Here is a 57671-nt window from a genome sequence, read left to right as displayed (position 1 = left end):
GCCCGACGGTATGGCCGAAGCCTGGAAGGGCGAGCCGCCGCAGCATCCTGGCATCGACGCCATGGCCGGTCTCAAGGCGGCCCTTGATGCGCTGCCAACCCCCGACGCCGCCGTGTTGCAACACGCGGCCGGCTGGGTCGGCAAACGCTTTGAAGAAGAAAAACGCCGTCGCGCCGAAATGGGTTTCGACGACATGCTCATCCGCCTCAACGCTGCACTGCAAGCCGACGGCGGCGAACGCCTGGCCAGTGTGATCCGCGAGCAATTCCCGGTGGCCCTGATCGACGAGTTCCAGGATACCGACCCGGTGCAATATGCCATCTTCGACAGCATTTACCGCATCGAAGAAAACCACCTCGACAGTGGCCTGTTCCTGATCGGCGACCCCAAGCAAGCGATCTACGCCTTCCGTGGCGCCGATATCTACACCTACCTGCGCGCCCGTCAGTCCACCACCGGCCGTCATCACACGTTGGGCACCAACTTCCGCTCCAGCCACGCGATGGTCGAGGCGGTGAACCACGTGTTCCAGCGAGCGGAAACAGGTCGCGGCGCATTCCTGTTCCGCGAGCCCAATGGTGAGAATCCGGTGCCGTTCCACTCGGTACTGTCCCAGGGGCGCAAAGAACAATTGCAGGTAAATGGCCAAACGCTGCCAGCGATGAATCTCTGGCACTTGCCTACCGACCAGCCGGTTTCCAACGTGCTGTATCGTCAGCAACTTGCGGCGGCCTGTGCCACGCACATCGTTGAATTGCTCAACGGCGGGCAGCAGGGCAGCGCAGGCTTCTTACAACCGGACGGCAGCTTCAAAGGCGTGCGTCCGTCAGACATCGCCATTCTCGTGCGTGACGGCAAGGAGGCCCAGGCCGTGCGCGCCGAGTTGGCCGCCCGTGGCGTGCGCAGCGTCTACCTGTCCGACAAGGACTCGGTCTTCGCCGCCCAGGAAGCCCACGACCTGCTGGCCTGGCTCAAGGCTTGCGCCGAACCGGATGTGGAACGTCCGCTGCGTGCTGCTCTAGCCTGCGTCACCCTGAACCTGTCACTGCCGGAGCTGGAGCGTCTGAACCAGGACGAACTGGCGTGGGAAAGCCGCGTCATGCAGTTCCGTGGCTACCGTGCGATCTGGCGTACCCAAGGCGTGCTGCCGATGCTGCGTCGTCTGCTTCACGACTTCAAACTGCCGCAAACCCTGATCGCGCGCAGTGATGGCGAACGTGTTCTGACCAACCTGCTGCACCTCAGCGAGTTGCTGCAACAGGCCGCATCGGAACTGGACGGTGAACAGGCACTGATCCGCCATCTGGCCGAACACCTGGCACTTTCTGGTCAGGCGGGTGAAGAACAGATCCTGCGCCTGGAAAGTGACGAGCAACTGGTCAAGGTCGTGACCATCCACAAATCCAAAGGCCTGGAATACGACTTGGTTTTCCTGCCGTTCATCTGCTCAGCCAAACCCGTGGATGGCAGCCGATTGCCCCTTCATTACCATGATGAAAACGGCAAATCCCAGGTCAGCCTGCGTCCTACGCCTGAGCTGGTCGCAAAGGCCGACAACGAGCGCCTGGCCGAAGACCTGCGCCTGTTCTACGTCGCCCTGACACGCGCCAAGCACGCCTGCTGGCTGGGCATCGCCGACCTCAAGCGTGGCAACAGCAACAGCTCCGTGCTGCACCTGTCGGCGCTGGGCTACTTGCTCGGTGCAGGCGTCTCGTTGGGTGAGTCCGCCGGCTTGGCACGCTGGCTCCTGGACCTTCAAGAAGGTTGCACCGCCATCAACTACGCCCAGGTGCCCGAAGCGCAAGACATCCTTTTCCACCCACCGCGCAACGAAGCCACGCTACGAGCGCCGCTCCTGCCCAAGCGCAAGGCCGCGGAAAACTGGTGGATCGCTTCCTACAGCGCCTTGCGCATTGGCGACAGCATGAGCGCCGCCCCGCTCGAAGCACCGGAAAGTCCACAGGCCCAGAAGTTGTTCGATGACGAACGGCTCGACCCCGATGCACCCCGCGAAGTGGCGGCGTCCGGCGGCGATATTCACCGTTTCCCACGGGGTCCTAACCCAGGGACCTTCCTCCACGGCCTATTGGAATGGGCAGGGGAGGACGGCTTCAACGTTACGCCCGAGGCCATCGAAAAAGCCGTGGGCGCCCGCTGCAACCGGCGCAACTGGGAAGGCTGGATCATCACCCTCAGCAGCTGGCTCGGCCACCTGCTGCAAACGCCATTGCCTGTGGACAACGGTCACGTCTCCCTCAGTGGTTTGCAGCAGTACCAGATCGAGATGGAATTCTGGTTTGCCAGCCACAAGGTTGACGTACTCGCCGTCGACAAACTAGTGTGCCAATTCACCCACAACGGCGCTTCCCGCGTTGCCGCCGAGCCTGTACTGCTCAACGGCATGTTCAAGGGCTTCATCGATTTGACCTTCGAACATGATGGCCGCTATTACGTGGCCGACTACAAATCCAACTGGCTGGGCCCCGACGATTCGGCCTACACCTTGGATGCCATGGAACAGTCGATCCTCGATCATCGGTACGACCTTCAATACGTACTTTACCTACTGGCCCTGCACCGCCAACTCAAGGCGCGCCTGCCGGACTACGACTACGACCGGCATGTCGGCGGCGCGCTGTACATTTTCCTGCGGGGCACGCAGTCCGCGAGCCAGGGCGCGTATTTCACCCGACCGCCGCGGGAACTGATCGAAGGCCTGGACCTGCTGTTCCAGGGCAAGCCCATCCCGCCCAAGGTTGAGCCCGCCTGGGAACAAGGAGTGTTGTTATGAGCCTGTCGCCGCTACCGCTGGAGGCGCTGATGCCTCTCAGCCGCGCCGCCGACCTGGTGCAATTGCTGGAGCGCTGGGTCGACCGTGGCTGGTTGCGTGCCTTGGACAAAGCCTTCGTGGGTTTCCTGCACGAGCTTGACCCTCAGGCCGACCCGCTGGTGCTGCTGGCCGCCGCGCTGACCAGCCATCAATTGGGCCATGGTCACGTCTGCCTCGACTTGTTCGAAACCCTCAAGGCGCCGGATTTTGCCCTGTCCTTGCCGCCAGAGGGCGATCTGCAAACCGGCGCCATGTTGTTGCCGTCGCAGTTATTGGAAGGCTTGGACGGCGCCCACTGGTGCCACACACTGGCCGCCAGTCACCTGGTGGCGCTGGCGGTCGATGGCAGCGAATCCGCGCAGAGTCGTCCTCTGGTGCTGTCCGGCAAGCGTCTGTACCTGCGCCGCTACTGGACTTACGAACGGCGCATCGACAGCGCCTTGCGCCTGCGTCTTGCCACTCAGGAAAACGTGGCCGGCGATTTGCCGCAGCGCCTCAACAGCCTGTTCGATCAACCGCCGCCCGACGGTGTGATCGACTGGCAAAAACTCGCCTGCGCCCTGGCCACACGCGGCGCATTCAGCATCGTCACTGGCGGCCCTGGCACTGGCAAAACCACCACCGTGGTGCGCCTGCTCGCGCTGTTGCAGGCGCCGGCTGTGGAATCTGGCAGCCCATTGCGCATTCGCCTGGCCGCCCCCACCGGTAAGGCCGCCGCACGCCTCACCGAGTCCATCAGCCAACAAGTGCTGTCGCTGAAAGTGCCGGACAGCGTGAAGGAAAAAATCCCGACCCAGGTCACCACCGTCCACCGCTTGCTGGGCAGTCGCCCAGGCACACGGCATTTTCGTCATCACCTCGGCAATCCATTGCCCCTGGATGTGCTGGTGGTGGACGAAGCCTCGATGATCGACTTGGAAATGATGGCCAACCTGCTCGACGCCTTGCCGCCCCACGCACGCTTGGTACTGCTGGGTGACAAGGACCAACTGGCGTCGGTAGAGGCGGGCGCTGTCCTCGGTGACTTGTGCCGCGACGCCGAAGCCGGTTTCTACAACGCCGACACCCGCCAATGGCTGCAAGCCGTCAGCGGCGAAGACCTCAGCGCCAGCGGCCTGCAGGAAGACCTCGACTGCAGCCACCCCCTGGCCCAGCAAGTGGTAATGCTGCGTTACTCGCGACGTTTCGGCGAAGGCAGTGGCATCGGTCAACTGGCGCGCTGGGTCAACCAGCAAAACGCTGATGAGGCGCGCAAACTGCTCGCCGCGCGCAGTCACGCTGACCTGTTCTGCGTCAGCCTCAAGGGCGAACACGATCACGCCCTCGAACGCCTGGTGCTGGACGGGCAGGGCGACGGTGCCGAGGGCTATCGCTATTACCTCAATCTGTTGCAGAGCGCCCGCCCATCGCCGGATACGCCGCGTGAAAGTGAGGCCTGGACCCACTGGGCGCAACAACTGCTGCAAGCCTTCGACGCGTTCCAACTGCTCTGCGCGGTGCGCAAAGGCCCCTGGGGCGTGGAAGGCCTGAACCTGCGCATCACCGCCGCCCTGCGCAAGGTGCGGCTGATCGAAGGCGACGAGCAGTGGTACGAAGGCCGCCCGGTGCTGATGACCCGCAACGATTACGGCCTGGGCCTGATGAACGGCGACATCGGCATCGCGCTCAAACTGCCCGAAAGCGACGGCGGCCCCCAGGTGCTGCGCGTGGCCTTCCCACGCAACGACGGCCAAGGCGGTGTGCGATTTGTGCTGCCCAGCCGTCTGAACGATGTGGAAACCGTGTACGCCATGACCGTGCACAAATCCCAGGGCTCGGAATTCACCCATACCGCGCTGATCCTGCCGGATGCGCTGAACCCGGTGCTCACCAAAGAGCTGATCTACACCGGCATCACCCGGGCCAAGCGCTGGTTCAGCCTGATCGAGCCCCGAGGCGGCGTGTTTGAAGAGGCCGTCAGGCGCAAGGTCAAGCGTTTGAGTGGGTTGATGCTGGAGCTGGGTCACGAATCGGAAAAAACTGACTGATAGGTCATGCCAGATTTCTGGTTCAGTCGCCTGATTTTTCTGGAAAAATAGCGGCCCCTGCGAAGACCTACTCTTCGCGGGGTTTTCCGCCGCTGTGCTATCGTTGCGGCATCATCTAAAAAACACCTGAGAGAATCGCTGCATGAACGTGGCTGTCTCGCCCAAAGAACGCAGTTTGAGCTGGAGACGCATGCTGCTGGTGGCGTTCCTGTGCGTGTTCGCGCCACACGCTTTCGCCCAGGCGCCCGACCCTGCGGGCCTTGCCGCCCAGCGTGCGCAGGCCGTCACCCAAGTAGTATTGGGTATCCTCAGTTATGCGCGCTGGCCGGTAGAACCTGCGCAATTGCGCCTGTGCATCGTTGGGCCGACCCAATACACCGACGACCTGATCAAAGGCACCACCCAAGCCACCGGCCGCCCAGTGGTGGTGCAGCGCCTGCTGGCCAGCCATCCCGATATCGTCAATGCGTGCGACGCGGTGTACATCGGCAAGCTTAGCGCCGATGAGCGCAGCCAGTTGTTCACCTCGTTGATCGGCCATCCGGTGCTGAGCATCAGCGAAGGCGGCGACCAATGCACCGTGGGCAGTCTGTTCTGCCTGCGGGTGAGCGATGAGCAGGTGTCGTTCGAGGTCAACCTCGACTCCGTCGCCCGCAGCGGCGTGCGCATTCACCCGAGCGTGTTGCAGTTGTCCCGCCGCCGAGCGCCTGCGTCATGACAGCCGTCAAAGCGCGGCCGACCCTGCGTTCCGTCATTGGTCGCGGGCACATGATCCTGGCGCTGGTGGCGGTGACGCTGGCAAGTGTTTCCCTGACCCTGCTTGGCGTGCTGGCGCTGCGGGTCTATGCCGAGCACAACCTGCACCTGATCGCACGCTCCATCAACTACACCGTGGAAGCGGCGGTGGTGTTCAACGACAGCGCGGCGGCCACTGAAGCCCTCAGCCTGATTGCCTCCACCGAAGAAGTGGCCGAGGCCGAAGTCTTCGATGCCAATGGCAAGCGGTTGGCGAAGTGGATACGCCCGGAAACCGGCATGCTTTCGCGGGTCGAGTTGGAGCTGGCGCACACCCTGCTCGAACAGCCCATCAGCCAGCCGATCCTGCATCAAGGCAAAGCCATTGGCAGCATTCATCTCACCGGCCACGGCGGTAGCCTGCTGCGCTTCCTGCTCAGCGGCCTGGCCGGGATCCTCATCTGTACCGCCCTCAGCGCATGGGTTGCCCTGCACCTGGCGCGGCGTTTGTTGCGCGGCATCACCGGCCCATTGCAAAGCCTCGCCGCCGTGGCCCATGCCGCCCGTAGCGAGCGCGATTTCGACCGCCGCGTGCCACCGGCGCAAATCGCCGAACTCGACAGCCTGGGCAGTGACTTCAATGCCTTGCTCGGCGAAATGGAAGCCTGGCAGAGCCACCTGCAAAGCGAGAACGAGTCCCTCGCCCACCAGGCCAACCACGACAGCCTGACCGGCCTGCCCAATCGTGCGTTCTTCGAAGGCCGTTTGATCCGCGCCCTGCGCAGCGCGGCCAAGGCCAAGGAACAGGTGGCGGTGCTGTACCTCGATAGTGACCGTTTCAAAGAGATCAACGACAGCTTTGGCCACGCCGCCGGCGATGCTGTCCTAGTGGCGGTCGCCGAGCGCGTGCGTGCGCAATTGCGTGAAGATGACCTGGTGGCACGCCTGGGCGGCGACGAGTTCGCCATCCTGCTGGCGCCATTGCACAAGGCGGAAGACGCCGAGCGCATCGCCGACAAGATCATCGCCAGCATGGACCGGCCTATCCCTGTGCCCGGCAACACCCAGGTGTTGACCTCCCTCAGTATCGGCATTGCCATTTACCCCGATCATGGCGCCACCCCTGGCACCTTGCTCAATGCCGCCGACGCGGCGATGTACCAGGCCAAGCGTTTGTCCTCGGGCGGCCAGCAAACGGCGGAGTCGGATAACCCCGTCGTCAACGTTCAACACAGGAGTTGATCCCTTGTTCACGACCGCGCGTTTCATGTTTATCACCTTGCTGGTAGCACTGCTCGCCCTCGGCGGCTGCCAGACGCCGCCCCCCAAAGGCCTGACCCCGGCGCAAGTGGCCGTCCTCAAGCAGCAAGGCTTCGAACTGACGGACGAAGGCTGGGCATTCGGCCTGTCCGGCAAAGTGCTGTTCGGCAGCGACGTCGAGACTCTCAACCAACCCAGCACCGACATCGTCCAACGCATCGGCAAGGCCCTGCTAGGTGTCGGCATCGAACGCGTGCGCGTCGACGGCCACACCGACGCTTCCGGCAAGGAAATCTACAACCAGCAACTGTCCCTGCGCCGCGCGAAAAGCGTGGCGGCGGTGTTGACCGGTGTGGGCATGAAGGAAGAGAACATTCAACTGCGCGGGCTGGGCAGCAGCGAGCCGGTGGCACCGAACACTACGGTGGCGGGGCGCACGGAGAATCGGCGGGTGTCGATTGTGGTGATTGCGGACTGAGTCACTACCCCCATCTCAACTTGAAACCCAATCAATTGTGGGAGCTGGCTTGCCGGCGATAGCGGTGTCTCAGTACCGGATGTACTGACTGACATACTGCCATCGCAGGCAAGCCAGCTCCCACAGTTGGTTTTGTGGTGTGCCTGAAACAGCGTTTGCTAAGTAACTTCTCCGTAGGAAAGCGCTGCCATGACGAATTTTGATGGCTAGGCTGACGAGGTTTCGCTTTTTTGCAAATGGTGGACTTAGTTAAATGAACGCTCCAACTAACCACCGTAAAGGATTGCGATGAACATAAACGTCAGTGATTTCCGGCAAGCAGTTTCCAAAGTTAGACTTTCAAAATTTGCCTTCGATGAACTTTTGAGCACAAGAGAGTTGCTAGCATCTGAAAGTCAGGGGGCTCGATTCGATACCAAGACTGCCTACATCAATTCTCTACAATCATCCGTCTTGAGTGAGGAGCTAGATAGAATCCGAAACATGATCGACCATGAATGCCATGTCTTGATTCTTGATGGTTTTAAGGTCGAGAAACTTGAAACCTTTAAATCACTGATATGGACATTTGGTTCGCTACTCGGCGTACCCATGGTACAGAATCATCTGGGTCACAAGGTGATTGAGGTTTATGACAGAGGCGGTAAGAGTATTGAGGAGGGGGCGAGATACCATCAAACCCGTCAAGGTGCGTACGTACACAACGATGGAGTGAGCGATCCGCTACCTATTGATTACTTGATCCTGGCTTGCGGACAGCAAGCGCTTTTGGGCGGCGAGAGCATCCTGATTGATGCAAGCGCGGTATATGCGGAGCTGATGGCGTTTCCAGAAATATTGGAAGAGCTTAAATGCAACTTCTTTTTTGAAAACCGCGGGATGTCAGATGAAGAGCAGCTTTTCAAGGCGCCCATTCTGAGCTTTTCCAATGAAGGCATTCCACTGATCAGATACTTTCGGGTTTACATTGAATCCGCCCACATCAAGGCGGGAGTGCCGTTAACGGTGGCTCAATGTCAAGCGCTGGACTTTCTGGATACTGTTCTCGATCAGTCATCCGTTCAGCAGCGAGTGTTGCTGGAACCAGGGCAGGTACTTATTTCGGCCGATAATAAGTTTCTTCATACTCGCACGCACTTCATTGACAGGAATACGCCACGTTGTGCGATAGATGATGCTGAGTCTTTGAGCGATCTAAATCGCTACATGCTACGGATGTGGTTGCGCAAACAATGATACCTCGATGCCCATAGCGTACATTCTCTACTATCCGCCACAAGCCGAGCCCCATGGACAACTCCGATATCGCGATCACGCTGGTCTTGATCTCAGCCTTCATGCACGCCACTTGGAACGCTGTCGTCCGCGCCGGCAGCAGTCGCTTCATGACCTTGGCCATGGTGGATGGCACCGCGCTGGTGATATGCCTGTTGGCGTTGCCGTTTGTCAGCGTGCCGAGCCTGGAGGTGTGTGGCTACATCCTCGTCTCCGTGGGACTCAATACGGTCTATCGGTTATTTCTGATCAAAGCCTACGAAACGGGTGATTTCGGGCAGGTGTACCCGGTGATGCGAGGGATTCCGCCCGTATTGGTCGCGCTGTTTTCCTACTTTATGTTGCATGAGCAATTGTCACGCGAGGCACTGGCGGGTGTGGTGTTGATTTGTGTGGGCATCATCAGCCTGACCTTTGTGCGCAGGATGACGGCGCAGATGCTCAAGCCGATCCTGATGGCGGTGTGTGCCGGGGCGTTTATCGCGGCTTACACGGTGGTGGACGCCAAAGGCGTGAGAGCCAGTGAAACGGTGTTGCAATACATCATCTACCTGACGGTATTCCAGAGCATTCCGATCCCGGTGCTGGCGTTTTCCAGGGAGCGTTTGGCCTTGATGCGTGCGATACGTGGGCATTGGCGAGTCGGCCTGTTGGGCGGTGTTTTTTACCTGGCGTCTTACGGATTGGTGTTGTTTGCGTTGTCGCTGGACGCGGTGGCCAAGGTCTCAGCGCTGCGGGAAACCAGTGTTATTATCGGCGCCATTATTGCCGCGCTGTTCTTTCACGAACGGTTCGGTTGGCGACGGATGCTGTCGGCATTCGTCATTGTTTGCGGGATCATCTTGATCAAAGTGAGCACCTGATGGCCCAGCGTCCGCCTCCCACTCCGATGCTTCAAGCGTTCGTCAGCGCTGCGCAAACCGGTAGCTTTGCGCGTGCGGCGTCGCAGCTTAACCTCACTGCCAGTGCCATCAGCCATCAAATTGCAGGCCTGGAGGAGTGGTGGGGCGTGCAGTTGTTTGAGCGGCATTCGCGCGGCGTCAAGCTGACGTCCGCAGGGCAGGCTTTGTTGCCGGTCACCGACGGATTTTTCAAGGCGCTGGATGGGGTCTTGCATTCACTCAACCCCGCAAAATCCCGACCGCTGTACCTCTCATGCACGTCCTCGCTCTGCTCGACATGGCTGATCCCCAGGATGCACGGCTCTCACACTGAGGCCTCATTCAACCTTGATCTGGTGTTGACCAGTGCTGACATCAACCGCACTAGTCTGGAAGCGCATCAATACGATGTCGCGGTGGTGATGGGGTATGGCGATTACCCGGATCATCATGTTGAACTGCTGATGCGTGACGCGGTGTTCCCCGTTTGCTCGCCGGAATTTCTAAGGCCGAAGGGGGATATTGCGCCGGAGGATGTCGCCCAATACCCGCTGATTCATAGGGTGGACGATCAGGTGTGTCCGGGGTGGGAAAGCTGGTTTGCGTTTCAGGGCCTGCCGACGCCGCCTTATCACCATGGGCCTCGATTTCCGGATTCGAGCCTGGCGATCAGTCTGGCGGTAAAGGGCACAGGGATTGCGCTGGGCAGGACTGCGTTGGTGTATGACCAATTGGAAAACGGTGCATTGGTTGCGTTGAAAAGCCCCGTAATGATGTCCCCAGCGGCCTACTACATCATTTGTCGAAATGGGCGGCAGTCAGAGCCGGATATTGCGCGTCTGATTGAATGGCTCAAGACCCGTGCGGGCGAGTTCCTGCGCGAAGTTCGGGCTCGGTATCCACAAATAGCCGGGACCACCGGCGTTTAAATGTGGGAAGGAGCAGGGCTCCTCCCGCATTCGAGCGGTGATCGCTTAACGGCTTGGTGTCATCGCTTGCGTCAGGTCATCGACCACGGCTTTGCCCATTTCACACAGGTAATGCGCGGCCCATGCGTATTGCTCGCCGCGAACATCCATGGCGGCTTCCATCGCGAGTTTCTTGGAGTAGAAAAGCAGGGTGGAGGCGTGCTCTAACGCTTCCTCAATGGGCATGCCGGCGTTGACGCGGAACAGGGGTTTTTCGTTTTCGCCGTAGTCGCCGAAGGTGACGACGCCGAGGGTGGTGATGGAAGAAAGCGGTGGATCGGGGACGATTTTAGTCATGATCTATACCTGGGAGTTTAGGGAGCCACCCACTCATGTCGCTAAACATGAAAGGGTGGCAGCTGTACGCAGGTTAGCGAACCGGACCCAGGACCCGGCAGACCCGAAGGTCTCCCACGCACAGCCGCCATAACACGACAACGACGAGCATGAAGCGCTTGCCGTTGGAGGCTGTGTCCGGGTTCGGGTCGCTAAACCCGTTCGCTGATGTCAGCGAAGTACGGAGGCTAATGACTCGAACCCTAAGGCACAATAGGCCGGAGATTCTCTAGGAAACGTCCTGCAAATTAAAGCGAATCATCGTTGATGGCCCTTTAATCCGCGAACTTGATCTCCCTGGTCTCCCCCATCAACAGCCCCTGATTCTGCTCCGTCACTTCCCTGATGTAGTCCCACAACAACGTAATCCGCTTCAACTTCCTCAAATCCTCCCGGCAATACATCCAGAACTGGCGAGTGATAGAAATCTGCTCCCCGAGCACCGGCAACAACCGCGGATCCTGCGCCGCCAAAAAACACGGCAATATCGCCATCGACCGCCCTTGCTGCGCCGCCACGTACTGCGCGATCACGCTGGTACTGCGCAAGCTGGCGCTGGCGCCGGGCACCACGTTGGCCAGGTACAGCAACTCCGAGCTGAAGGCCAGGTCATCCACATAGCTGATAAACGGATGCTCGGCCAAATCCGCCGGTTTGCGGATCGGCGGGTGTTGGTCGAGGTATTCCTGGGTCGCGTACAGCTTCAGTTTGTAGTCGCACAGTTTGCAGCACACATAGGGCCCATGTTCCGGGCGTTCCAGGGCGATGACGATGTCAGCTTCGCGTTTGGACAGGCTGATGAAGTGGGGCAGTGGCAGGATGTCTACCGAGATGGCGGGGTAGGTGTCGACGAAGTGGCTCAATTGCGGGGTGACGAAGAAGCTGCCGAACCCTTCGGTGCAGCCCATGCGTACATGGCCCGACAGCGCCACGCCGGAACCGGAGACTTGCTCGCAGGCCATGTGCAGGGTGCTTTCGATGGACTCGGCGTAGCCCAGCAAACGCTGGCCTTCGGTGGTGAGGACGAAGCCGTTGGTCCGGGATTTTTCGAACAGCAACGTACCGAGTGACACTTCCAATGAACTGATGCGCCGCGACACCGTGGTGTAGTCCACCGCCAGGCGCTTGGCGGCCACGCTGGCCTTGCGGGTGCGGGCCACTTCGAGGAAAAACTTCAGGTCATCCCAGTTCAGGGAGCCCAGCGACGTGATGTTTTTTTGCATATTGGTCCGGCTTTTATGTGCGTTCTTATTAGAGATTTGCACATCTATACTCCAAAAACAGTCCGAACGCCTCATTTCCCAAGGCGGTTACGCGCCTTGTCTCTGCATAAATATAAGATTGGAGACCACATGAACGCATCTGCCGATATTTCCGTGCAACAGGTCAAGTTGCTGATCAACGGCGAGTGGGTCAAGTCCAAGACCACCGAGTGGCAAGACATCGTCAACCCGGCTACCCAAGAGGTGCTGGCCAAAGTCCCGTTCGCTACGGCCGATGAAGTCAACGCTGCCATCGACGCTGCCCATCGTGCCTTCCAGACCTGGAAGCTGACGCCGATCGGCGCACGCATGCGCATCATGCTCAAGCTGCAAGCCTTGATCCGCGAACATTCCAAGCGCATCGCCGTGGTGCTCAGCAACGAGCAGGGCAAGACCATTGCCGATGCCGAGGGCGATATTTTCCGTGGCCTGGAAGTGGTGGAACACGCCTGCTCCATCGGCACCCTGCAAATGGGCGAGTTCGCTGAAAACGTTGCCGGTGGCGTCGACACCTACACCCTGCGCCAACCCATTGGCGTGTGCGCCGGCATTACTCCGTTCAACTTCCCGGCGATGATTCCGCTGTGGATGTTCCCGATGGCGATTGCTTGCGGTAACACCTTCGTGCTCAAGCCGTCCGAGCAGGACCCGTTGTCGACGATGCTGCTGGTGGAGTTGGCACTGGAAGCAGGCGTGCCGGCTGGCGTGCTCAACGTGGTGCACGGCGGCAAGGATGTGGTGGATGCGCTGTGCACCCATAAAGACATCAAGGCCGTGTCCTTCGTCGGCTCGACCGCCGTGGGTACTCACGTGTATGACCTGGCCGGCAAACACGGCAAACGTGTGCAGTCGATGATGGGCGCCAAGAACCACGCGGTGGTGCTGCCGGATGCCAACCGCGAACACACCCTCAATGCTCTGGTCGGCGCCGGTTTTGGCGCGGCGGGTCAGCGTTGCATGGCCACTTCGGTGGTGGTGCTGGTGGGCGCGTCCAAGCAATGGTTGCCGGACCTGAAAGCGCTGGCGCAAAAACTCAAGGTCAACGCGGGCAGTGAAGCGGGCACTGATGTCGGCCCAGTGATCTCCAAGCGCGCCAAGGCACGTATCCTGGAACTCATCGAGAGCGGCGTGAAAGAAGGCGCCAAGCTGGAGCTGGACGGTCGCGACATCAAGGTGCCGGGCTTCGAGCAAGGCAACTTTGTCGGCCCGACCCTGTTCTCGGGCGTGACCACCGATATGCAGATCTACACCCAGGAAATCTTCGGCCCGGTGCTGGTGGTGCTGGAGGTCGCGACCCTCGACGAGGCCATCGCCCTGGTCAACGCCAACCCGTTCGGCAACGGCACCGGCTTGTTCACCCAGAGCGGCGCGGCGGCGCGCAAGTTCCAGAGCGAAATCGACGTAGGCCAGGTCGGCATCAACATCCCGATCCCGGTGCCGGTCCCGTTCTTCAGCTTCACCGGTTCCCGTGGCTCCAAGCTCGGCGACCTCGGCCCGTACGGCAAGCAAGTGGTGCAGTTCTACACCCAGACCAAGACCGTCACCAGCCGCTGGTTCGATGACGACACGGTCAACGATGGCGTCAACACCACCATCAACCTGCGCTGATTCCGGGAGACGACCATGAAGATTGCATTTATCGGCTTGGGCAACATGGGCGCACCCATGGCCCGCAACCTGATCAAGGCCGGCCATGCGCTGAACCTGTTTGATTTGAACCAGGTGGTGCTCAAGGAACTGGCCGAGCTGGGTAGCACTATCAGTGACTCACCGCGTGATGCGGCCAGCGGCGCTGAGTTGGTGATTACCATGCTGCCCGCTGCTGCCCATGTGCGCAGCGTGTGGCTGAATGAAGACGGTGTACTTGCTGGCATCGGCAAAGGCGTACCGGCGGTGGATTGCAGCACCATCGACCCGCAGACCATCCGTGATGTGGCGGCTGCGGCGGCCAAGCAAGGTGTGGCCGTGGCCGACGCTCCTGTCTCCGGGGGCACCGGCGGCGCCGCAGCCGGGACGCTGACCTTTATGGTCGGCGCCACCCCGGAACTGTTCGCCACCTTGCAACCGGTGCTCGCGCAGATGGGCCGTAACATCGTGCATTGCGGTGAAGTGGGTACCGGGCAAATCGCCAAGATCTGCAACAACCTGTTGCTGGGGATCAGCATGGTCGGCGTCAGTGAGGCCATGGCCTTGGGCGACGCGCTGGGCATCGACACGCAAGTACTGGCGGGGATCATCAACAGCTCCACCGGGCGCTGCTGGAGTTCCGACACCTACAACCCATGGCCGGGCGTGATTGAAACCGCGCCGTCGTCGCGGGGGTACACCGGTGGGTTTGGTGCCGACCTGATGCTCAAGGATTTGGGCTTGGCCACCGAAGCGGCGCGTCAGGCCAAGCAACCCGTGATTCTGGGCGCTGTGGCCCAGCAGTTGTATCAATCGATGAGCCAGCGCGGAGAAGGGGGCAAGGACTTCTCGGCGATTATCAACAGCTATCGCAAGCCCAAATAGGGGCGTTTTCCGGGAGCCGGCATTTAGTGGCTCCCGGGTTTTTGCAATTAGCGAGCCTTTTGACCTTTCAGCCAGCATCCCACCACATAAGGCACCAGACTTGATGCCTTTCCTCGCATGAATTCGTAGCCGTAGGGCTTACGCGAAACGGTCAATCCAATCAGGACCTTTTCGGCTGAATGCCTGGCTTTTGTAACCAGTCCTGCGGCCGGTTGAGTGGTCAGTGATGTGCCCACGACCAGCACTTTCTCTGCGTTTTTAAAGTGCTGCAGCGCCTTGTCGATATTCGGCACATTTTCGCCATACCAGACGATATGGGGGCGTAATTGGCTGCCTTTTTCACAGGTGTCACCGAGCAAGATCGGCTTATCGTCGATCTTGTAAATCAGTTGCTTGTCGACCGTGCTTTGCGCCAGGTTGATTTGACCATGCAGATGCAGAACGCACGTGGACCCAGCGCGCTCGTGCAGGTCGTCGACGTTTTGCGTGATCACCACGACATCAAACTGCTGTTCCAACTCTGTTATCGCGCGGTGCGCCGCATTGGGCTGCGCAGTCCACGCCTTGTGCCGCAACGCGTTATAGAACGCCAGCACGTCTGCGGGGTGCCTATGCCATGCCTCGGGCGTAGCCACGTCTTCGACGCGATGGTCCATCCACAGTCCGGTTTCGTCGTTGAACGTGTCCAAGCCACTTTCGGCACTGATGCCGGAGCCGGTGAAGATGACGATTTTTCGTTTGCATTTGTCAGTGGTCATGGACGTTGCCTCGCGCATTCCGCTCGAACTTCCGTGAGCGCAGGGCATAAATACTGACCCAAAAAAACCGTCGCTAGCGACGGTTTTTTTGTAGGAGTGTTCCTCGTTTCGGGCTCTACTTAATCAAGCAAACACAAAATACTTACGCACCGTCTCGACCACTTCCCACGTCCCCTTCATCCCCGGCTCCACCACAAAGATATCCCCAGCCCGCAAATGAATCGGCTCCAGGCCTTCTGGGGTGATGATGCAGTAGCCTTCCTGGAAGTGGCAGTATTCCCACTTCACGTAGTCCACGTACCACTTGCCCGGGGTGCAGATCCAGGTGCCCATGATCTTGCTGCCGTCTTCGCTGGTGTAGGCGTTGAGGTTGACGGTGTGCGGGTCGCCTTCGAGCTTTTCCCATTTGCAGGCGTCCAGGACCGGCAGGGGATGGGTGTCGCGCAGTACGGTGATGGGCTTGGACATGATGTCTCCAGGGCAGGGAATGGAAAGGTCCACCCTAAGGCCTCGGGCGTTGTGTCAGTGGTCTGAACTCGACATCGGGATGCCCAGAAGCGCAGCGGCGGTTATTTGATATAACCCATCACCAATCCGCTATTTCCTCGCAGTAAGTGCGAAAGATTTCCCGATTCACGCCAGAATTCGCAAGAAAATTCGCGGCAGGCCCTCGTATCATTCACCCCAGTAACCGCCGAGAGCCTTGAAATGAACCCAATAAAAACGTGGTGGGATATCAGCCCGCCCTTGAGTACGGCGACCCCGACCTGGCCGGGGGATACGCCGTTCCAGGAAGAGCGCGTGTGGCAGTTTGGCCCGGAGTGTCCGGTGAATGTGGGGCGTATCACGTTGTCCCCCCATACCGGCGCCCACGTGGATGCGCCGCTGCATTACAGCGCGGACGGCGCGCCGATTGGCGAGGTGTCGTTGGATGTGTACCTGGGGCCATGCCGGGTGCTGCATTGCCTGGACAGCGGCGCGCTGGTGCAGCCGCATCAGTTGGAAGGCCGTGTGGATAACTTGCCGGAGCGCGTGCTGCTGCGCACTTATCCACAAGCGCCGCTGACTGAATGGGATTCGAATTTCACCGCCATCGCTCCGCAAACCATCGAGCTGCTAGCCAGCCTGGGTGTGCGCTTGATCGGCATCGATACGCCATCCCTGGACCCGCAGCAGTCCAAGACCATGGATTCCCACAACGCCGTGGCCCGTCATGGCATGGCGATTCTCGAAGGCATCGTGCTCGATGACGTACCCGAGGGCGACTATGAATTGATCGCACTGCCGCTGCGGTTTGCCAACCTCGATGCCAGCCCGGTCCGCGCAATCTTGCGCCCGCTCAAGGAGCCCACGCGATGAGCCAATGTCCTTTCTCTGCTGACTACCAACCGCCTGAAGAATGGCATAACGCCGAACTGAATTTTTCCGAGTCCATGAGCTACGGCGATTACCTGGACCTGGGCAAAGTCCTCAGCGCCCAGCATCCGCTGTCGCCAGACCACAACGAAATGCTCTTCATCATCCAGCACCAGACCTCCGAGCTGTGGATGAAACTGATGCTCCACGAACTCAAGGCCGCCCGTGAACACGTGCGCCTGGGCGAGTTGCCGCCAGCCTTCAAGATGCTGGCGCGGGTGTCGCGGATCTTCGATCAACTGGTGCACGCCTGGGCGGTGCTGGCGACGATGACGCCGTCGGAGTACAAGTCGATCCGCCCGTTCCTGGGGCAGTCGTCGGGGTTTCAGTCGTTCCAGTACCGTGAGATCGAATTTATCCTCGGCAACAAAAGCGCGGCGCTGTTGCGGCCCCACGCCCATCGGCCGGAGTTGTTGAACGAGTTGAAAGTGGCGATTGCCACACCGTCGCTGTATGACGAGGCGATCAACCTGATGGTCAAGGCCGGCTTGGCGATTGATCCGAAGCGCGCCGAGCGCGACCCGACGGCCGCGACGGTCCACGATGAATCGGTAGAGGCGGCGTGGCGTGAGGTGTATCGCGATCCGAGCCGGTATTGGGATTTGTATCAGTTGGCCGAAAAGTTTATCGACCTGGAGGACTCGTTCCGTCAGTGGCGCTTCCGCCATGTGACGACGGTAGAGCGGATCATCGGTTTCCAGCCGGGAACCGGTGGCACCGAAGGGGTGGGGTATTTGCGCAAGATGCTAGATACCGTGCTGTTCCCAGAGCTGTGGCGAGTACGCTCAACGCTCTAAACAAAAAGCCCCGGAATTCCGGGGCTTTTTATTGGCTGTCAGTCAGTAATCAGGCGACTGCCATCTTGGCCTTTCTGACCCGCAGCCGGTAGGCAATGTAGATAATCCCCACCCACACCGGCATCGCATACACCGACTCGCTGATGCCCGGAATCGCCAGCATCACGCTGATGATCATCACCATGAACGCCAGGCACAGGTAGTTGCTGAACGGGAACCAGAAGGTCTTGAACGATGGCGTCAGGCCTTGTTCGCCCATGGCTTTGCGGAACTTGATGTGGGTGATGCTGATCAGCGCCCAGTTGATCATCAGTGAGGCAACCACCAGCGCGAACAGCAACTCCAGCGCGCTCTGCGGTGCCACGTAGTTGACCACCACGCACAGCATCGTCACCAGCGCCGAAATCGCCAGGGCGCGGATCGGCACACCTTGCTTGTTCAGCTTCATCAGCGATTTCGGTGCATCGCCTTGCTCGGCCAGGCCGAACAGCATGCGGCTGTTGCAGTACACGCCGCTGTTGTACACCGACAACGCCGCAGTCAGCACCACGAAGTTGAGGATGTGCGCGGCGGTGTCGTTGCCGATCAGCGAGAAGATCTGCACGAACGGGCTACCGCTGTAGGCATCGCCCGAGGCGCCGAGGGTTTGCAGCAACTGGTCCCACGGGTACAGCGACAGCAGTACGGTCAGGGCGCCGACGTAGAAAATCAGGATCCGGTAGACCACCTGGTTGATCGCCTTCGGGATCACCTTGCGCGGCTCGCTGGCTTCGGCGGCAGTGATGCCGACCAGCTCCAGGCCACCGAACGAGAACATGATGAACGCCATGGACATCAACAGCCCCATGCCGCCATTCGGGAAGAACCCGCCGTGGCTCCACAGGTTGCTGACCGAGGCTTGCGGGCCGCCGGTGCCGCTGAACAGCAGGTAGCAGCCGAGCACGATCATGCCGACAATCGCCACCACCTTGATGATTGCGAACCAGAACTCGGCTTCACCGAAGAACTTCACGTTCAGGGTGTTGATCAGGTTCACCGCGACAAAGAACACCAGTGCACTGACCCAGGTCGGGATCTCCGGCCACCAGAACTGGATGTACTTGCCCACCGCCGTCAGTTCGGCCATGCCCACCAGCACGTAGAGTACCCAGTAGTTCCAACCCGCCAGGAAGCCCGCGTAGCCGCCCCAGTATTTGTGCGCGAAGTGGCTGAAGGAACCGGCCACCGGCTCTTCAACGATCATTTCGCCGAGCTGGCGCATGATCAGGAACGCGATGAAACCGGCAATCGCGTAGCCCAGGATCATCGACGGCCCCGCCGACTTGAGCACCCCGGCCGAGCCGAGGAACAACCCCGTGCCGATCGCCCCTCCCAAGGCGATCAGCTGAATGTGCCGGTTCTTCAAGCCACGCTTGAGGCCTACCGGGTTAACCATGTCATCCGCCATTAACATTCCCTTCTACTTGTTTTTCTCAGGGTTGAGTGCACGCCGCATCAGCCCCTCAGAAGTACTGAGGGTCAGATATTACTCTGCGTAAACTTTTCGTAATACAGTTGAACGCCATCAAGTGCCTGATCCGCCAGCCATTGCTGGATGGATTCGACCATTGGAGGGGGGCCGCACAGGTACATATCCGCCGAACTGTCCCGCAATTCGGCCAGGTCAAAATGCTCGGTGAGGTAGCCGCGCTTGCCGGGCCAATCCTCTGAAGGTGCGCTGAGGACTTCGGTGTAGCGGAACTCCGGAATTTTTGCAGCATAACCCTGGATGCGCGCCGCTTCGCACAAGTCTTCGGCACTGCGCACGCCGTAATACAGGTGCACCGGTTGGTCACACCCCTTGGCGGCCAGTTCATCGAGCATGCCCAGCAAGGCCGATAACCCCGTGCCACCCGCCACCAGTACCAATGGCTGGGTGACGTGGCGCAGGTAGAAGGCGCCGAGGGGTGCTTCCATCAACAGTTCATCGCCCACCTGGCAGCGCTCGCGCAGGTAGTTGCTCATCACCCCATCGGGCAACAGGCGCACCAAAAATTGCAGGTGATTGCCCGGCAGGTTGGCGAAAGAATAGGACCGCCAACTGTCCGTGCCAGGCACCGCTAGGCGGGCATATTGGCCCGGCAGAAAGTCCAGCGCCTGATCCAACTGCACCTGCAGGATCGCCGTGCTGGCCGACACCTGCTCCACCGCGCTCACGCTGCCCTTGACCTGAACCGGCCCCGGCGCGTTGCACAGGCTCGAATCAAAGTCGAAATAGAACGTCGCGTCGGACTTTACCCGCGTCTGGCAACTGAGCATCTTGCGCTGTTGCAGGTCGAGGCTGGACAGCGCTTCTTCGTCGACATAGTCCTGGCTGTAATCGCCGGACTCGCAACGGCCCTGGCAGGTGCCGCAGACACCCTCACGGCAATCCAGCGGGATCTTGATGCCGTTGCGCAGCGCCGCATCCAGCAGGATTTCATGGGAGCCCACCGGGAAAAACAGGGTTTTGCCGTCGGCAAAACTGAAGGCTACTTTGTGATTCATTGGTTGAACTCCACGTATTGATGACCTGTGGCGAGCAGGCTTTTTGTGGTGAGCGGGCTTGCCCCGCGTTGGGCTGCGCAGCAGCCCCAATAAGACCACCGCATTTTTTCAGCTGAAAACCCGGTGTCTTCCAGAGGGGCCGCTACGCAGCCCAACGCGGGGCAAGCCCGCTCGCCACAAGAAGCCCGGTGCCACAACAAACCCCTGTGCCACAAAAAGTTCGCTGCTACAGGTGATAGAAATCCAGCACCGAGTTGATGGTGTCGTTGAGCAGCAACGCATGCTTGCGGGTGATCAACCAACTGTCGCCATTCGGCTTGAGGCTGTAGGTAGCCTGTCCGTAGAACTGCTCTGACGTAGCCAATCGGTAAAACAACGTGTGCCAGTTCAGCCGCACCTCCAGCGTTCCCTCCGCCTGCTGCGCCACGCGCACGTTATTGATCAGGTGCAAGGTGCGCGGCATCGGTGTCGCCGACGCGGCTTTGCCGGTGCGCAAACGGAACACACGGTCTTCCAGGCCCGAGCGGTTGGCGTAGTAGATCAACGACATCTCGCGCTTGGGATCACGGGTGTAGACGTGTTCCGAGTCCCACTGCGGCAGGTGGAACTCGCTCTGCGGGTCGAACAGCTGCACATAGGCGTCCCAGTCCTGGGCGTCGCACAGCTCGGATTTGCGGTAGAAGAACTGCTCGATCTGGTACTGCAGTTGCGCATTCATCACTTCACCTCCCGCAATGTCAGTGCTTGTCTGTCCAGGCCCTTGAGCAGGAACTGCTGCCAGTTGCGATGCTGGTTCACGTAGAGGCCTTCATGGGTGAATTCGGTGCCGGTCATGGCCGGTTGGATGCCGATGGCTTCGCTGTTGGGCGTGGGGCCGGTTTCCCAGCGATGGCTGCCGCGTGAGATGTCGCTCCAGCGTTCCAGGCGGCCCTGGAAACCGCGCTGGGCCTCGCGAAATTCCACCAGGTCATCCGGTGTGCCCATGCCCGACACGTTGAAAAAGTCCTCGAACTGACGAATACGGTTTTCGCGATCCGCGTCGGATTCACCCTTCACCCCCAGGCACTGGCTGATGATCTCGGTCTTGTTCCACGCCACCGGGCGGATGATGCGCAGCTGCGAGCTGATCTGGTCGAGGAAGAACAGGCTCGGGTAGATATTCAAGTTGCGCAGGCGGTGCATCATCCACTCGGCCTTTGGCTGGCCGTGTTCTTCCACCAGGCGCGGCATGATGGTGGCGTAGCCGGATCGTACGCTGGGGTTGGGCATGTCGCTGAACAACACACTGTGACCATTGTTGAACGCGAACCAGCCGTCATCGGTGTTGGCGTCACCCGCGCCAAGCTTGCTGTAGTCCAGGGTGCTACCTGCGCCGGTGCCGTTCTCGGTGTTCACCTGCTGGCGATGCTGCACCGTGGCCACATAGTTGTAGTGCACAGTGCTGACGTGATAACCGTCCAGGCCGTTCTCGTTTTGCAGCTTCCAGTTGCCGTCGTAGGTGTAGGCGGATTTGCCCGGCAATACCTCCAACTCACCGGTAGCGGACTGGGCGACCATCATGTCGAAGAACACTTTGGCGTCGCCCAGGAAGTCTTCCAGGCTGTCGGTGCCTGCCACATCCAGGCTGATGAACACGAAGCCTTTGTAGCTTTCGATGCGTGCCTTTTTCAGGCCACGCGTCGCCTTGTCGAAACCCTCCGGGTATTCCCCCGGCGCCTTGACCTTCACCAGCCGGCCATCGCTCTTGTAGCACCAGGCATGGAACGGGCAAGTGAAGGTGGACTGGTTGCCCTTGCCGACCCGCGTCAAGGTGGTGCCGCGATGCTGGCAGGCGTTGATCAGCGCGTTGAGCTGGCCTTCGCCGTCGCGGGTGATGATCATTGGCTGGCGCCCGGCGCGCATCGTCACGAAGTCGTGGTTATTGGCCAGTTCGCTTTCGTGGCAGGCGTAGATCCAGTTTTTTTCGAAGATCAGTTCCATCTCCAGATCGAACAATTCCGGCTCGGTGAACATGTCACGGGCGATGCGGAACACTTCATCCGCCGGGCGAAAATCCAGACAACCTTCGATAAATGTTTTCCACTGCTCGACGCTTCTTGCACCACTCATGGGAGGCACCTTTTGATAGGGCTAATCGGTGGTTTATTAGAGGCAGCGGGACAGGGCGCGGGCTATCCGCTTAGTGGGGGAACCTGCGCCGGATAATTGGGCAGCAAATACCCAACCCGGTGCGCAGCGGTGACGGGATGCGCTACTGTCTGGCAAGGCAAGGGTCGAAAAAGTAAGCGTCTTATCCACTTAATCGACCCTTGCTATCCACCCGCTGGCGATTGCGCCGGCGTGGCGCATTATTTGCTGTCGAACAACAACGACGCGCCGCCAGAGCGCGCAACAGCCTAACCGCCGTGGGTGCACCCTGATGAGCAGCCAAACGATTCAACGCTTCGACCTGGAAGGCGCACGCAGCTGGATGTCCGGCATCTGCGGGCCCCATCGCCTGGCCACCGCCACGCCCGAGCGCCTGCGTTTCCACCACAGTGCCAACGTGTTCAAGTCCCGCGCCACCACCTTGGGCGTGATCGAATACGGCACCGACGTGACCATCGACATTGAAGACGCGGAGCACTTCAGCAGCTACAGCCTGAGCCTGCCGTTGGTGGGCGAGCAGGAGTTGAGCAAGAACGGTGAGCGCCTGAGCTCCAACCGCGACCAGGGCGTGATCATTTCGCCCAACGAGCATCAGGTGCTGGCGATTTCCGGCGACTGCCGCAAGTTGCAGGTGGTGATCACGCGGGCGGCGATGAGTGAGTCGCTGGAAGGTCTGCTGCAGCGGCCGATTGAGGCGCCGCTGCGCTTTGAGTCGGTGATGGACGCGGTGGACGGCGCTTCGGCGGCGTGGTGGCGCATGGCGCGCTACTTCATCGCGGAGCTGGAACACGGCAGTGAATTGTATGAGCAACCGGCGTTTACCCGTGACCTGGAAAGCTCGCTGATCAAGGGCCTGATCCTGGCCCAGCCGAACAATTACTCCGAAGAACTGCGCGATGTCCTCGGTGTGAAACTGCCGCATTACCTGATCCGTGCGCGCCAGTACATCCACGACAATGCTCGGGACGCCGTGCATCTGGAAGACCTGGAGGCCGCGGCCGGCGTATCGCGGTTCAAATTGTTCGATGCCTTTCGCAAATACTTTGCGCTGTCGCCGATGGCCTATTTGAAAAAGCATCGGCTCTCTGCAGTGCGCCAGGCCATCCTTGAACAGGGCTCCACCTGCACCATCTCCGAGATTGCCCTGGGCTGGGGCTTTACCCACCTTGGGCGGTTTTCGGCGGAGTATCGCAAGCTGTTCGATGAGTCTCCAAGCCAGACCTTGCAGCGCAATGATGCCCGGCGCCTGCGTGGCTAGATCAACTCTTCCACCAGTTGCAGGCAATGACTGAGCCCCGGCGACTGGTCATTCACCCGTCGGCTGAGGATGATCGGCGAGGTTGCGGTGGCCTCCACCACCGGCGTGTAGCCGATGTCCGCACGGTGCAGCACTTGCACCGAGGCGGGCACCAGCGTCACGCCCATACCGGCGCCGACCAGACCAATGGCGGTCTGCAATTCGTTGGTCCACTGCGCCACCTTGAGGCTCAGGCCATGGGCGTCGAACAGCGCGATCACATGGTCGGCGTAACTGGGGCGCGGGTTGCCGGGGTAGAGCACAAAGGGCTCGGCGGCCAGTTGGGCGAGGGTGGCGGGCGCATCGAGCAACGGGTGGCCGGCAGGCAGCACGGCGACCAGCCGATCCTCCACCAAAACGCGCTGGACGATGGCCGGGTCATCGATGCGAATCCGCCCGAACCCCACGTCGATGCGCCCGGCCTTGAGCGCTTCGACCTGCTGCAAGGTGGTCATTTCCGACAGCCCCAACTCCAGCTCCAGCGCCTCATGGGTGCGCAGCCGGCGGATCAGTTCCGGCAGCACGCCATACAAGGTCGAGGGCGCAAAGCCGATGCCCAGCCAAGTCTTCTCGCCTTGGCCGATGCGTCGGGTGTTGTCGCAGACCTTGCTCAGCTGTTCCAGCAGCACGTTGGCATGCTCATAGAAAAACCGCCCGGCTTCGGTCAGCCGCAACGGTCGGCCACGCTCCAGCAGGATCACCCCCAACTCATCTTCCAATTGCTGGATCTGCCGGCTCAACGGCGGCTGTGCGATGTGCAAACGTTCGGCGGCGCGGGTGAAGTTGAGGGTTTCCCCCAGCACCTGGAAATAGCGCAGATGACGCAATTCCATAACCACTCCTTTCATACCTTGAGGGTATTGCTTCAGACCCATTCTATATTGGAAGCCTTTAAAAATACGGCACAGAATCGGCTCAAACCTAAAAAGAACCCAACGGGTATAGCCATGCCGATTTGCGCCATCGAGTCGATCGACACGATCATCGTCGACCTCCCCACCATTCGCCCGCACAAGTTGGCGATGCACACCATGCAAAACCAGACCTTGGTGATCATCCGCCTGCGTTGCGCCGACGGCATCGAAGGCATCGGCGAAGCCACCACCATTGGGGGGCTGAGCTACGGCAACGAAAGCCCCGACAGCATCAAGGTCAACATCGACCGCCACTTCGCGCCGCTGCTGATCGGCCAGGATGCGAGCAATATCAACGCGGCCATGTTGCGCCTGGAACGCAGCATTCGCGGCAACACCTTTGCCAAGTCCGGGATCGAAAGTGCCTTGCTCGATGCCTTGGGCAAACGCTTGAACCTGCCGGTCAGCGAACTGCTCGGCGGCCGTGTGCGCGATGCCTTGCCGGTGGCCTGGACCCTGGCCAGCGGCAACACGGAAAAGGACATTGCCGAAGCGGAAAAGATGCTCGACCTGCGCCGCCACCGCATTTTCAAATTGAAGATCGGCGCCGGTGAAGTCAGTCACGACCTGGCCCATGTGATCGCGATCAAAAAAGCCCTGGGCGACCGCGCCAGTGTGCGCGTCGACGTCAACCAGGCTTGGGATGAGGCGGTGGCACTGCGTGCCTGCAAGGTGCTCGGCGACAACGGCATCGACCTGATCGAACAACCCATCTCCCGCAACAACCGGGGCGGCATGGCGCGGCTTAACCTGTCGAGCCCGGCGCCGATCATGGCGGATGAGTCCATCGAGTGTGTCGAAGATGCCTTCAACCTCGCCCGCGAAGGCGCGGCCTCGGTGTTTGCGTTGAAGATCGCCAAGAACGGCGGCCCGCGCGCCGTACTGCGTACGGCCGCCATTGCCGAAGCGGCGGGCATCGGCCTGTACGGCGGCACCATGCTCGAAGGCGGCATCGGCACCCTGGCCTCGGCCCATGCCTTTCTCACGCTGAACAAACTGGCATGGGGCACCGAGTTGTTCGGCCCGTTGTTGCTCACCGAAGACATCCTCACCGAACCGCCGGTGTACCGCGATTTCCAGCTGCATGTTTCCACCGCACCGGGCCTGGGCCTGGCCATCGATGAAGAGCGCCTGGCGTTCTTCCGTCGTGACAAACACTAAGAGGCGCCTGCCATGTTGTTCCACGTAAAAATGACCGTGAACCTGCCCCTCGATATGAATCCCGAGCGCGCCGCTGCGCTCAAGGCCGAAGAAAAAGCCTTGGCGCAGCGCCTGCAACAGCAAGGCAAATGGCGCCACCTGTGGCGCATCGCCGGGCATTACGCGAACTACAGCGTGTTCGATGTCGACAGCGTGCAGGACCTGCACGATGTGTTGATGCAACTGCCGCTCTTTCCCTACATGGCCATCGAAGTGAATGCCCTGTGCCGTCACCCGTCGTCGATCCATGAGGATGACCGCTAAGCCGGTTTTCACCCTAATAACTACAAGATGAGGAATGCACCATGTCCATCCGACTGTCCCAGACTGCCCATGCTCAACAGTTTCTCGAAGAAGCCAGCGGCAACCTCAATGACGGCGGTAACCCGCGTACCAAGGCGCTGATCTACCGGATCCTGCGCGACACCGTGAACATCATCGAAGACCTGGAAGTGACCCCGGAAGAGTTCTGGAAGGCGGTCAACTATCTGAACGACTTGGGCAAGCACCAGGAAGCCGGCTTGCTCGCCGCCGGGCTGGGCCTGGAGCATTACCTGGACCTGTTGATGGACGCCGCCGACGAGGAAGCCGGCAAATCCGGCGGCACACCGCGCACCATCGAAGGCCCGTTGTATGTGGCCGGTGCGCCGCTGTCGAAGTATGAGGCGCGACTGGATGATGGCAAGGACGACGCGGTGCCGCTGTTCATGCGCGGGCAAGTGCGCGACACCGACGGCAAGCCGCTGGCGGGGGCGATTGTGGACGTGTGGCAGGCCAACACCGGTGGCACCTATTCGTGGTTCGACCCGACGCAATCGGAGTTCAACCTGCGTCGCCGCATCGAGACCGATGCCCAGGGCAACTACCGTTTTCGCAGTATCGTGCCGTCGGGCTACGGCTGCCCGCCGACCGGGCCGACCCAGCAACTGCTCGATCAACTGGGGCGCCACGGGCAGCGGCCGGCGCATATTCACTTCTTCATTTCGGCGCCGGGGCATCGACACCTGACCACGCAGATCAACCTGTCGGATGACCCGTACCTGCATGATGATTTTGCCTACGCGACGCGGGATGAGTTGATCGCCGAGATTCGCTTTAGTGAAGATCCGCAGCTGGCGCGGGAGTTTGGCGTGGAAGGGCGGTTTGCGCAGATTGATTTTGACTTTGAGTTGCAGATCGCTGATGCGCCGGTAGAGCAAAAGCGCATGCAGCGCGTGCGTGCCCTCGAGGACTAAACGCCACGCCCCCTGTAGGAGCGAGCTTGCTGTGGCGAGCAAGCTTGCTTGCGCTGGGGTGCGAAGCGCCCCCAACAAGCGGGAGACTGCTTCGCAGTCAGCGGGAGCAAGCTCCCTCGCCACAGCAAGCTCGCTCCTACAGAAGGCATTCTCAGCCTACTTACGGATAACCAGGTCCAACACCTCATCCCGATCCTTGATTTTCTGCAACACAATCTCCGAGCGTATATCCATCACCCCCGCCGTGCGGTTCAGGTGGTTCACGATAAAGTCCGAAAAATGCTTGAGGTTGCGCGCCTGCACCCGCAGCACATAGTTGCTGGCGCCGGTGATCACGTAGGCGCTGGCCACTTCCGGCCAGCCCTGCACTTTCTTGATGAACGTCTCATGCCAATCCTCCACATCCTGGCGCAAGGACAGGTGGACGATGGCCTCCAGCTCGATCCCCAATTGCTCCGCATTCAGCACTGCGCGGTAGCCGCTGATGATTCCCTCGCTCTCCAGCAAGCGCAAACGGCGCAGGCAGGCGGACGGCGACAGCGCGACTTTTTCCGCCAGTTCCTGGTTGCTGATGCGGCCATCCTGTTGCAGGAAATGCAGGAGGCGCAGGTCGGTGGCGTCGAGAATCATGGTTAGAATAAATCCGCGTGTTTGGGGGTTAAATTCGAATTTCCTACAGCTTAATTAGCCTGTTGCTACTCACTTTGCACGAAAATTCTCTAAAACTTCGTTCATTATTTGGTCCATTCTTACTTATAAAAACCAGGACCGCCCATGACCTCTCGAAGCCATTGCCAAGCCCTCGACGCCCAGGACCCGCTGGCACCTTTGCGCAGCCAGTTCGCCTTGCCGGAGGGCGTGATCTACCTCGACGGCAACTCGCTCGGCGCCCGCCCGGTGGCGGCGTTGGCGCGGGCGCAGGCGGTGATTGCCGAAGAGTGGGGCAACGGGCTCATCCGCAGCTGGAACGCCGCCGGCTGGGCGGATTTGTCCCAGCGCCTGGGCAATCGCCTGGCGCCGTTGATTGGCGCGCGTGACAACGAAGTGGTGATCACCGATACCACCTCGATCAACCTGTTCAAGGTGCTGAGCGCCGCATTGACCGTGCAGCGTCAACGCCAGCCGCATCGCAAGGTGATCGTCAGCGAGGCGAGCAACTTCCCCACCGACTTGTACATCGCAGAAGGCTTGGCTGAACTGCTGCAACAGGGCTATTCCCTGCGCCTGGTGAACAGCCCGGACGAACTGCCCCAGGCGATCGATCAGGACGTGGCGGTGGTGATGCTCACCCACGTCAACTACAAGACCGGCTACATGTACGACATGCAGGCGCTGACCGCCTTGAGCCATGAGTGTGGCGCGCTGAGCCTCTGGGACCTGGCGCATTCGGCGGGCGCGGTGCCCATCGACCTGCATCAGGCCGGCGCCGATTATGCGATCGGCTGCACCTACAAGTACCTCAACGGCGGCCCGGGTTCCCAGGCGTTTGTGTGGGTCAACCCGGCGTTGGTGGATGTGGTGCGTCAGCCGTTGTCGGGCTGGTTCGGGCATACCCGGCAGTTCGCCATGGAGTCGACGTATGCACCGAGTGCCGGTATCGCTCGCTATCTGTGCGGCACTCAACCGATCACTTCGCTGGCCATGGTGGAGTGCGGCCTGGAGATTTTTGCCCAGACCGATATGGCGAGTTTGCGCAGCAAGTCCCTGGCGTTGACCGACCTGTTTATCGCGTTGGTCGAAGCCCGTTGTGCCGCCCATGACTTGAAGTTGATCACCCCACGTGAGCACGCCAGACGTGGCAGCCATGTGAGCTTTGAACACCCCGAAGGCTACGCGGTGATCCAGGCCTTGATCGCCCGTGGGGTGATCGGTGATTACCGTGAGCCGCGCATCATGCGGTTTGGTTTTACGCCGTTGTACACGAGCTTTACCGAGGTGTTTGACGCTGTGGAAATCCTTGGCGACATCCTCGACAACCACACCTGGGACCAGCCGCAGTTCAAAGTCCGCAACAGCGTCACCTGACACACCTACCGACCACCTGTGCAATCACAATAATAAAGGGGCACACCACGTGACCACGCCAGACAACGGCTTTGCAGAGATCACCCACCGCGAACTGGGCCTGCGGCGCCAGCTCACTTCCGGCCAGATGAGCATGATCGCCATCGGCGGCGCCATTGGTACCGGGCTGTTCATGGGCAGCGCCTACGCCATCGGCTATGCCGGGCCCAGTGTCTTGGTGAGCTACGCCATCGGTGCGTTGATCACCTTGCTGTTGATGGGCTGCCTGGCGGAGATGACGGTGGCCCACTCCACCTCGGGCTCCTTCGGTGCCTATGCCGAGTTCTACATCAGCCCGCTCGCCGGGTTCCTGGTGCGTTATGCCTACTGGGCGGCGATTGTGTTGGCGGTGGGCGCCGAGGTCACGGCGGTGGCGATGTACATGAAGTACTGGTTCGCCCACGTGCCGGAATGGGTGTGGATCGTGTCGTTTTCCAGCGTGTTGATCCTGCTCAATGCGATCAGCGTGAAGACGTTTGGCAACTTCGAATACTGGTTTTCGACGATCAAGATCAGTGCGATTGTCGGCTTCATCATCCTTGCCGTGTACGTGGTGTTCGGCTCCGGCAACCCGGAGTACGGGGTGCAGAATTACACGGCCCACGACGGCTTTTTCCCCCATGGCCTGAGCGGCATGTGGATGGCGGTGATCGTGTCGATCTTCAGTTATTTGAGTGTGGAGATGATCGCCGTGGCCGCCGGTGAAGCCGCCGACCCGGAACAGGCGGTGAAGAAAGCCTTCCGTGCGACCATCGTGCGCCTGGTGGTGTTTTACCTGCTGACCCTGGCGCTGATGCTGGCCATCGTGCCGTGGAACCAGGCCGGGCAGACCCAGAGCCCGTTCGTCACGGTGATGCAGACCATCGGCATTCCCGGTGCGACCGGCGTGATGAACTTCGTGATCCTGATCGCCGCGCTCTCGGCGATGAACAGCCAGCTCTACATCACCACCCGCATGATGTTCAGCCTGTCCCGCGCCGGCTTTGCCCCCAAGTCCATGGGCGCGTTGAGCAAGAGCGGCATCCCGTTGAACGCGTTGCTGCTGTCCAGCTCGGGCATTGCGCTGGCGACGTTGCTCAACGTGGTGTACCCGGAAAGCTCGTTCACGCTGATGATGGCGATCTCGATGTTTGGCGCGATCTTCACCTGGTTCATGATCTTCCTCACCCACCTGTTTTTCCGTCGCTACCGCAAGCGCCACGGTGGGCCGAAGCTGTCGTTCCAACTGCGGCTGTTTCCCTACAGCACGCTGCTGGGGCTGGTGCTGATGGGCGCGGTGATGATCACCACCTATTTCACCGACGCGTTCAAGATGACCCTGGTGTTTGGCGTGCCGTTCCTGCTGATTCTGTCGGCGGTGTATTACGGGTTCTTCCGCAAGGGCAGGGCCAAGGCATCGAACAAGGCCTTGGCATAACCGGGCAGTTGTTCGAACGAGCGCGCACATAACAGCAGCTTCCGACAGGCCCACGCTTCTTGCAGAGGGTGGGCCTTGACGCTGGGTTCCAGCGGCCAACGTTCCAGCGCGGCCTGGGGCACGATGCCCAGGCCAGCGCCATGGGCGACCATACGGATCACCCCGTCGAAGCCCTCGGCACGGATGCGCGTTTGCAGGCGGAAACCCGCGTGCAATGCCTGTTCTTCGAGGTACACCGTCAACGCGCTGTGAGTGGCGAGGCCGACAAAGTCGTGTTGCAGGCTATCGACAAAGCTCCCTGCGGTGAACGGATGATCCAGCGGCGCGATCAGCACCAGCGGGTCGTCGCGAAAGGGAAGAGTCTGCAGACCGTGGGTGTCCACTGCGTCGGAGATGATCCCAATATCCGCCGTGCCCTGGCGCAAGGCCTGGGTGATGCGCAGGCTCGGCAGCTCCTGCAGGTCGATATCGAGGTTGGGGTGCTCGCACAGAAAGTCCGCCAGCAGTTCCGGCAGGTATTCGCTGAGGGCGGTGGTGTTGCACAGCAAGCGCACCTGGCCTTTGACGCCGTTGGCGTATTCCGCCAGGTCCTGCTGCAGGTGTTCGGCTTGTTGCAGCAACAAGCGTGCGTGGCGGGCCAGGGCCTTGCCGGCGGGTGTTGGGGTGACGCCTCGACGGTTACGCTCCAAGAGTTCGATACCCAACGAAGCCTCCATCGCCCGGATACGCGCACTCGCGGCGGCCAGGGACAGGTGGCTGCGCCCGGCACCGGCGGTGATGTTGCCGGTGTCGAGGATGTGCAGATAGAGGCGCAGGTCGATCAAGTCAAAGTGCATGGCACCAGCCTAAGGGAAAACAAGAGTCTGTCTCAGTATATGGCGAATTTTCGGCGTCACCGAAAAACCGCACAATCCCCCCATGAATACCTTCCTCGCGTTCTACCAAGACATCGGCCCCGCCCTGACGCTGCTGGTGATCGGCACCTTTGTGCTGGCCGGCACTGTCAAGGGTGTGATCGGCCTGGGCCTGCCGACAGTCTCCATGGGCTTGCTCGGCCTGGCTATGTTACCGGCGCAGGCTGCGGCCTTGCTGATCATCCCTTCGACGATCACCAACCTGTGGCAACTGGCGTTCGGCGGGCATTTGAGTGCGCTGCTCAAACGCCTGTGGCCGATGTTGCTGCTGATCTTCCTCGGCACCGGGTTGGGCACCTTGTGGCTGGGCATGAGCGGGGGAAGCTGGGTGGGGCATGCGTTGGGCGGTGCGTTGCTGGTGTATGCACTCAGCGGATTGTTCCTGCCGACGTTCAAGGTAAAACCTGAGACTGAACGTTGGCTGGGTCCTATGTGCGGCATCGTCACGGGAGTCATCACTTCAGCGACCGGCGTGTTCGTGATTCCCGCCGTGCCCTATCTGCAGGCCTTGGGCTTGAACCGTGATCAGTTGGTGCAGGCACTGGGGCTGTCGTTCACGGTTTCCACCCTGGCGTTGGCCGCCGGGCTGGCCTGGCGCGGCACGCTCGGTGGCGGGGAGGTCAACGCCTCGCTGCTGGCGTTGGTGCCGGCACTGCTGGGCATGTGGCTGGGCCAGGCGATGCGGCAGCGCATCAGTGCCGTGTTGTTCAAGCGTGTGTTTTTCGTGGGCATGGCCTTGCTGGGGGCGCATCTGCTGATCAGCGGTTAACAATGGGTGGTGCATTTGTGCTTTCTGGTCAAATGTATTTTGCCGTGCCGCCGCTTATTCCGAGGGGCCAATGTCGATAGCCTGCAGGCAGACATTTTTAACCCTTCTGGATGCCCTCCCATGAAAAAAATCCTCCTGCTCAACGGCGGCAAAAAATTCGCTCATTCCGATGGCCGCTACAACAGCACCCTGCATGACGCCGCCGTGGCCGTGCTGGACCGTGCCGGCATTGACGTGAAAGTCACTCACATCGACGAAGGCTACGACGTGGCCGAAGAAGTGGCGAAATACCTCTGGGCCGACGTGATCATCTACCAGATGCCCGGTTGGTGGATGGGCGCGCCGTGGATCGTCAAGAAATACATCGATGAAGTCTTCACCGAAGGCCACGGCAGCCTGTACGCCAGCGACGGTCGCACGCGCTCCGACTCGTCGCAGAAGTACGGCAGCGGCGGCCTGATCCAGGGCAAGCAGTACATGCTCTCGCTGACCTGGAACGCGCCGCAGCAAGCCTTCGACGACCCGACCGACTTCTTCGAAGCCAAGGGCGTGGACGCGGTGTACTTCCCGTTCCACAAGGCCAATGAATTTCTTGGCATGACTGGCCTGCCGACCTTCTTGTGCGTGGACGTGATGAAGCGCCCGGCGATCGAGGCTGACGTAGCGCGCTATGAGCAGCATCTGGCGCAGGTGTTCAATTTCTCGGTGTAAGCTGCTGGGAACCGATAACGAGGAGCGCCTGTGAAAGCCCGATCCGATGAGCTACAGATCTTCGTCAGCGTGATTGAATGCGGTTCGATTTCCGCTGCCGCAGAACAGGTCGGGCAGACGCCCTCGGCGGTCAGCCGCACGCTGTCACGCCTGGAAGCCAAGCTCGACACCACGCTGATCAACCGCACCACGCGGCGCATGGACCTGACCGAGGAGGGCAAGTACTTCTTCGAACAGGCCAAGGTGATCCTGGCGCAGATGGATGAGCTGGAGGAACGCCTGTCGTCACGCCAGAAGAAACCGGCGGGGCGCCTGCGCATCAATGCGGCGGTGCCCTTTATGCTGCATGGGATCGTGCCGTACATCGCGGAGTTTCGCAGTCTTTACCCGGATATCCAGCTGGAGCTGAACAGCGATGACCTGATCATCGACCTGCTGGAGCAGAGTACCGACATCGCCATCCGCATCGGTGTGTTGGCCGACTCCACTCTGCACGCACGTGCGCTCGGCTGTACGCCGCTGCATGTTCTCGCTAGCCCCGACTACCTCAAGCAATACGGCACGCCGACCACGGTTGCCGAATTGGCGGACCACACGTTGCTGGGGTTCACCCAGACCGAAACCCTCAACCACTGGCCGCTGCGCCATGTGGAGGGCGACCGCTGGTTGATCCAGCCCGGCGTGGCCGCGTCCAGTGGTGAAACCGTGCGTCATTTGGCGCTGGAAGGGCAGGGCATCTGCTGCCTGTCGAACTTCATGACCATCGACGACATCGAAACCGGACGCCTGGTGCCAGTCTTGGAAGCGTTCAACAGCGGTTATCGCCAGCCGATCCACGCGGTGTTCTACCGTAACTCGCAGCTGGCCTTGCGCATCCAGTGTTTCCTCGACTTCATGCAGGCCAAGCTGGCGCGGTATGCCTGCTGATTCGTGACCTTCGCGCAAGAGTGAATTGGGCAATAGGGGCTTATTCGTCAGGGATCGGCCCTTGATACTGGTCCCATCACTTACCCACTCAGGAGCACTCTCCATGAACGTATTCGTTACCGGCGCAGCAGGTTTTATCGGGGGTTCCATCGCAACCGGCCTGGTCAAGGCAGGCCATAGCGTGACCGGCCTGGTGCGCAGCGCCGAGCAGGCGGCCGAGATGACCGCATTGGGTATCACCCCAGTGATCGGCACCCTGGATGACGCCGCTGTATTGACCGAGCAAGCGCAAAAGGCCGATGCGGTGATCAATGCCGCGAGCAGCGACCATCGCGCTGCCGTGGAAACCCTGCTGGCAGCCTTGAAGGGCTCGAACAAGCCATTCCTGCACACCAGCGGTTCAAGCATTGTCGGTGATGCGTCGGGCGGCAAGTCCAGCAATGTCATCTACTTTGAAGACAACCTGCCGGAGCCAACCGTCGACAAGGCGGCACGCGTGGCCATCGACAACCTGATCCTGGCGGCTGCCAACGAAGGCGTGAACTCGGCGGTGATCTGCAACACCCTGATCTACGGCCACAGCCTGGGCGTGAAGCGCGACAGCGTGCAATTGCCGCGTCTGCTCAAGCAGGCGCGCAAGAGTGGGGTGGTGCGCCATGTGGGCAGTGGGCAGAACATCTGGTCCAACGTGCACATCGAAGACGTGGTGGCGCTGTACCTGCTGGCACTGACCCAGAACGCACCGGGCACCTTCTACTTCGTGGAAAGCAGCGAAGCGGCGTTTATCGACATGACCACCGCCATTGCCGAAGCCCTGAACCTGGGCAAACCGCAGGATTGGCCATTGGCCGACGCCGAAGCCGAGTGGGGCTATGAAATGGCCAACTATGGCCTGGGCTCCAACAGCCGGGTGCGGGGCAAGCATGCGCGTGAACTGCTGGGCTGGGTGCCGAAGCGTACGTCGGTAGTCGAGTGGATTCGCCACGAGATGGTGTAAGCCTCCCTGTGGCGAGCGGGCTTGCCCCGCGTTGGGCCGCGAAGCGGCCCCAGTCCAGCCAACGCGTATCTACCGGTAGATAGGCGGTGAATGGCTTTGGGGCTGCTACGCAGCCCAACGCGGGGCAAGCCCGCTCGCCACAACCACAACCACAGGGTGTAGCTCGCCTTAAAAATCTGGTTCTGCCCTGCTCAATTCCGTACCATTCCCCGCCTTATCCCCCGCATTACCCTGGTACTTCATGAACCTCACCCGTCTGCGCGCCGATGCCCTGGCCGGCCTCACCACGTCGTTTGCGTTGCTGCCCGAATGCATCGCCTTTGCCCTGGTGGCCCACCTCAACCCGCTGATGGGGCTCTATGGCGCCTTTATCATCTGCACACTGACCGCATTGTTTGGCGGCCGCCCCGGCATGGTGTCCGGTGCGGCGGGCTCGATGGCGGTGGTGATCGTTGCGTTAGTGGTGCAACACGGCGTGGAATACCTGCTGGCGACGGTATTGCTCGGCGGGTTGATCATGGTCGCCTTCGGCCTGCTGCGCCTGGGCAAGCTGGTGCGCATGGTGCCGCATCCGGTAATGCTGGGGTTCGTCAACGGCCTGGCGATCATCATCGCCCTGGCGCAGTTGGAGCATTTCAAGAGCGGTGAACACTGGCTCAGCGGCACGCCGCTGTACGTGATGATCGGCCTGGTGCTGGTGACCATGGCCATCGTCTACCTGCTGCCGCGCATCACCCGCGCGGTGCCGCCTGCATTGGTGGCGATCCTCGGCGTGGGCCTGGCGGTGTACCTGCTGGGCTTGCCGACTCGGACCTTGGGCGACATGGCCCACATCGCTGGTGGCCTACCCAGCGTTGCCCTGCCGCAGATCCCCTGGACCCTGGACACCCTCGGCATCATCGCGCCCTATGCGTTCCTGATGGCCATGGTCGGCCTGCTGGAAACCCTGCTGACCCTCAACCTCACCGATGAAATCACCGAAACCCGTGGCTACCCGGACCGCGAAAGCGTGGCCCTTGGCGCGGCGAATATGGTCTCGGGCCTGTTCGGCGGCATGGGCGGCTGCGCGATGATCGGGCAAACCGTGATCAACCTCAGCTCGGGCGGGCGCGGGCGTTTTTCCGGAGTGTTTGCCGGGGTCATGATCCTGCTGTTCATCCTGTTCCTGTCGCCGTTTATCGAGCGGATCCCGCTGGCGGCGCTGGTGGGTGTGATGTTCGTGGTGTCCCAGCAGACCTTCGCCTGGGCCTCCTTGCGGGTGATCAACAAGGTGCCGCTCAATGACGTGCTGGTGATTATCGCGGTGACGGTGATCACTGTGTTCACCGACCTGGCCACGGCCGTGCTGTGCGGGATCGTGATTGCGGCGCTGAACTTCGCCTGGCAACAGGCGCGCGAGCTGTATGCCGATGAACACCTGGAGGCCGATGGCAGCAAGCTCTATCGCTTGCATGGCACCTTGTTCTTTGCCTCGACCACGCCGTTCCTCAACCAGTTCGACCCGGCCAACGACCCGGCCCAGGTGACGCTGGATTGCCGTCACCTGAGCTTTGTCGACTATTCAGCGATTGCGGCGCTGATGACCCTGCGTGAGCGTTACACCAAGGCCGGCAAGCACCTGCGGGTGCTGCATTTGTCAGAGCGCTGCAAGAAGCTGCTCAAGCGCGCCCGGGTCCATCATGAGTAAGTGATCACGGCCCGACCAGGTCTTCCAACTCCTGGGCGCGGGTCTGGGTCATGTCCAGCAGGCAAGCGGAGCCGTTGACCTGGTCGATGGTGCCACCGGTCGCGGAGCCGGCGAAGCCGCAATTGGCATCACGGTATTTTATCCACAGGCGCTGCACGTCTTGCAGTTGCTGCTTGCGCGCACCTTCCTGAGCGGCGAGGGCAGTCTTGTAGGCCTTGTTCAGGCGCGTGTCCTGCACCTTGGCTTCCTTGGCGTTGCAATTGACCATGTCCGCGGTCGTGTTGGCGCTGTCCATGCATTTTTTCAACGCCGCGTTATCGGCGGCCGACGCAGTGCCGCACAGGGCGAGAAACAAAGCGCTGACGGCGAGGGAGGTGCGAATCATGGTCGATTTTCCTGGGCATGAGGGGAGGCGCATTCTATGACTCGATGGCGGCGTTTGAGTTTCCAGCATCTTCTGATCTTCATGTAAGAACACCCCCCGAATTTTCATGGGCGACCGTTGGGCATATCCCAACGCGACAGCGCTTGCCTGTGAGCGAAAATTACTTTCATAAAAATTGAAAATGCTCCTCGGTAATGATTTATGAGTTTCACAACCAATTCGACGTGACCCTTTCCGAGGAGTACCGCATGGCCGCATCACCGGGCTTCGGGCTATTGGCATACGCTGCCATCGCCATCATTGCTTTGATCGTGCTGATTGCACGTTACCGGCTCAACCCGTTTATCGTCATCACCTTGGTGTCCATTGGCCTGGCGCTGATGGCCGGGATGCCGGCGGACACCATCATGGGCTCGTATGAAGCGGGCGTCGGCAAGACCTTGGGGCATATCGCCCTGGTGGTAGCGCTGGGCACCATGCTCGGCAAGATGATGGCCGAGTCCGGCGGTGCCGAGCAGGTGGCGCGCACGTTGATCAACCGTTTTGGCGAGCGTAACGCGCACTGGGCCATGGTGTGCATCGCCTTCCTGGTGGGGCTGCCGCTGTTTTTCGAGGTCGGTTTTGTGCTGCTGGTGCCGATTGCCTTTACCGTGGCGCGGCGTGTGGGCGTATCGATCCTGATGGTCGGTTTGCCGATGGTCGCTGGCCTGTCGGTGGTGCATGCGCTGGTGCCGCCGCACCCGGCGGCGATGATGGCCGTGCTGGCGTACAACGCGTCGGTGGGGCAGACCGTGCTCTACGCGATTCTGATCGGTATCCCCACGGCAATCATCGCAGGTCCCGTCTACGCCAAATTCATCGTGCCGCGTATTCATTTGCCAGCGGAAAATCCGCTGGAACGCCAGTTCATTGACCGCGAACCGCGTACCCGTTTGCCGAGTTTTGCGCTGACCATGGGCACCATCCTGTTGCCGGTGGTGTTGATGATGATCGGAGGCTGGGCCAACGTGATTTCCACGCCGGGCACTGGCTTCAACCAGTTCCTGTTGTTTATCGGTAACTCGGTGATCGCGCTGCTGGTAGCGACTTTGGTGAGCTTCTGGACCTTGGGGATCGCCCAAGGCTTCAACCGCGAATCGATCCTCAAGTTCACCAATGAATGCCTGGCGCCGACCGCGAGCATCACCTTGCTGGTGGGCGCGGGCGGCGGTTTGAATCGCATCCTGGTGGATGCGGGTGTGACCAACGAAATCCTCGGCCTGGCCCATGCTTTCCATCTGTCGCCTTTGGTGATGGGTTGGCTGTTTGCAGCCCTGATGCGTATTGCCACGGGCTCGGCCACTGTTGCCATGACCACCGCGTCCGGTGTGGTGGCGCCGGTTGCGATGGGCCTGGGTTATCCACACCCCGAATTGCTGGTGCTGGCCACCGGCGCGGGTTCGGTGATCTTTTCCCACGTGAACGACGGCGGCTTCTGGCTGATCAAGGAATACTTCAATATGACGGTGATCCAGACCTTCAAGACTTGGACCGTGCTGGAGACTCTGATATCGGTGGTCGCCTTCGGTCTCACCTATGGTCTGTCCTGTATCTTGTAACCCGGAGCCCGGAGCCCCCATGGACATCCTCTACCAGATCCGCGCCCGCCAGGACTCCTTCAGCGCCGGCGAAGGGCGTATCGCCAAGCTGATGCTCGATGACGTGGGTTTTGCCGCGTCGGCCAGCCTGGAGGCGTTGTCCCAACGGGCCGAGGTCAGCACGGCCACCTTGTCACGCTTTGCACGCAGCGTAGGGTGTCGGGATCTGCGGGATTTGCGCCTGCAATTGGCCCAGGCCAGTGGCGTCGGCAGCCGCTTCCTCGACCCTGCGGGGTTGCCGGAGCAGTCGGCGTTTCATCGGCAGATCCTGGGAGATATCGAAGGGACCTTGCGTCAGCACTTGTCGGGGTTCAACCAGGCGAGTTTCGTCGATGCGGTCAACCTGCTGGGCAAGGCGCGAATGATCCATGCGTTCGGCATGGGCGGCCCGTCGAGCCTGTGCAGCGATGAGTTGCAGGTGCGTCTGGTGCGCCTGGGTTATCCAATTGCCGCTTGCCATGACCCGGTAATGATGCGCGTCACAGCGGCTACGCTGGGGCCCGAGCATGCGCTGATTGTGTGCTCCCTGACCGGCCTCACCCCTGAGCTGCTCGACGTGGTGACGCTGGCGCGCAACTACGACGCGCGCATCGTCGCCATCACCCTGGCGGATTCGCCTTTGGCGCATTTGGCGGATGTCCTGCTGCCGCTGCAACCGGCCGAAACCAGTTTTATCTACAAGCCTACCGCTGCGCGCTACGGCATGCTGCTGGCCATCGACCTGCTCGCCACCGAGCTGGCCTTGGCCCTGCCGGACGACAACCAGGAACGCCTGCGCCGCATCAAGCTGGCCCTGGACGATTATCGCGGCGGCCCCGACAGCCTGCCGCTTGGAGACTGATATGAAGTACGACACGTTGATCCGCCAGGCGCTGGTCATTGATGGCAGCAACACCCCCGGCTACGTGGCCGATGTGGGGTTGCGCGACGGGCGCATCGAGACGATCGGCGACTTGTCGGCGGCGGTGGCCGAGCATGAAATTGATGCGAGCGGCCGTGTGTTGGCACCGGGTTTCATCGACGTGCACACCCACGACGACACGGTGGTAATCCGCCAGCCGCAGATGCTGCCCAAGCTCAGCCAGGGCGTGACCACGGTGATTGTCGGCAACTGTGGTATCAGCGCGTCGCCGGTGACGTTGCGCCGTGATCCGCCGGACCCGATGAACCTGCTGGGCAGTGCTTCGGCGTTTGTTTATCCGCGTTTCAGCGACTATCGAGCGGCGGTCGAAGAGGCTCATCCGGCGGTCAACGTCGCCGCGTTGATCGGCCATACAGCGCTGCGCAGCAACCATATGGACGACCTGCATCGCACTGCCTCAGCGGATGAAATTGCCGCCATGCGCGTGCAGCTGCAAGAGAGCCTCGAAGCCGGTGCCCTCGGCTTATCCACAGGCCTGGCCTACGCCAGTGCGTTCAACGCCGAGACCGATGAGGTGTTGCAACTGAGTGAAGAGCTCACCGCGTTCGGTGCGGTGTACACCACCCATTTGCGCAGTGAGTTCGAACCGGTGCTGGAGGCGATGGACGAGGCGTTCCTGATCGGTCGGCATGCCAAGGCTCCGGTGATCATTTCCCACCTCAAATGTGCCGGTGCCGGTAACTGGGGGCGTAGTCCGCAGCTGCTGGCGTCGCTGGAGCTGGCGGCGAAAACCCACCCGGTGGGCTGTGATTGCTATCCCTATGCGGCGAGTTCTTCGACCCTGGACCTCAAGCAGGTGACCGACGCGTTTCGGATCACCATTACCTGGTCGACGCCGCATCCGGAAATGGGCGGGCGTGATTTGCAGGATATTGCCGCTGAGTGGGATGTTTCATTGATCGACGCAGCCCGCCGGCTACAACCGGCAGGGGCGGTGTACTACGGCATGGATGAGGCGGATGTACGAAGGATCCTGGCGCATCCATTGTCGATGGTCGGGTCGGACGGGTTGCCGGAGGATCCGTTTCCGCATCCGCGTTTGTGGGGGGCGTTTCCACGGGTGTTGGGGCACTTCAGCCGGGATGTGGGGTTGTTCCCACTGCACACCGCCGTGCACAAGATGACCGGGTTGTCGGCGGCGCGGTTTGGCTTGGCTGAGCGCGGCAAGATTCGTGAAGGGCACTGGGCTGACCTGGTGCTGTTCGACCCGTTGCGCGTACGCGATGTGGCGGACTTCAAGGAACCGCAGCGCGCGGCGGAAGGCATTGATGGGGTGTGGGTCAACGGCGTGTTGAGCTATAGCGACGGGCAGGCGAACGGTCAGCGGCCGGGTCGGTTCCTGGCGCGCAGTGGGGATTTGCGTCGGGGTTTTTCGTCTCTATAGTGGGCGCTCAATTAAACGGAGCGGTTGCCATGCACTTAGGAAAAGTCATCCCCATCCTGCGGATTTTCGACGAGGCCAAGGCGTTGGAATTCTACGTCGATTTTTTGGGGTTCAAGGTGGATTGGCAGCATCGTTTCGAGGCGAATTTTCCGTTGTACCTGCAGGTGTCACTGGGTGAGTGTGTGTTGCACCTGACCGAGCATCATGGTGACGCATCGCCTGGCGCGGCAGTGCGGATTCAGGCGCAGGGTGTGGACGCTTATCAGCTGCAGTTGCTGGGCAAGGATTACCGGTATGCCAAGCCTGGGGTTGAGGAAATGCCGTGGGGCTCGCGGGAGATGAGCATCAAGGATCCGTTTGGGAATCGGGTGGTGTTTGTTGAGGATGGCGAGGGCTGAGGGGTAAATCGCAGGCAATAAAAAACCGCCTTAGTAGGGCGGTTTTTTTTGCAAACCCAGTTAGTGGCTGGGGTTGCGATCTCAAAGGACGCATCGACCCGCAGGCCGATATTACCTCCGGTAATTTCGTCACGCAAGGCTGAACGATGTTCGGAAAGGGACACTTTCCGGGATTTTCTCGGGTAAGTACTAACTGCAAAAGCTTGCAATGAATTCATCGCACGATACTGGATATTTTGTCACTGTCCGACACACCTTCGGCGGAACTGTTGGTTAGGATTCCCTCCGTTCTGCGTTTGTCGCTTTTTGGGTGGGCCGGGTATGCGCGCGAATTCTGGACCGACCGCCACGGGCTAGTAATCCGTGCCGGATTGATGCGGAAGGACCATTAGCCCGGCCACCTCAAAGGACGCATCGACCCGCGTCCGAAGGCTCACGTGTTCCGGTAAGTGCGCTGGAGGTAAGGCCCAACTCACGGAGGGCCGAGTATGTCTAAGTTTGCCTGTGGCGAGGGAGCTTGCTCCCGTTGGGCTGCGTAGCAGCCCCAAAGCATTTATCGTGCTCTCAACTTCAAATCGGCATCAAGTTGATTAGGGCCGCTTCGCGGCCCAACGGGAGCAAGCTCCCTCGCCACAGTGATTGTGGTTTCTTACACCCGGAAATGGCTGACCATCTGCTGCAACTGGCTACCCAACCGTGCCAGTTCAACACTCGACTTGGCCGTCTCGTCACTTGCCGTAGCGGTCTGCTCCGATACATCCCGCACATTCACAATGCTGCGGCTGATTTCTTCAGCCACGGCGCTTTGCTGCTCGGCGGCGGCGGCGATCTGCTGGTTCATCGACTGGATATTCGACACCGTACGGGTGATGTTCTCCAGTGACACACCGGCCTTGCGCGTCAGCTCGACACTGCTGTCAGTGAGGCTGCGGCTGTTGTTCATCACGTTGGCCACTTGCTGGGTGCCGTTCTGCAAGCCGGCGACCAGGCCTTCGATTTCCTCGGTGGATTTTTGCGTGCGCTGGGCCAGGCCACGCACTTCATCAGCTACTACGGCAAACCCTCGGCCGGCTTCACCCGCCCGTGCTGCTTCGATCGCGGCGTTGAGGGCCAGCAGGTTGGTCTGTTCCGCGACGGCTTTGATCACGTCCATCACGCTGCCGATCTTGTTGCTCTCTTGTTGCAGGTGGGTCATGGCGTCGGTGGAGCGCGCCACTTCAGCGGCCAGACGCTCGATCTGGGCGATGGCTTCAGCCACCACCTTGTCGCCTGCGCGGGCTTGGCCGTCGGCATCGGCCGCAGCCAGGGAAGCCTGTTCTGCGTTGCGCGCCACTTCCTGCACGGTGGCAGTCATTTCGTGCATCGCCGTGGCGACCTGGTCGGTCTCGATCTTCTGGCTGTTCACGCCGGCGCTGGTCTGCTCGGTCACAGCCGACAGTTCTTCGGCAGCGCTGGCGATCTGGGTCACGCCGTCGCGAATACCACTGATCAATTCACGCAAGGTCGTGCCCATGCGCTGAATGCCTTGTTGCAGCACGCCCAGTTCATCGCGGCGGGTGACCTGGATGTTGTGGCTCAAGTCGCCGGAGGCAATGCGCTCCACCACGGCCAGGGTTTCCTGGATCGGGCGGGTGATCTGGCGGGTGATGACCCATGCTGCGATCACGCCCACCAGCAGCGCCAGCAAGGTGCTGATCAATTGCAGGCTGCGGGCCTGAGCGCTCTCGGCGTCGCGGCGAGTCAGCTGGATGTCGTACAGTTTGTCGCTGATCGTGACGATATCAGCGCCTTGGGTGGTCATTTCGGCACGGGCGGTGACGATGTTGGCGTTGGCGGACTTGTAGTTCTGCACGGCGCTGCGGTAGGCACCCAAGGCGGTTTCCAGTGCGGTCAGCGCGCTTTGCTGGCTGGCGCCGAAGGCGGCGCTGAGGTCTTTCAAACCGGCGATGGCTTTTTCAATCTGTGCGGCTGCGCGGGCTTCAGTTTCCGGGCTGACGTTGCCGGTGTAGCCACGCACTTCGTAGCGAGCCAACTGAAATTGCATCTTGGCGTCGGCCACCGCCTGGAACTGAGCCAGGTGCTCCGAACTGTCGGGCATCTGCTTAACACTGGTTTCCAGCGCGTTGATTTGTGCGTTGGCGATATCCGCCTTGTCGCCCATCACTTGGCGAGAGGCGTTGCCGTTGCGGTAGGCCTCGCGCATTTTATTCAGTGACTGCTGGTAAGCGGTGATGATGGATTTCTGCTCGTTGAGCAGCTTGAGGTTTTCCGGGCTCTTGAAGCTGTCGAGCAGTTTCTGTTGCTGGGCAGCGAAGGCATCCAGGTTGGTTTGTACGTTCTGGGCCACGGCTTCGTCGCCATTGGCGAGCATATATTGCAGGCGCACGATACGCAGCTTGGTCAACGAAGCATTGAGCTGAGTGATATCGCTCATCCAGTTGCTGCGGTCGATCAGGCCGCCCAGGCTGGTCCAGCCGGTCAGTGCCAGGATCGAGGTAAGGACCAGCACTAGGCCGAAGCCCAGGCCCAGTTTGAGATTGACGCTGATGTTGCCGAACCAGCTATTCATCGAATGCTCCGCAAAGTTGATGTCTGTCTGCTGGACGGTGTTGTTGTTTGAGCCAGCCAAAGTGTGTAGGTGGGTATCGGCGGCGAGACGTGAATCTGAAATGGCTTTTTCAACGGATGATATAAACGCAGACCCTGCCCGATGAACGGGCAGGGTGGTGGGCAGCCTGTCAGGTCATTTGTGTCATCCCCATGCCAATGGGAGGACGGGCTTTGAGTACTTCGGTGAGTTGCGACAGGTAATAGAACCGCAGCGCTTTGAGTGGCTCCCAGCGCTCAACGAAAAACTGGCCTTTTTCATTTATCTGAATCGGCGTCACCAGGATTTCATTACTGCGCGAGAAGTGCACCAGATTGAGCTCACTGTCGGTCGGGCGTTCGATGATGAACTGCCCGGGCGCCGTCAGTCGGTCGCGGCTCGGTGGCGGTGGTGCGCGGTGTATCGGCCGTCCGGCAATTCCCACTTCGATCTTGAAGTCGCTGCGCAAGGCCACCCCTGGCCCTTCATCGATCGCCTGCCAGGTGGCGCTATGCAGTGGCCGCGCCAATTCGGGCGCGGTATCGCGCACGTGCAGGCTGACGGCATCCTGCAACTGAACGAGGCCCGGCACCCCCAAGTGCATATCGGTGTGGCTGCTGCCGACGAAGGCGACCCACTTGTGCGGCCCCTGGGCAAGTTGGTCGGCCTTGATCACTTCATGGGCGAAGTAGCTGAACAATTCGCCGCGTACGTTCTGGCCCTTGAGCCCTTTGATGTAATAGCTGGCGGTGCAATCAAGCGCGCGGATGCGGATCCCGTACTTATTGGCGGCCTTGAGCACATTGGTGAAGGTTAATGGCCCTTTGTAGAGCGGCATTTGGCCCAGGTCCAGCTGGGCGAGATACGTTGCCAGGTGGGGGGGGATTCTCGACGTGGCGTGGAAAGTGTCCAGTGCGCCTTGGTGAAGGTCGGTGAACAGGTGTTCTATATAAAGGGATTTTACGCCCTGTTTTTTCAAGTGCTTCATGTAATCGATCAACAGGCGCTTGCTGGATTGTGCCGAGTGCGCCTCTCCTATCACCAGCCCCAGTTTGTGGGCATATACCCGCTCGATAAACGCCTGTTCGCTGGTTGCCGTGGCGATGTCAGTGAGGGGCATCCGTTGGGGCGGCGTGAAGTCGGCGAGAAAAGCTTTGGCGCTGGTCAGCAAGCGTTGGCGGGTCTGGATGAAGGTTTGCAGGGCCGTACTTGAGCTTTCAAAGGTATAGCGCGTATCCAGACCACGGTGCTCCATTCGCAGTCGGTCTATGTCGGCGCGCTGGGCGAACGGGATATCGAACTCGGCATAGTGCATTGCGGCCGGTGGGGCGGGCACCGCCAAATCAGGTGCTTGCAGCGTTGCGTGAGCCGTTGGTATCGCCAGGGTGTAGTCACCGCGTGATTGTGCGCTGGTAGCTGTGTCGGGCCACAGGCCTGTGCGTTCGCCAGGCGCCGCGTCTTCAATGCGCAGGGCCGGGGCGTTTTGCAGGTCTGCCAGACCGCTGACCTGCTCATAAGTCCCCAGGCGGTTGGATTCCACCAGCGCCAGCCACCCCTCGTCGGGATTGTTTTTCAGGGTTTGCTCAAGCACTGAGTGAGAGTAGAAGTTGCGCAGCTTGCTGCTGCGCGGAATAAAGCGTGGGCCATCACCCAGGGCCAATACGTGCTCCATGTGATAAGAGGCGCTCCCGTCGAGGCCATCGATGGCGATCTTCAGTCGCTGGGTTTCCAGCAACAATTTGCGATAAGTGAATGGCGCATCCGCCACGTACCCCAGGGCTTCATCCACGCGTTTGAGGTGTTGCTCGATCTGCTGAAGGGCGTGGGCCTTGTTACCGCTGAGCTGGTTGTTGAGGATTTTCAGCTTGCGATGAAACAGGTCGCGGGGCAGGTTCTCGATATACACGCGTTTCAGGCCTTGTTCGATCAGGCCGGGCAGTTGTTCGATCAGCAACTGCTTACTGGCGATAGAAGTGGGTTCTGCGCCGATGATCAGGCGTTTATTGCGGCTGAACAGGGCCTTGAGAATATCGGCGTGCGGCGCATCGGTCGCCAGCCAGGGCAGCGCAGCTTTGGGCGCTGGTGCGGGCTGCGCCAGGAAGAAGGCATCCGCACGTTCGGTCAGGTGTTCGACCTGTTTGACGTAGGCTGTGCGCAAGGGCGCAGATTGCGCCAGGGCATTGCCCTGGGCAGCCCCACTGTCGTCAGGCTCCATGCTCAGCAACCGTTGCTTGAACTCGGGGTCAAGCAAGGCACGGAAGGTCTTGGCCTGGTCTGGCGCCATGTTGAAAACATCCAGCGGGCTGCTTTCATCGGCCAACAGTTTTTCGTATTTTTTGCGCCCGCCGCCTGCGACACCAAAGCGTACCCATTGGCCCTCGGCATTCTGATTGATCAGCCGTGCAGTCGAATGCAACTGACCGCTGACTGGATCGTGGCGATACAGCAGATAGCGGCCCAGCGCATCCGGGGCTTGGGGCGCCCAATAGGGTCGCCCATCAAATAGCACGGGCTGCATGCCTTCTGGGTCCAGCGCGTCCAGTTGGCTGACCCGTGCGCTGTCGACGGCCTGCGGGCCGGTGCGGAGGGTCGGGCGCAGTGATTTGAAAGCGCCTTTGAGCGCCGGACGTACGTCGAACAACAACGCGCCGCCGAAGTTGGCGAGGTAGCCGATGTAGTGTTCCAGGGCGGCGCCCTTATCGTTCTGGTGGTAGGCGTTCAAGGCGAGCATCGCGTCCTTGAAGGCCAGCAACCCACCCAGCGTAAGGCTGAGCAGGGGGAATGGCATCGTGGCCACGGCGGTTACCCACTCGATGCAGGTCCAGAGAATGCCGGTAATCATCTGGATACGATTGACCGTCGTGGCGTGCACGTCGTCGATCTTGCGTTGCAGGTTCATGTTGTAGAACTCATGGCGCAGATCGGTGAGCGGCAAGACATGCAGGGTGCTGTCATACCGGGCGGGGCTGGGGGTCGAGCGGTTGATGTCGTCCGGCAGGCCTGTGCTTGCGTTTTTCAGGAAAAGCCCGACCCGTGCCACCGACGGTATTGGGACCCGCGCGCACCAGTAAGCGGGCATGCCTTCGACTTTTTTCAGCAGGTAGTTAAACAGCCGCGCTTCGCGAAACCCAATGCCGTCAGGGGCACCGGGAGTGTAGAGCAGCACGGGGTTGTCGCCATGGCTGAACAGGTAATTGCCGATCACCCAATCACCCTCGATGGCGAGCCGATGGACTCTATAGGTGTTGCGCGCGGTGTTGCCGGTATCGGCGAGGCTATCGATGGCGAGCTCCAGCCAGGCCAGGTCAACACTGGCGATATGCCCTTGCAGGCGCGCTTCCAGCGCGGCATTTTTCATCTGCAATTGCTGGATCGCCAGCACCGCGTTGCGCCTGTCGTCGTAGCCGGGGCTGTCGCTGTTTTGCAGGCGTCGGCGCACTTCATCGGTATAGCGCTGGCCGATCCACACCCCGGTCACGGAGCGGGCGACGTTTTGCGCGGTGAGGGCGCTCAGGTCGATATCGGGTGGGCCGCGGAAGGTAGCAGAGGCAGAGAATTTTTCGTTGAGAAAGCCGACCCCGTCGGCGTACCCGTCGCGGTACAGGGTGGTGTAGGAAATGGGCGCCGGGGGAGCACCTATAAGCGGCTTGGGTGAGTAGGCAAATACGCTATCCGGATCGACATCGTTCTGCCGGCGCCCAAGCAGTGTATTGAGGCTGAGCTTGGCCTTTTCATGCAGGTAGCGCTCGAAGGGCGGGAAATTGGCCTCGGCATCCGGTCGGGCGTTGTAGCTGCGCAGCGCGCCTGCGGCGTTATCGGCCAGGCCTGTCAAACGCCTGCGATCAACCGCCGAGGCCGCGCGATACCAGGCTGGCGAACTGAACTCATAGTCATCCAGTTGCACGGCCAGCCGATGCTCCGCCATCGCGTCGAGGCAATCGGTATGGCTGCACGGTTTGCCGAAGGTCACTTCCAGGTGTTCTGCCGCTTCGGGGCGTAAGCTGATGCGCAGCAGGAAATCGCCCATTTTCGCGCGAAAGCGCAGGGGCACTTGCTCTAGCAGATAGTCGCTCAGGGTTCGGCCTTGAATCCGGGCCTTGTTGTCCGTCCAGCCGATGATATGGCTCTGGCACTCGCGCAGCGTACGGAATGCGAAGAACTGCTGAGTGCCTGGCGCGTCGGGCGTGCACAGCAATAAGCGTTTGGGCTGGCCATCGGTGTCGTCTTCACGCAGCAGCCAAAGGTCATTGAGTTGGGCGCCGTGGAGTAACACGGTCTGTGCGCACAGCTGTGGGCGTGGGCGTTCCCGCAGGTCTTCGAACAGTCGGTAGTCGGCAGGGCTCAGATGGTTGTGCAGCCTGGCCACATGGGCCATGACCACCAACCGCTGATCGAAGAAACTGCGCGCGGCCAGTCTTATTTGCGGTGTGCCGAGAGCGGCTTTCTGGACAGTGGCGAAGTCCAGGCGCGGTTGCAGGTCTTGCAACAGGCTGAGCAGGGTTGGCACGGTGAGGGCCGTATGCGCTCCGCCCAGCGGTGCGCCGGCGTAGGTCAGGCGGCTGTGTTGGAGAAAGGCCGAGCCGGGCGTGCTGTCTGCGGGGTGCAAGCCGCGCAGGGTCCACTCCACCAGCGAGCGCTGCTGGTCATAGGTGCCTACCTGAGGGACCGTGCGCGGGGTGGTGATGTGCAACAGGTCGGGATCCAGATCGTGGATGTCCAACTCATCGGCCAGTAGCTCGGCCCATTGATGGCGGGCAAGGGCCTGGGGCGTTGCGGCGGGGCCGAACAGCGCGACGAACGCCTGGCGCGCATGGTTATAGTCACGCAGGTGTTGGTCGAGGGATTCGCGTTGTGCCTTGTTGGCGCTGCGATACCAGTCGGGCAGGGCGTTGAACAGGTCGCGCTCGAGCAAGCGTTGGGTACGAAAGTCCAAGCGCAGGCTCAGGTCCGGCAAAGCGGCCTGGATGGCTTGGTCGAGGTGTTGCTTGAGTTGTACAGAATCGAGTTGGTTGCTTTGCGCCAGGTTCAAGGCGTGGGTGATGTCGAGTGCGCGTTTGTCGAGCAGGGCTTGGTAGACGTGTTCGAACAGCGGCTGGTCCTTGATCGGCTGCAACTCCAACGGGAAAATGCCCATCGGGTCCAGGTGCTGGTAGCGCACCGGCAGATGGCGGTTGAACTCGGCCCGACCGGCGCTCGTCGCCAGTGTCGCCTTCAGGCCTTGGTCAAGGTCGCTGAGTGAGTCGAAGGGCTCCAGCCCGCGTGAAGGCGTGAATAACAACACTGGGCCAACTGGCACAGTGGCGGTCAGGCTGTCGAGCGTGGGGCTGGCCTGGCGTGTCAGCACGAAGGCACCCGCGAATGCCACCCTGTGGTCCTGGTAGCTGAAGGTCAAGGCGTACATGCCGGGACGGAGCGTCGGCACGCGAGAGCAATCTTCAAGCATCAGCAAGTCGTCAGGCCGCAACAGGGCGTCGTTGACGTTGAGGCGAGTCTCCTGCTCCAACGCGCTGATACCGGCGGTCGATGTCATGTAGGTCTTGCGACTTTGGCCATTGACGGTGCTGGTCTCGTCCAGGCTTTGCAAATCGTTGTTCAGGCGGGTGCTGAGGTCGGCTGTGTCCAGCCCTTCATAAAGGGCGCGGGCCTGGATCATGTAGGCGTTGTTGATGCGCTTGAGTGCAGCGTTCAGGGTGTCCAGTGCCAGCCGCTCGGTTGGCAAGGGGACGGGGCGCCGACTATGCGCGCGCAGCGTCGGGTCGATCTCCAGCAGATGACGATGGATCTGTTGCAGGGTGGGTAAGGCGTGAGGGGGATTCGGCGTACTCATCGGCACGGCACCAGGGTGATGAATGGAATCATCAGCATGGCGAGCGGCGCAGCGTGCCCGGCTGTAGATACGTATGCGCCGGCACGCTCATCAAGGCCCTGTGTTGTGTGCTAGTCTGCGGGCCCTTTTAGATTTGGAGGGCACGGGGAATCGTGCCGTCCTACAGCGGAGCACCTTCATGTCCGAAGTTAATCTGTCCACCGACGAAACCCGCGTCAGCTACGGCATTGGCCGTCAACTGGGCGACCAACTGCGCGACAACCCACCACCGGGCGTGAGCCTGGACGCGATCCTGGCTGGCCTGACCGACGCGTTCGCCGGCAAGCCAAGCCGTGTGGACCAAGAGCAAATGGCCGCCAGCTTCAAAGTGATCCGTGAAGTCATGCAAGCCGAAGCGGCTGCCAAGGCTGAAGCGGCTGCTGGCGCTGGCCTGGCCTTCCTGGCTGAAAACGCCAAGCGTGATGGCATCACCACTCTGGCTTCCGGCCTGCAATTCGAAGTGCTGACCGCAGGTGACGGCGCCAAGCCGACCCGTGAAGACCAAGTACGCACTCACTACCACGGCACCCTGATCGACGGCACTGTGTTCGACAGCTCCTACGAGCGCGGCCAGCCTGCAGAATTCCCGGTTGGCGGCGTGATCGCCGGCTGGACCGAAGCCCTGCAACTGATGAATGCCGGCAGCAAATGGCGCCTGTATGTGCCGAGCGAACTGGCTTACGGCGCTCAAGGCGTTGGCAGCATCCCGCCGCACAGCGTTCTGGTGTTTGACGTCGAGCTGCTCGACGTTCTGTAAGACCTGCTGATTACCTGTGGGAACGAGCCTGCTCGCTCCCACAGTGTTTTACTGGTTTTTTCATGGATGGAACTTGCCATTCAGTTCCGTCGCCGGGCGCAACGCTCGGGCATAGCAGAACAGAAACAGATTGCGCACCACTTCCTTCAACACGCCGGGTTCGCTCGAACTCAGCCCGTTGACGTCGAGGTCGCCCTGGTCTTGCAGTTCATTCAGCGCTTCTTCTTCCAGCACCGCACAGACTTCACCGGTTTCCCGATGCAGGATCCGCAGGTAAGGGTGTGGTCGGTCCAGCCAGGCGTCTATCAAATAAGTCATGGGTCTCATCTCCTTGATGGGTTTCAATGAGAATAATTCTTATTCGTAGAATAGCAAGTGCCTATTGGCGGTTTCTGGGTTTTTCTGTGTGGATATTGCGCGGGATCAAACGGGAGGGCAAAACGCCATCCCGCGGCAGGCGCGGGATGGAGGCAGCCTATTCAGACTTTGCGCACGAACTCGGACTTGAGCTTCATCGGGCCGATACCGTCGATCTTGCAGTCGATATCGTGGTCGCCGTCGCACAGGCGGATGTTCTTGACCTTGGTGCCGACCTTCACCACCAGGGAGGTGCCCTTGACCTTGAGGTCTTTGATCACGGTGATGGTGTCGCCGTCCTGCAGCACATTGCCGACGGAGTCTTTTTTCACGGCGTCATCGCTGGCCGCTTCGGCCTCGCCATTGGCGGACCACTCATGGGCGCATTCCGGGCAGATCAGCTGGGCGCCGTCTTCGTAGGTGTATTCGGAATTGCATTTCGGGCAGGGTGGCAACGTGCTCACTAAGGCTCCTTGAGAGTCAGGATGGCTAAAGGGCGCACATTATATAGGGTTTTGCGGTCTTACAGGTTGTATGAAATCTAAATGTGGGAGGGGGCCCTCCCACATAGGCCCGCGTTTTAGTGCGTACGCGCAACCGCGAACTCACTCAGCTCGACCAGGGCGTCGCGGTATTCGCTGGCGGGAAGGGCTTCCAGGCACTGGATGGCACGGGCCACGTAGTCACGCGCCAGTTGTGCGGTGTACTCCAGCGAACCCGAGGCTTCCACGGCGGCGCGGATGGCCTCCAGGTCTTCGATCCCGCCTTTCTGGATCGCCTTGCGCACCAGGGCGGCCTGTTCCGGCGTGCCTTCGCGCATGGTGTAGATCAGCGGCAGGGTTGGCTTGCCTTCAGCCAGGTCATCACCGACGTTCTTGCCCAGGGTTTCAGCGTCGCCCTTGTAGTCGAGCAGGTCGTCGACCAGTTGGAACGCGACGCCCAGGTGATCACCAAAGGTGCGCAAGGCTTCGGCCTGTTCGGCCGTTGCGCCGCACAACGCAGCGGCGCTGTGGGTGGAGGCTTCGAAGAGCATCGCGGTTTTGCCGCGGATCACTTCCATGTAGGTTTCTTCGGTGGTGCTGGCGTCACGGACCTTCGACAGCTGCAACACTTCGCCTTCGGCGATGATGCGGGTGGCCTGTGAAAGAATCTTCATCACCGGCATCGAGCCGAGTTCAACCATCATTTCGAACGAGCGCGAGTACAGGAAGTCGCCCACCAGCACGCTTGGGGCATTGCCCCACATGGCATTGGCGGTCTCGCGGCCACGGCGCATGCCGGACATGTCGACCACGTCGTCATGCAGCAGGGTCGCGGTGTGCAGGAATTCGATCGTGGCGGCCAACAGGCGCAGGTCATCGCCTTCGCGACCCAGGGCCTTGCCGCACAGCAGCACTAATAAAGGACGCAGGCGCTTACCGCCCGCCGACGTAATATAGTCGCCAATTTTGGAGACCAGCGGCACTTTAGACGTCAGCTGCTGCTTGATGATGCCGTCGACGGCGCTAAAATCGTCCGCGACCGCGCGGTAGAAAGCTTGGGGTTGCATCAGCGACAGTCGCTCCAGAAGGGTTGCGCGGCATGCTAGGACCCAGGCCCCCCAGTGTCAAGGCGCGATAGACGGCCCCTTGCAACACCCATTTACCTTGCGTACAATCGCGCACCCTGAACTTCCTGGGCAGCACCTGCCTTACGCAATTGCATTAGGGACGTCCATCCCATGCAGCCATGCCAGCCAATACCTCTTCTTATAAAGCGCTGGGTGAGCAGGATTATCGGAGAAATACCATGTCGTACGCAGTAATTGTTACTGGTGGCAAGCAATACAAAGTCGCCCCAGGTGAATACCTGAAGATCGAAAAACTGGAAGTCGCTACCGGCGAATCCGTTACTTTTGATCGCGTTCTGTTGGTCGCCAATGGCGATGACGTGAACATCGGCGCTCCAGTTGTTGCTGGCGCTACCGTTGTGGCTGAAGTGATCTCCCAAGGTCGTCACGATAAAGTCCGCATCATCAAGTTCCGTCGTCGTAAGCACCACATGAAGCGTATGGGCCACCGCCAGTGGTACACCGAGATCAAAATCACCGGTATTCAGGCTTAATTTCAGCCTAATTCCTCACTAGGAGAATTGACTCATGGCACACAAAAAAGCTGGTGGTAGTACCCGTAACGGTCGCGACTCAGAAGCCAAACGCCTTGGCGTGAAGATGTATGGCGGCCAGAAAATCATTCCGGGCAACATCATCGTGCGTCAGCGCGGCACCCAATTCCACGCCGGTTACGGTGTTGGCATGGGTAAAGATCACACCCTCTTCGCGAAAATCGAAGGCGTGATCAAGTTTGAAGTAAAAGGCGCGTTCAACCGCCGTTACGTGAGCGTTGTCGCAGCTTAATTGCGAGATCGCTGGAAAAGCCCTGTCTTGCGACGGGGCTTTTTCGTTTGTGGGGTGAGTCTCTTGCAAAGCTGTTTGTAATGGGCTCAGGCGCTGGTTTTGCGGTCGCTGATTGAGGTCGCTGCGCTCATTTTTGCAAGAGTCTTATGTCTTGGTTTCTTAAGCTCGTCCGTGCGGCGAGAGGCGTTTTGTTATGAAGTTCGTTGATGAAGTTTCCATCCGAGTAAAAGCAGGCGATGGCGGTAACGGTTGCATGAGTTTCCGTCGCGAAAAATTCATCGAAAACGGTGGCCCCAACGGCGGTGACGGCGGTGACGGCGGTTCCATCTACATGATGGCCGACGAAAACCTCAATACCCTGGTCGACTACCGTTACACCCGGCACTTCGATGCCGAGCGTGGCTCCAACGGCGGCAGCACCGACTGCACCGGTAAAAAAGGTGAAGACCTGGTACTGCGCGTACCGGTTGGCACCACGATCATCGACTCCGCGACCCAGGAAGTGATCGGCGACCTGACCAAGGCCGGCCAGAAGCTGATGGTGGTACAGGGCGGCTGGCACGGTCTGGGTAACACCCGATTCAAGTCCAGTACCAACCGTGCGCCACGCCAGACCACGCCAGGCAAGCCGGGCGAGCAGCGTGACCTCAAGCTGGAAATGAAAGTACTGGCTGACGTGGGCCTGCTGGGTCTGCCGAACGCTGGCAAAAGTACCTTCATCCGCTCGGTTTCGGCCGCCAAGCCGAAAGTCGCCGACTACCCGTTCACCACCCTGGTGCCAAACCTCGGTGTGGTCAGCGTCGACCGTTGGAAAAGCTTCGTGATCGCCGACATTCCCGGCCTGATCGAAGGGGCTTCCGATGGCGCAGGCCTGGGGATTCGCTTCCTCAAGCACTTGTCGCGTACCCGTTTGCTGCTGCACCTCGTCGACATGGCGCCGCTGGATGACACCAGCGCACCGGACGCCGCCGAAGTGATCGTCAGCGAACTGACCAAGTTCAGCCCGGCCCTGGCCGAGCGTGATCGCTGGTTGGTGCTGAACAAGTGCGACCAGATTCTGGAAGAAGAGCACGAAGAGCGCGTCAAGGAAATCGTTGACCGCCTGGAGTGGGAAGGTCCGGTCTACGTGATCTCGGCCATTGCCAAAGAAGGCACCGAGCGCCTGACCCGCGACATCATGCGCTACCTCGAAGACCGCGCCGACCGCCTGGCGGCCGACCCTGTGTTCAAGGCTGAGCTGGCTGAGCTCGATCAACAGATCGAAGACGAAGCCCGTGCCCAGTTGCAAGCGCTGGACGACCAGCGTGCCCTGCGCCGCAGCGGCGTGAAGTCGGTCCACGACATCGGTGACGATGATTGGGACGAAGAAGACGTGGATGATGAAGACGGTCCTGAAATCATTTACGTGCGCGACTGATTCGTTGCGATAAACTTGAACGCCGCTCCTGTTAGAGCGGCGTTTTAGTATCCGGGTTTAACGTTATGGGCCGCGCTGGGTCGCGCAGCCCTCAATCTAAGGTTGAAGATGATGCGGAGCAAAGTGACAGGTGCGCAGCGCTGGGTCGTAAAGATCGGCAGTGCGTTGCTGACGGCGGATGGCAAGGGGCTCGATCGCGCAGCCATGAGCGTCTGGGTCGAGCAGATGGTGGCCTTGCATGAGGCCGGTGTGGAGTTGGTGCTGGTGTCGTCCGGGGCGGTTGCCGCCGGGATGAGCCGCCTCGGCTGGACCGCGCGACCCAGCGCGATGCACGAACTGCAAGCCGCCGCCGCCATTGGTCAGATGGGCCTGGTGCAAGCCTGGGAATCCAGCTTTGCCGAGCACGGCCGCCATACGGCGCAGATCCTGCTGACCCACGACGACCTATCCGACCGCAAGCGCTACCTCAACGCCCGCAGCACCTTGCGCGCGCTGGTGGAGCTGAAAGTCATCCCGGTGATCAACGAAAACGACACCGTGGTCACCGACGAAATCCGCTTTGGCGACAACGACACCTTGGCCGCCCTGGTGGCCAACTTGGTGGAAGCCGACCTGCTGGTGATTCTCACCGACCGCGACGGCATGTTCGACGCCGACCCGCGCAACAACCCCGAAGCCCAGCTGATCTACGAAGCCCGCGCCGATGACCCCGCGCTGGACGCCGTGGCCGGCAGTGTCGGTGGCGCCCTGGGCCGTGGTGGCATGCAGACCAAGTTGCGTGCGGCGCGTCTGGCGGCGCGTTCCGGTGCCCACACCATCATCGTCGGCGGGCGCATCGAGCGCGTACTGGACCGTCTCAAGGCCGGCGAACGCATCGGTACGCTGCTGTCGCCGGAACGCGGCATGCTGGCGGCGCGCAAACAGTGGCTGGCCGGTCATCTGCAAACCCGTGGCACCCTGGTGCTGGATGATGGCGCGGTGTCGGCGCTGTCCCAAGGCAACAAGAGCTTGCTGCCGGTCGGCGTCAAGTTGGTGCAGGGCAGTTTCCGCCGGGGCGAGATGGTGGTGTGCGTGGCGCCGGACGGTCGTGAGATCGCCCGTGGCCTGGCCAACTACAGCGCGCTCGAAGCGCAGAAAATCATTGGACAATCCTCCGATGCGATTGTCGGACTATTAGGTTATATGGCCGAACCAGAGCTGGTTCATCGCGATAACCTGATCCTGGTCTAACCAAAGGAATACACCATGCGTGTCATGAAGGGATTGCTCGGCCTGCTGTTGGCCATGCCATTGTTGGCCTCTGCTGAAGAAATCGGCCAGGTGTCGACGGTGTTCAAGTTTGTCGGCCCCAACGACCGGATTGTGGTTGAAGCCTTCGATGACCCCAAGGTCGACGGCGTGACCTGCTACCTGTCCCGCGCCAAGACCGGCGGCGTCAAAGGCGGCCTCGGGCTGGCTGAAGACCGCGCCGAAGCCTCGATTGCTTGCCGTCAGGTCGGCCCGATCCGCTTCAAGGGCGAACTCAAGGACGGCGACGAAGTGTTCAAGGAGCGCACCTCCCTGGTGTTCAAGACCATGCAGGTGGTGCGCTTCCTCGACAAGAAGCGCAACACCCTGGTTTACCTGGTGTACAGCGACCGCCTGATCGAAGGCAGCCCGCAAAACGCCGTGACCGCCATTCCGATTTTGCCCTGGCCGACCGCTCAGTAACCTGCAGGCGGGTTTTGTAATCGGCGTCTATGATTGCAGGCTTGCGGGTTGTAATCTCGACGTGCCGCAATGCGAAGAACATGGGATATCTGGAGTTCGTCATGAGTGCTTTCCACGACCTGAAACTCAAAGCTTTGGACGGACAAGAACTGCCGCTGGCGCCCTTCAAGGGGCAAGTTGTGCTGGTGGTGAATGTGGCCTCCAAATGTGGTTTGACCCCGCAATACGCGGCGCTGGAAAACCTTTACCAGCAGTACAAGGACCAGGGGTTTACCGTGCTTGGCCTGCCGTGCAATCAGTTTGCAGGTCAGGAGCCGGGTACCGAAGAAGAGATCCAGGAATTCTGCAGCCTGAATTACGGGGTGACCTTCCCGCTGGGCAGTAAGCTTGAGGTCAATGGGCCTGATCGTCATCAGCTGTACCGCTTGCTGGCGGGCGAGGGTGCCGAGTTTCCAGGGGACATCACCTGGAATTTCGAGAAGTTCCTGCTGGGCAAGGATGGGCGAGTGCTCGCACGCTTTTCCCCGCGCACGGCGCCGGACGATCCGACGATCGTCCAGGCCATCGAAAAAGCCCTGAGCTGACCCCCCCCTCTGTAGGAGCCAGGCCGGCTCCTGCACTTTTACCCCTTAATCACCCAGATCAATAGTGCTACCCAGCACGCTGCGCTCCCCATATTATCCACATCATAAACCCCGACTTCCGTGGAGTGCCCCCATGCCCGTCCAAGCCTTGTTCAAACCCTTCCAGCTCGGTGCGTTGCAGCTGTCGACCCGTGTCGTCATGGCGCCGATGACCCGCTCGTTTTCGCCTGGCGGTGTCCCCAACTCCAAAGTCATCGAGTACTACCGTCGCCGCGCCGCTGCCGGCGTGGGCCTGATCATCACCGAAGGCACCGTGGTCGGCCACCAGGCCTCGAACGGTTACCCCAACGTCCCGCACTTCTACGGTGAAGCCGCCCTGGCTGGCTGGAAGAAAGTCGTCGACGCGGTACACGCCGAAGGCGGCAAGATCGTCCCGCAGCTGTGGCATGTGGGCAGCGTGCGCCGCATCGGCACCGAGCCGGATGCCAGCGTGCCAGCCTACGGTCCGATGGAAAAACTCAAGGATGGCAACGTGGTCGTGCACGGCATGACCCATCAAGACATCAAGGAGGTGATCAACGCCTTCGCCCAAGCCGCCAAGGATGCCCAGAGCATCGGTATGGATGGCGTTGAGATCCACGGCGCCCACGGCTATCTGGTCGATCAGTTCTTCTGGGAAGGTAGCAACCAGCGTACCGACGAATACGGCGGCAGCCTGGCCAGCCGCTCGCGCTTTGCCATCGAGCTGATCGAGGCCACCCGTGCCGCCGTCGGTCCGGACTTCCCGATCATCTTCCGCTTCTCTCAGTGGAAGCAGCAGGACTACACCGCGCGTCTGGTGCAAACCCCCGAGGCGCTGGGCGAGTTTCTCAAGCCGTTGTCTGAAGCGGGTGTGGATATTTTCCACTGCTCCACGCGCCGTTTCTGGGAGC

At 60.6% G+C, this 57671-nt stretch carries 52 protein-coding genes and 1 pseudogene (2 of these 53 only partly in view); 35 read left to right on the top strand and 18 right to left on the bottom strand.

The features are described from left to right. The 8 genes from recB to OZ428_RS28460 all read left to right on the top strand — a co-directional run. Positions 1-2791, top strand: the 3' portion of a protein-coding gene (gene recB, locus OZ428_RS28495) for an exodeoxyribonuclease V subunit beta (protein ID WP_269132028.1). It extends 884 nt beyond the left edge of the window; the window shows 2791 of its 3675 coding nt (coding positions 885-3675); its start codon lies off the left edge, out of view; it ends in the stop codon at positions 2789-2791. After that, entirely contained in the window at positions 2788-4857 is a 2070-nt protein-coding gene (recD, locus tag OZ428_RS28490) for an exodeoxyribonuclease V subunit alpha (RefSeq protein ID WP_269132027.1), read from the top strand. The genes recB and recD overlap by 4 nt, the downstream gene beginning before the upstream one ends. A 142-nt stretch (positions 4858-4999) precedes the next feature. Next, entirely contained in the window at positions 5000-5575 is a 576-nt protein-coding gene (locus tag OZ428_RS28485) for a YfiR family protein (protein WP_269132026.1), read from the top strand. Next, positions 5572-6834 carry a diguanylate cyclase domain-containing protein gene (locus tag OZ428_RS28480; RefSeq protein WP_269132025.1) on the top strand — a complete coding sequence of 421 codons (1263 nt, stop codon included), beginning with the start codon at positions 5572-5574 and terminating at the stop codon, positions 6832-6834. The genes OZ428_RS28485 and OZ428_RS28480 overlap by 4 nt, the downstream gene beginning before the upstream one ends. Positions 6835-6838: 4 nt before the next feature. Then, on the top strand, positions 6839-7330 hold the full coding sequence (locus OZ428_RS28475) for an OmpA family protein (protein ID WP_269132024.1): 492 nt from the start codon (positions 6839-6841) through the stop codon (positions 7328-7330). 288 nt (positions 7331-7618) lie between these two features. Continuing rightward, positions 7619-8566: a TauD/TfdA family dioxygenase gene (locus OZ428_RS28470; protein WP_269132023.1), complete on the top strand. Its 948-nt coding sequence runs from the start codon at positions 7619-7621 to the stop codon at positions 8564-8566. A gap of 53 nt (positions 8567-8619) precedes the next feature. Continuing rightward, a complete protein-coding gene (locus tag OZ428_RS28465) occupies positions 8620-9468 on the top strand; it encodes an EamA family transporter (RefSeq protein ID WP_269132022.1) in 849 nt (282 codons plus the stop codon). Next, on the top strand, positions 9468-10415 hold the full coding sequence (locus OZ428_RS28460; protein WP_269132021.1) for a LysR substrate-binding domain-containing protein: 948 nt from the start codon (positions 9468-9470) through the stop codon (positions 10413-10415). Before OZ428_RS28465 ends, OZ428_RS28460 begins: the two co-directional genes overlap by 1 nt. 45 nt (positions 10416-10460) lie before the next feature. Here the strand turns inward: OZ428_RS28460 and OZ428_RS28455 are convergent, their stop codons facing one another. Continuing rightward, positions 10461-10751 (bottom strand): DUF3077 domain-containing protein, encoded by a 291-nt coding sequence (locus OZ428_RS28455; protein WP_033900338.1) that lies wholly within the window; start codon positions 10749-10751, stop codon positions 10461-10463. A 314-nt stretch (positions 10752-11065) separates the two neighbouring features. Further along, on the bottom strand, positions 11066-12013 hold the full coding sequence (locus OZ428_RS28450; protein WP_269132020.1) for a LysR family transcriptional regulator: 948 nt from the start codon (positions 12011-12013) through the stop codon (positions 11066-11068). A 129-nt stretch (positions 12014-12142) separates the two neighbouring features. Between OZ428_RS28450 and OZ428_RS28445 the strand changes: the two genes are divergently transcribed. Further along, positions 12143-13660, top strand: a complete 1518-nt coding sequence (locus tag OZ428_RS28445; protein WP_269132019.1) for a CoA-acylating methylmalonate-semialdehyde dehydrogenase — start codon at positions 12143-12145, stop codon at positions 13658-13660. Positions 13661-13675: 15 nt separating this feature from the next. After that, positions 13676-14563 carry a 3-hydroxyisobutyrate dehydrogenase gene (gene mmsB / locus OZ428_RS28440; RefSeq protein ID WP_269132018.1) on the top strand — a complete coding sequence of 296 codons (888 nt, stop codon included), beginning with the start codon at positions 13676-13678 and terminating at the stop codon, positions 14561-14563. A 47-nt stretch (positions 14564-14610) separates the two neighbouring features. On the opposite strand, the gene OZ428_RS28435 is transcribed toward mmsB, so the two are convergent. Further along, the gene (locus OZ428_RS28435) at positions 14611-15321 is read right to left on the bottom strand and encodes an SIR2 family NAD-dependent protein deacylase (RefSeq protein ID WP_269132017.1); all 711 of its coding nucleotides are present in this window, start codon (positions 15319-15321) and stop codon (positions 14611-14613) included. 123 nt (positions 15322-15444) lie between these two features. Further along, complete coding sequence (locus OZ428_RS28430; protein WP_010206533.1) at positions 15445-15789, bottom strand: cupin domain-containing protein; 345 nt, start codon at positions 15787-15789, stop codon at positions 15445-15447. 240 nt (positions 15790-16029) lie between these two features. Between OZ428_RS28430 and kynB the strand changes: the two genes are divergently transcribed. Together kynB and kynA are read left to right on the top strand one after the other, a co-directional pair. After that, positions 16030-16680, top strand: a complete 651-nt coding sequence (gene kynB, locus OZ428_RS28425; protein WP_033896163.1) for an arylformamidase — start codon at positions 16030-16032, stop codon at positions 16678-16680. Next, a complete protein-coding gene (kynA, locus tag OZ428_RS28420; RefSeq protein WP_016974893.1) occupies positions 16677-17534 on the top strand; it encodes a tryptophan 2,3-dioxygenase in 858 nt (285 codons plus the stop codon). Before kynB ends, kynA begins: the two co-directional genes overlap by 4 nt. A 49-nt stretch (positions 17535-17583) precedes the next feature. Here the strand turns inward: kynA and OZ428_RS28415 are convergent, their stop codons facing one another. The 4 genes from OZ428_RS28415 to antA form a co-directional block, all read right to left on the bottom strand. Beyond that, entirely contained in the window at positions 17584-18981 is a 1398-nt protein-coding gene (locus OZ428_RS28415) for an amino acid permease (protein ID WP_177052305.1), read from the bottom strand. A gap of 71 nt (positions 18982-19052) precedes the next feature. Continuing rightward, positions 19053-20060, bottom strand: coding sequence for an anthranilate 1,2-dioxygenase electron transfer component AntC (gene antC / locus OZ428_RS28410; protein WP_269132016.1), 1008 nt, complete (start codon positions 20058-20060; stop codon positions 19053-19055). 226 nt (positions 20061-20286) lie between these two features. Continuing rightward, the gene (antB, locus tag OZ428_RS28405; protein ID WP_269132015.1) at positions 20287-20778 is read right to left on the bottom strand and encodes an anthranilate 1,2-dioxygenase small subunit; all 492 of its coding nucleotides are present in this window, start codon (positions 20776-20778) and stop codon (positions 20287-20289) included. After that, a complete protein-coding gene (gene antA / locus OZ428_RS28400; protein ID WP_269132014.1) occupies positions 20778-22169 on the bottom strand; it encodes an anthranilate 1,2-dioxygenase large subunit in 1392 nt (463 codons plus the stop codon). The genes antB and antA overlap by 1 nt, the downstream gene beginning before the upstream one ends. A gap of 310 nt (positions 22170-22479) precedes the next feature. Between antA and OZ428_RS28395 the strand changes: the two genes are divergently transcribed. After that, positions 22480-23466: an AraC family transcriptional regulator gene (locus tag OZ428_RS28395; protein ID WP_269132013.1), complete on the top strand. Its 987-nt coding sequence runs from the start codon at positions 22480-22482 to the stop codon at positions 23464-23466. Here the strand turns inward: OZ428_RS28395 and OZ428_RS28390 are convergent. Next, the gene (locus OZ428_RS28390) at positions 23463-24338 is read right to left on the bottom strand and encodes a LysR family transcriptional regulator (protein ID WP_177075116.1); all 876 of its coding nucleotides are present in this window, start codon (positions 24336-24338) and stop codon (positions 23463-23465) included. The two genes, OZ428_RS28395 and OZ428_RS28390, sit on opposite strands and share 4 nt — an antisense overlap. Positions 24339-24452: 114 nt before the next feature. Between OZ428_RS28390 and OZ428_RS28385 the strand changes: the two genes are divergently transcribed. From OZ428_RS28385 to catA, 3 genes are read left to right on the top strand one after another with little or no spacing between them, the layout of a single operon-like run. Further along, entirely contained in the window at positions 24453-25580 is a 1128-nt protein-coding gene (locus tag OZ428_RS28385) for a muconate cycloisomerase family protein (protein WP_269132012.1), read from the top strand. Between the two features lie 12 nt (positions 25581-25592). Continuing rightward, positions 25593-25883, top strand: coding sequence for a muconolactone Delta-isomerase (gene catC, locus OZ428_RS28380; protein ID WP_033896172.1), 291 nt, complete (start codon positions 25593-25595; stop codon positions 25881-25883). Positions 25884-25924: 41 nt separating this feature from the next. Next, complete coding sequence (gene catA / locus OZ428_RS28375; protein ID WP_269132011.1) at positions 25925-26854, top strand: catechol 1,2-dioxygenase; 930 nt, start codon at positions 25925-25927, stop codon at positions 26852-26854. A 156-nt stretch (positions 26855-27010) separates the two neighbouring features. Here the strand turns inward: catA and OZ428_RS28370 are convergent, their stop codons facing one another. Next, a complete protein-coding gene (locus OZ428_RS28370) occupies positions 27011-27484 on the bottom strand; it encodes an Lrp/AsnC family transcriptional regulator (RefSeq protein WP_016974903.1) in 474 nt (157 codons plus the stop codon). Positions 27485-27628: 144 nt separating this feature from the next. On the opposite strand from OZ428_RS28370, the gene kynU reads away from it, so the two are divergent. Next, positions 27629-28879, top strand: coding sequence for a kynureninase (gene kynU, locus OZ428_RS28365; RefSeq protein WP_269132010.1), 1251 nt, complete (start codon positions 27629-27631; stop codon positions 28877-28879). A gap of 49 nt (positions 28880-28928) precedes the next feature. Then, on the top strand, positions 28929-30335 hold the full coding sequence (locus tag OZ428_RS28360) for an amino acid permease (protein WP_269132009.1): 1407 nt from the start codon (positions 28929-28931) through the stop codon (positions 30333-30335). Here OZ428_RS28360 and OZ428_RS28355 read toward each other — a convergent pair. Then, positions 30281-31171, bottom strand: coding sequence for a LysR substrate-binding domain-containing protein (locus tag OZ428_RS28355; protein ID WP_269132008.1), 891 nt, complete (start codon positions 31169-31171; stop codon positions 30281-30283). The two genes, OZ428_RS28360 and OZ428_RS28355, sit on opposite strands and share 55 nt — an antisense overlap. A gap of 82 nt (positions 31172-31253) precedes the next feature. On the opposite strand from OZ428_RS28355, the gene OZ428_RS28350 reads away from it, so the two are divergent. The 5 genes from OZ428_RS28350 (at position 31254) to OZ428_RS28330 (ending at position 36340) form a co-directional block, all read left to right on the top strand. Further along, positions 31254-32018, top strand: a complete 765-nt coding sequence (locus OZ428_RS28350; protein WP_269132007.1) for a sulfite exporter TauE/SafE family protein — start codon at positions 31254-31256, stop codon at positions 32016-32018. Between the two features lie 120 nt (positions 32019-32138). After that, on the top strand, positions 32139-32729 hold the full coding sequence (locus tag OZ428_RS28345) for an NAD(P)H-dependent oxidoreductase (protein ID WP_033896178.1): 591 nt from the start codon (positions 32139-32141) through the stop codon (positions 32727-32729). A gap of 30 nt (positions 32730-32759) precedes the next feature. Beyond that, the gene (locus OZ428_RS28340; RefSeq protein ID WP_269132006.1) at positions 32760-33656 is read left to right on the top strand and encodes a LysR family transcriptional regulator; all 897 of its coding nucleotides are present in this window, start codon (positions 32760-32762) and stop codon (positions 33654-33656) included. Positions 33657-33759: 103 nt separating this feature from the next. Then, a complete protein-coding gene (locus OZ428_RS28335; protein WP_269132005.1) occupies positions 33760-34653 on the top strand; it encodes an NAD-dependent epimerase/dehydratase family protein in 894 nt (297 codons plus the stop codon). 241 nt (positions 34654-34894) lie between these two features. Beyond that, complete coding sequence (locus OZ428_RS28330; protein WP_269132004.1) at positions 34895-36340, top strand: SulP family inorganic anion transporter; 1446 nt, start codon at positions 34895-34897, stop codon at positions 36338-36340. Positions 36341-36344: 4 nt separating this feature from the next. On the opposite strand, the gene OZ428_RS28325 is transcribed toward OZ428_RS28330, so the two are convergent. Next, the gene (locus OZ428_RS28325) at positions 36345-36725 is read right to left on the bottom strand and encodes a lysozyme inhibitor LprI family protein (protein ID WP_016976197.1); all 381 of its coding nucleotides are present in this window, start codon (positions 36723-36725) and stop codon (positions 36345-36347) included. A 248-nt stretch (positions 36726-36973) separates the two neighbouring features. Here OZ428_RS28325 and OZ428_RS28320 point away from each other — a divergent pair, with 248 nt between their 5' ends. The 4 genes from OZ428_RS28320 to OZ428_RS28305 are packed head-to-tail and all read left to right on the top strand — an operon-like array spanning position 36974 to position 41066. Further along, positions 36974-38323, top strand: a complete 1350-nt coding sequence (locus OZ428_RS28320) for a GntT/GntP/DsdX family permease (protein WP_038842258.1) — start codon at positions 36974-36976, stop codon at positions 38321-38323. A gap of 19 nt (positions 38324-38342) precedes the next feature. Next, positions 38343-39203 (top strand): MurR/RpiR family transcriptional regulator, encoded by an 861-nt coding sequence (locus OZ428_RS28315; RefSeq protein ID WP_269132003.1) that lies wholly within the window; start codon positions 38343-38345, stop codon positions 39201-39203. Position 39204: 1 nt separating this feature from the next. Next, positions 39205-40668: an N-acyl-D-amino-acid deacylase family protein gene (locus tag OZ428_RS28310; protein ID WP_269132002.1), complete on the top strand. Its 1464-nt coding sequence runs from the start codon at positions 39205-39207 to the stop codon at positions 40666-40668. Between the two features lie 29 nt (positions 40669-40697). Beyond that, the gene (locus OZ428_RS28305) at positions 40698-41066 is read left to right on the top strand and encodes a glyoxalase superfamily protein (RefSeq protein WP_269132001.1); all 369 of its coding nucleotides are present in this window, start codon (positions 40698-40700) and stop codon (positions 41064-41066) included. A 649-nt stretch (positions 41067-41715) separates the two neighbouring features. On the opposite strand, the gene OZ428_RS34800 is transcribed toward OZ428_RS28305, so the two are convergent. From OZ428_RS34800 to OZ428_RS28295, 3 genes and pseudogenes are all read right to left on the bottom strand, one after another. Beyond that, on the bottom strand, positions 41716-42579 hold the full coding sequence (locus OZ428_RS34800; RefSeq protein WP_370636473.1) for a methyl-accepting chemotaxis protein: 864 nt from the start codon (positions 42577-42579) through the stop codon (positions 41716-41718). Beyond that, positions 42571-43500 (bottom strand): annotated as a pseudogene (locus OZ428_RS34795) (methyl-accepting chemotaxis protein); the annotation flags it as partial. The gene OZ428_RS34800 and the pseudogene OZ428_RS34795, both read right to left, overlap by 9 nt. 304 nt (positions 43501-43804) lie before the next feature. Further along, positions 43805-49480, bottom strand: a complete 5676-nt coding sequence (locus OZ428_RS28295; RefSeq protein ID WP_269132000.1) for a membrane-targeted effector domain-containing toxin — start codon at positions 49478-49480, stop codon at positions 43805-43807. Between the two features lie 178 nt (positions 49481-49658). Between OZ428_RS28295 and OZ428_RS28290 the strand changes: the two genes are divergently transcribed. Then, on the top strand, positions 49659-50276 hold the full coding sequence (locus OZ428_RS28290) for an FKBP-type peptidyl-prolyl cis-trans isomerase (protein ID WP_017531131.1): 618 nt from the start codon (positions 49659-49661) through the stop codon (positions 50274-50276). Positions 50277-50336: 60 nt separating this feature from the next. Here OZ428_RS28290 and OZ428_RS28285 read toward each other — a convergent pair whose 3' ends face one another. The 3 genes from OZ428_RS28285 to OZ428_RS28275 form a co-directional block, all read right to left on the bottom strand. Continuing rightward, entirely contained in the window at positions 50337-50594 is a 258-nt protein-coding gene (locus tag OZ428_RS28285) for a PA4570 family protein (RefSeq protein ID WP_003194088.1), read from the bottom strand. Positions 50595-50755: 161 nt separating this feature from the next. Next, the gene (locus OZ428_RS28280; RefSeq protein ID WP_008022504.1) at positions 50756-51097 is read right to left on the bottom strand and encodes a zinc ribbon domain-containing protein YjdM; all 342 of its coding nucleotides are present in this window, start codon (positions 51095-51097) and stop codon (positions 50756-50758) included. A 116-nt stretch (positions 51098-51213) separates the two neighbouring features. Then, positions 51214-52182 (bottom strand): polyprenyl synthetase family protein, encoded by a 969-nt coding sequence (locus OZ428_RS28275; RefSeq protein WP_005791318.1) that lies wholly within the window; start codon positions 52180-52182, stop codon positions 51214-51216. A gap of 239 nt (positions 52183-52421) precedes the next feature. Here OZ428_RS28275 and rplU point away from each other — a divergent pair, with 239 nt between their 5' ends. The 7 genes from rplU to OZ428_RS28240 all read left to right on the top strand — a co-directional run. Continuing rightward, positions 52422-52736, top strand: a complete 315-nt coding sequence (gene rplU / locus OZ428_RS28270) for a 50S ribosomal protein L21 (protein WP_007950961.1) — start codon at positions 52422-52424, stop codon at positions 52734-52736. 34 nt (positions 52737-52770) lie between these two features. Beyond that, positions 52771-53028, top strand: coding sequence for a 50S ribosomal protein L27 (gene rpmA, locus OZ428_RS28265; protein ID WP_003176049.1), 258 nt, complete (start codon positions 52771-52773; stop codon positions 53026-53028). Between the two features lie 193 nt (positions 53029-53221). Further along, positions 53222-54445: an Obg family GTPase CgtA gene (gene cgtA, locus OZ428_RS28260; protein WP_016976186.1), complete on the top strand. Its 1224-nt coding sequence runs from the start codon at positions 53222-53224 to the stop codon at positions 54443-54445. 111 nt (positions 54446-54556) lie between these two features. Further along, positions 54557-55675 (top strand): glutamate 5-kinase, encoded by a 1119-nt coding sequence (gene proB, locus OZ428_RS28255; RefSeq protein ID WP_038842176.1) that lies wholly within the window; start codon positions 54557-54559, stop codon positions 55673-55675. 15 nt (positions 55676-55690) lie between these two features. Then, positions 55691-56155 carry a CreA family protein gene (locus tag OZ428_RS28250; RefSeq protein WP_015885841.1) on the top strand — a complete coding sequence of 155 codons (465 nt, stop codon included), beginning with the start codon at positions 55691-55693 and terminating at the stop codon, positions 56153-56155. Between the two features lie 101 nt (positions 56156-56256). Then, entirely contained in the window at positions 56257-56739 is a 483-nt protein-coding gene (locus OZ428_RS28245; RefSeq protein ID WP_071489177.1) for a glutathione peroxidase, read from the top strand. Positions 56740-56872: 133 nt separating this feature from the next. Beyond that, positions 56873-57671: the 5' portion of an NADH:flavin oxidoreductase gene (locus OZ428_RS28240; protein WP_269131999.1), read on the top strand. It continues 305 nt past the right edge of the window; the window shows 799 of its 1104 coding nt (coding positions 1-799); its start codon is at positions 56873-56875; its stop codon lies off the right edge, out of view.

Source organism: Pseudomonas sp. GXZC (assembly GCF_026967615.1).
Lineage (GTDB): Bacteria > Pseudomonadota > Gammaproteobacteria > Pseudomonadales > Pseudomonadaceae > Aquipseudomonas > Aquipseudomonas azotoformans_A.
This window is presented reverse-complemented; position numbering and strand designations above follow the sequence as displayed.

Coding starts and splice junctions, on each gene's coding strand:
- recD (WP_269132027.1), top strand. CDS start 2,788: ATGAGCCTGTCGCCGCTACCGCTGGAGGCGCTGATGCCTCTCAGCCGC.
- OZ428_RS28485 (WP_269132026.1), top strand. CDS start 5,000: ATGAACGTGGCTGTCTCGCCCAAAGAACGCAGTTTGAGCTGGAGACGC.
- OZ428_RS28480 (WP_269132025.1), top strand. CDS start 5,572: ATGACAGCCGTCAAAGCGCGGCCGACCCTGCGTTCCGTCATTGGTCGC.
- OZ428_RS28470 (WP_269132023.1), top strand. CDS start 7,619: ATGAACATAAACGTCAGTGATTTCCGGCAAGCAGTTTCCAAAGTTAGA.
- OZ428_RS28465 (WP_269132022.1), top strand. CDS start 8,620: ATGGACAACTCCGATATCGCGATCACGCTGGTCTTGATCTCAGCCTTC.
- OZ428_RS28460 (WP_269132021.1), top strand. CDS start 9,468: ATGGCCCAGCGTCCGCCTCCCACTCCGATGCTTCAAGCGTTCGTCAGC.
- OZ428_RS28455 (WP_033900338.1), bottom strand. CDS start 10,751: ATGACTAAAATCGTCCCCGATCCACCGCTTTCTTCCATCACCACCCTC.
- OZ428_RS28450 (WP_269132020.1), bottom strand. CDS start 12,013: ATGCAAAAAAACATCACGTCGCTGGGCTCCCTGAACTGGGATGACCTG.
- OZ428_RS28445 (WP_269132019.1), top strand. CDS start 12,143: ATGAACGCATCTGCCGATATTTCCGTGCAACAGGTCAAGTTGCTGATC.
- mmsB (WP_269132018.1), top strand. CDS start 13,676: ATGAAGATTGCATTTATCGGCTTGGGCAACATGGGCGCACCCATGGCC.
- OZ428_RS28435 (WP_269132017.1), bottom strand. CDS start 15,321: ATGACCACTGACAAATGCAAACGAAAAATCGTCATCTTCACCGGCTCC.
- OZ428_RS28430 (WP_010206533.1), bottom strand. CDS start 15,789: ATGTCCAAGCCCATCACCGTACTGCGCGACACCCATCCCCTGCCGGTC.
- kynB (WP_033896163.1), top strand. CDS start 16,030: ATGAACCCAATAAAAACGTGGTGGGATATCAGCCCGCCCTTGAGTACG.
- kynA (WP_016974893.1), top strand. CDS start 16,677: ATGAGCCAATGTCCTTTCTCTGCTGACTACCAACCGCCTGAAGAATGG.
- OZ428_RS28415 (WP_177052305.1), bottom strand. CDS start 18,981: ATGGCGGATGACATGGTTAACCCGGTAGGCCTCAAGCGTGGCTTGAAG.
- antC (WP_269132016.1), bottom strand. CDS start 20,060: ATGAATCACAAAGTAGCCTTCAGTTTTGCCGACGGCAAAACCCTGTTT.
- antB (WP_269132015.1), bottom strand. CDS start 20,778: ATGAATGCGCAACTGCAGTACCAGATCGAGCAGTTCTTCTACCGCAAA.
- antA (WP_269132014.1), bottom strand. CDS start 22,169: ATGAGTGGTGCAAGAAGCGTCGAGCAGTGGAAAACATTTATCGAAGGT.
- OZ428_RS28395 (WP_269132013.1), top strand. CDS start 22,480: ATGAGCAGCCAAACGATTCAACGCTTCGACCTGGAAGGCGCACGCAGC.
- OZ428_RS28390 (WP_177075116.1), bottom strand. CDS start 24,338: ATGGAATTGCGTCATCTGCGCTATTTCCAGGTGCTGGGGGAAACCCTC.
- OZ428_RS28385 (WP_269132012.1), top strand. CDS start 24,453: ATGCCGATTTGCGCCATCGAGTCGATCGACACGATCATCGTCGACCTC.
- catC (WP_033896172.1), top strand. CDS start 25,593: ATGTTGTTCCACGTAAAAATGACCGTGAACCTGCCCCTCGATATGAAT.
- catA (WP_269132011.1), top strand. CDS start 25,925: ATGTCCATCCGACTGTCCCAGACTGCCCATGCTCAACAGTTTCTCGAA.
- OZ428_RS28370 (WP_016974903.1), bottom strand. CDS start 27,484: ATGATTCTCGACGCCACCGACCTGCGCCTCCTGCATTTCCTGCAACAG.
- kynU (WP_269132010.1), top strand. CDS start 27,629: ATGACCTCTCGAAGCCATTGCCAAGCCCTCGACGCCCAGGACCCGCTG.
- OZ428_RS28355 (WP_269132008.1), bottom strand. CDS start 31,171: ATGCACTTTGACTTGATCGACCTGCGCCTCTATCTGCACATCCTCGAC.
- OZ428_RS28350 (WP_269132007.1), top strand. CDS start 31,254: ATGAATACCTTCCTCGCGTTCTACCAAGACATCGGCCCCGCCCTGACG.
- OZ428_RS28345 (WP_033896178.1), top strand. CDS start 32,139: ATGAAAAAAATCCTCCTGCTCAACGGCGGCAAAAAATTCGCTCATTCC.
- OZ428_RS28335 (WP_269132005.1), top strand. CDS start 33,760: ATGAACGTATTCGTTACCGGCGCAGCAGGTTTTATCGGGGGTTCCATC.
- OZ428_RS28330 (WP_269132004.1), top strand. CDS start 34,895: ATGAACCTCACCCGTCTGCGCGCCGATGCCCTGGCCGGCCTCACCACG.
- OZ428_RS28325 (WP_016976197.1), bottom strand. CDS start 36,725: ATGATTCGCACCTCCCTCGCCGTCAGCGCTTTGTTTCTCGCCCTGTGC.
- OZ428_RS28320 (WP_038842258.1), top strand. CDS start 36,974: ATGGCCGCATCACCGGGCTTCGGGCTATTGGCATACGCTGCCATCGCC.
- OZ428_RS28315 (WP_269132003.1), top strand. CDS start 38,343: ATGGACATCCTCTACCAGATCCGCGCCCGCCAGGACTCCTTCAGCGCC.
- OZ428_RS28310 (WP_269132002.1), top strand. CDS start 39,205: ATGAAGTACGACACGTTGATCCGCCAGGCGCTGGTCATTGATGGCAGC.
- OZ428_RS28305 (WP_269132001.1), top strand. CDS start 40,698: ATGCACTTAGGAAAAGTCATCCCCATCCTGCGGATTTTCGACGAGGCC.
- OZ428_RS34800 (WP_370636473.1), bottom strand. CDS start 42,579: ATGGGCACGACCTTGCGTGAATTGATCAGTGGTATTCGCGACGGCGTG.
- OZ428_RS28295 (WP_269132000.1), bottom strand. CDS start 49,480: ATGAGTACGCCGAATCCCCCTCACGCCTTACCCACCCTGCAACAGATC.
- OZ428_RS28290 (WP_017531131.1), top strand. CDS start 49,659: ATGTCCGAAGTTAATCTGTCCACCGACGAAACCCGCGTCAGCTACGGC.
- OZ428_RS28285 (WP_003194088.1), bottom strand. CDS start 50,594: ATGACTTATTTGATAGACGCCTGGCTGGACCGACCACACCCTTACCTG.
- OZ428_RS28275 (WP_005791318.1), bottom strand. CDS start 52,182: ATGCAACCCCAAGCTTTCTACCGCGCGGTCGCGGACGATTTTAGCGCC.
- rplU (WP_007950961.1), top strand. CDS start 52,422: ATGTCGTACGCAGTAATTGTTACTGGTGGCAAGCAATACAAAGTCGCC.
- rpmA (WP_003176049.1), top strand. CDS start 52,771: ATGGCACACAAAAAAGCTGGTGGTAGTACCCGTAACGGTCGCGACTCA.
- cgtA (WP_016976186.1), top strand. CDS start 53,222: ATGAAGTTCGTTGATGAAGTTTCCATCCGAGTAAAAGCAGGCGATGGC.
- proB (WP_038842176.1), top strand. CDS start 54,557: ATGCGGAGCAAAGTGACAGGTGCGCAGCGCTGGGTCGTAAAGATCGGC.
- OZ428_RS28250 (WP_015885841.1), top strand. CDS start 55,691: ATGCGTGTCATGAAGGGATTGCTCGGCCTGCTGTTGGCCATGCCATTG.
- OZ428_RS28245 (WP_071489177.1), top strand. CDS start 56,257: ATGAGTGCTTTCCACGACCTGAAACTCAAAGCTTTGGACGGACAAGAA.